The sequence below is a fragment of the Flavobacterium micromati genome (genome assembly GCF_900129585.1).
Taxonomy (GTDB): domain Bacteria; phylum Bacteroidota; class Bacteroidia; order Flavobacteriales; family Flavobacteriaceae; genus Flavobacterium; species Flavobacterium micromati.
Genome location: NZ_FQWF01000008.1, coordinates 115344 through 173014, shown reverse-complemented (window position 1 = coordinate 173014; position 57671 = coordinate 115344). Strand labels below are relative to the sequence as shown.

The window sequence follows — 57671 nt, the reverse complement described above, 5'->3', positions numbered from 1 at the left end:
CATTGAAAATCACGTATGGATTGCGTATTACGAAGTTGTTCTTTCCACACTTCCTCAGCTACATCTGGGAAAGTAAAATTCATTAATGCCTTCATCATTGGGTGATTAACAACATCGTGAAGTGCTTCGTTTATTTCGGTGTCATAAAAAGGCCGAATAGCGTCAAATTTCTGCATTATGGTTCTTAATTATTTAATTGGCAAATGAACAAAAAAAATATGTATAAATTGTGAAATCTAGTTTAAATCCCAAAAATAGCTTGAGAATTCGCAGTTGTTATCGCTGCAATTTCAGGTATTGAAAGATTATAAATTTGCGCTACCTTTTCGGCTACAGCCAGTGTGTAACTACTTTCGTTTCTTTTTCCTCGATGGGGAATGGGCGCGAGATAAGGAGAATCAGTTTCTAAAACTATATGTTTTAAATCAATTTGGTTCAAGAACTGATCAATTTTGCCGTTTTTAAAAGTCACCACGCCGCCAATTCCCAGTTTCATATTATAGGATATTGCACGCAGCGCTTGTTCATGAGTTCCTGTGAAGCAATGGAAAATACCAAATAAGTCAGCTGATTTCTCGTTTTCTAAAATTTGGAAAATTTCATCAAATGCATCTCTACAGTGAATTACGATCGGTAATTTGTATTTTTTAGCTAAGCGAATTTGAGTGGTAAAAGCAATTTGCTGCTCTTGCAAATGCGTTTTATCCCAATACAAATCGATCCCAATTTCGCCTATCGCGTAGAACTTTCGCTTTTGCAACTCATTTTCTACATGCTGTAATTCCTCAAGGTAATTCTCCTTTACATAAGTTGGGTGCAAACCCATCATTAAAAAAACATTTTCTGGATAGTTTTTCTCTAACTCATACATGCTTTCAGTGCAGGTGGAATCGATAGCTGGAATAAAAAATCGGGAAACACCAGCGTTTATAGCACGTTTAATCATGGTGTCTCTATCTTGGTCAAATTCTTCGCTATAAAGGTGCGTGTGGGTGTCAGTAATTATCATTAAACTTTTATTTCAAAAATGCAAAGTTACCGTTTTGAATGGTAAATATTTAAGTTCTAACATTTTTGTAGTAAATTTGAGAATCCTTTTTTTGATATATGAAAAACCTGAACGAAATCCTTAAAAAGGAAAATTATAAAAAAGTAAAATTTATAATTACTAAAACGCGTCATCTTTTAATAAAAGTAAAAATAAATGGCGTTTTGGGAAATTTCATATTGGATACTGGAGCTTCTAATAGTTGTATCGGATTTGAGAGTGTTGAACTATTTTTATTAGTACCTAAAAAATCTGCCTCTAAAGCTGCTGGAGCTGGAGCAACTGGAATGCTGACTCAAATAGCCACAAAAAATCACTTACAAATAGGTAACTGGAAAAATAATACGTTTGACTTAGTTATTTTCGATTTATCGCATGTGAACGAAGCGTTAATGCAACACAAAGCGAATCCAGTACATGGAATTATTGGTGCTGATATTTTAATGAAAGGAAAAGCAATTGTAGATTATTATAATCACTATTTGTATTTGCTTAAATAAGAAATATTTATCACGATAATATATCGGAAGTTGTATTGATAGCAACAACTGAGTTCCAACCCTCTTTAAAAGATCGGACGGAATCTTCCCAGTCAATTATACCTTGTAGTACAACACAACTTATAAATCCTAATATAAAAATTTTAATTTCTCTTTTACTTATTTTCATTTTTGCTACTTTTTCTTCAAATATAAAAAAAAATCCCAAAGACCTGAATAGGAATTTGGGATTTATATTTTGGAATTTTATTTCTTACAATTCAAATGCCTTTTTAGGATTGTTATCCAATAATAATTCCATTGGATTTTCAAGTGCTTCTTTCACCGCTACTAAAAAACCAACAGACTCGCGACCATCGATAATTCTGTGGTCATAAGAAAGTGCTACATACATCATAGGATGAATTTCTACTTTACCGTTTACAGCAATAGGACGCTCGATTATGTTATGCATTCCAAGGATTCCTGATTGTGGAGGATTGATAATAGGAGTAGATAACATGCTTCCAAAAACACCACCATTAGTAATTGTAAAAGTTCCTCCAGTCATATCATCAACAGTGATTTGACCATCACGTGCTTTTATAGCTAATCTTTTAATATCAGCTTCAACTCCACGAAACGTTAAATTTTCAGCATTACGAACTACGGGAACCATAAGCCCTTTTGGTCCTGAAACTGCAATGGAAATATCGCAGAAATCGAAAGCAATTTTGTGATCACCATCCATCATTGAATTTACATCTGGAAATAAATGCAACGCTCTAGTAACCGCTTTCGTAAAGAAAGACATGTATCCTAGTCCAATTCCGCCATGTTTCGCTTTGAACGCATCTTTGTATTCTTTACGAATCGTGTTGATAGGCGTCATATTAACTTCGTTGAAAGTAGTTAACATTGCTGTTTCGTTTTTAGCAGCAACTAAACGCTCCGCTACTTTACGACGCAACATTGATAATTTAGTTCTTTCAGATCCGCGAGATCCACCAGTAGGAGTTCCCATTGAAGGCACTGCATTTACTGCGTCTTCTTTAGTGATTCTTCCTGCTTTTCCAGATCCTGATATTGAAGCTGGCGCAATGTTTTTCTCATCTAATATTTTTCTTGCTGCTGGAGACGGTGCCCCTGAAGCATAAGTTGTAGTTGCTACTGGAGCAGCTTTTGGTGCTTCAGCTTTGACTTCAACTTTAGCTGTTTCTACCGCTTTAGCGACCTCAGCTACTTGTACATCGCCTGATGGTTTAACGCCATCAGTATCAATATGACAAACAACTGCACCTACTGCCACAGCATCGCCTTCTTCTGCTTTGAGAGTTATAATTCCACTGGCTTCCGCTGGCAATTCTAGTGTTGCTTTATCTGAATCAACCTCAGCAATTGCTTGGTCTTTCTCTACATAATCTCCATCTTTTACTAACCAAGTTGCAATTTCAACTTCTTTGATTGATTCCCCTGGTGATGGGACTTTCATTTCTAAAATCATCTTTATACTATTTTATTTATGAATTCTAAATGTTATTTATAACTGTGTTCGTTTATTATTTTTGTTATTTGTAAATCTAATTCAGGAATATTTTCTCTCGTGATATTCCATATCATTTCAAAATCAACACCTTGATAATGATGAATTATTCGGTCTCTTAATTTTGCCATATAGCTCCACGGCACATTATTATATTTTAGGCGGAAATCAAGACTTAAATTTTTAGTTGCTTCACCAATAATTTCAAAAGCTCTTGTAATTGCTCTTTTTAGTATTTCATCTTCATAAAACTCATCCTCACTAACTTTACTCATTGAATCAAGGATAAATCTTACCTCAACATAAATATGTCTAATAAATTCTATTTCATCCAATTTTGACATAATCAACTTCTTTTAAAATATGAGGACCAATAAACTTACTTAGCCCTCTTTTTGAAACGATATCAATTTTATTATTTTTAAACAGACTTTCTAGTAAATTACAAAAATCAATATAATTCATTAAAGTTTTTTTTTCTTTAACAAAATCTACTAGAATGTCAATATCGCTTTCATTTGTTTGTTCATTTCTAACATAAGAACCAAACAAACCAATTTCAATAACACCGAAGTTTTTTATCGCTTCTTTGTTAGCTATTATAGTTTGAAATATGTCCTGTTTTGTCAGCATTATTTTACTCTAATAAATTCTTTATCGAAATATCTTCATCAATCTCTTCCCAATGAACGCCTTCGCCTTTACCTATAAACCTCCATTTTTTGAGCTGTTCCGATGTTGCTTTTCTTAATCTAGGAAACCATTCTAATGGAACGGCTAGTTCACGACCATCTTCTAAGTACACTATCATTTTGTTTTCCGAAAAAACAATGTCTATTGCATTTTTTGATTTACTAATTATTGAAAAACTCATCCCATTTTTGTATTAAAAGTTCTTGATTTGCTTCTACTAAATTACGCATTGTTTTTAATTGAGTTGGATTAAATCCTGAAGATTTTACCACTTCAATATGTTCTAAATTAAATTTGGCTGTCTTTTCAGCTTTTTCAATATGAATATATGCTGGCAAATGTTCTTTACTATAAAAGAAAAATCAAAATCCATCAATTAGTAAAACAGTTGGCACTAATTAAATAAATTTTTATCAAATACCATTCGAATCGCATCAGCATGACGGCGCTTTGCGCGTGTGTAACTTCCTGCTGCTGGAGCTGCATACGCTTTAAGCGAAGCTAATCTCCATTTTACTAAATCAAAATTCATCAACATAAAGCTGTAGGCTCCCATGTTTTTTGGTTCTTCTTGTGCCCAAACATAGTCATCTGCGTTTGGATATCTTGCAATTATATCTTTCAACTGCTCTACTGGCAATGGAAACAACTGCTCGATTCTCACTACTGCAACATCATTACGACCGTTAAGTTCCCTTTCGGCAGTGATGTCATAATAGAATTTACCGGTACAGAAAACAAGTGTTTTTACATCTGCTTTATTTACTGTTTCATCATCAAATGTTTCTTGAAAAGTGCCTTGAGTAAAATCTTCTATTGAAGAAACACATCTTGCATCACGTAACAAACTCTTTGGTGTAAACACAACAAGCGGTTTACGGAAAGTTGTTTTCATTTGTCTTCTCAACAAGTGAAAAAAGTTGGCCGGTGTTGAACAATCAGCTACATACATATTGTGTCTTGCACAAAGTTGCAAATATCTTTCCATTCTAGCAGATGAATGCTCCGCTCCTTGACCTTCATATCCGTGCGGCAATAATAAAACAATTCCGTTCTGGTTGTTCCATTTGTCTTCACCGCAAGAAATGTATTGGTCAATCATAATTTGGGCACCATTGGAAAAATCCCCAAACTGTGCTTCCCAAATTGTCAATGCATTTGGATTTGTCAATGCATAACCATAATCAAAACCTACAACAGCATATTCTGACAACAAGGAATTATAAATCGTAAATTTTCCTTTTTTACCTTCTAAGTTGTTTATTAAGGTTACTTCTTCCTCTGAGTCTTCCACTTTTACAACGGCGTGACGATGAGAGAAAGTACCGCGTTCTACATCTTGCCCAGAAATACGAATATCATAACCTTCTTGCAAAAGTGATCCGTAGGCTAAATGTTCGGCCATTCCCCAATCTAACTTATTGCTTTCGAAAAACATTGTTTTTCTATCGTTGATTAGTTTTTGGATTTTATTAATGAATTTTTTATCTGATGGCAAATTACAAACTGCATTAGCAACTGCGGTAAGACCTTCTTTTGAATAAGAGGTATCTACTTTTTCAAGCATTTGCGTATCAGAAACTCTTTTAAACCCTTGCCATTCATTTTTCATAAATGGAGTAATGATCGTCAAATCTTTTTTACGTGACTCTTCTAAGTTTACTTCTAGGTTTAGTTTATATTCTTTCTCTAGCCCTTTTACAAAAGTGTTATCAATTACTCCATCTGCAAGTAATTTTTCCATATAGATGTCTCTTGGATTTTTATGACTAGCAATTATTTTATACAATACTGGCTGAGTAAAACGGGGCTCATCGCCTTCATTATGTCCGTATTTTCTATAACCTAATAAATCAATAAATACGTCACGTCCAAATTGCATTCTATAATCTAAAGCAAATTCTATTGCATGAACCACTGCTTCGGCATCATCAGCATTTACATGTAAAACTGGCGAAAGCGTCACTTTGGCTACATCTGTGCAATAAGTAGAGGAACGTGCATCAAGGTAATTTGTGGTAAATCCTACTTGATTATTGATTACAATATGAATAGTTCCTCCAGTTTTGTATCCATCTAGTTGTGCCATTTGTACAATTTCATACAAAATGCCTTGACCTGCAATTGCGGCATCACCGTGTACGGCTATTGGTAAAACTTTAGAAAAGTCTTCAGGAAAATATTTGTCTTGTTTAGCTCTGGTTATTCCTTCAATAACTGCACCTACAGTTTCGAGGTGCGAAGGATTAGGCGCTAAGTTGATATTGATTTTTTTACCCGTACTAGTTACCTTATCAGCAGTAAGTCCTAAGTGATATTTTACGTCTCCATCAAAATATTCCTGATCATAATCTTTCCCATCAAACTCACCAAAAATATCTTGTGTCGATTTGCCAAAAATATTTGCTAAAACATTCAAACGACCGCGGTGAGCCATTCCCATAACAAATTGTTCTACTCCTTTTTCAGCTGCTTTTTCGATTAAAGCATCTAAAGCCGGAATAATTGATTCGCCACCTTCAAGAGAAAAGCGTTTTTGCCCAACATATTTGGTATGCAAAAAGTTTTCAAAAGAAACGGCTTGATTCAATTTATTGAGGATTGATTTTTTTTGATCTTGCGAAAAATTAGGTTGATTATCATTGACACCCAATTTATTTTGAATCCATTTGATCACCTCCGGATTACGAATGTACATATATTCTACCCCTATGTGTTGGCAATATATGGTATCTAGATGCCTAATGATTTCTTGAAGGGTACACGGCTGAATATTAATTGCTTTAGCAGCGTCAAAAACCGTAGATAGATCTGCAGATGAAAGACCGAAGTTTGTGATTTCAAGTGTTGGCGATGAAGCTCGTCTTTCTCTTACCGGATTTGTTTTAGTAAACAAATGACCACGAGTACGGTATCCATCGATTAATTTCAATACATTAAATTCTTTCTGAAGCTTATCAGAAACTAAACTATAATCCGTGTTATTTGAAGCGAAATTTGCAATTTGCTCGACTGGATTTTCCTCATTGTAAGTCGTCATTCCAAAGTCAAAGCCTTGAAAAAAACTTCTCCAACTAGGTTCCACGCTATCTGGATTTTCTAAATATTGATCGTATAACTGGGCAAAAAATTCTGTGTGTGCTGCGTTTAAAAATGAAAACCTATCCATAATGTTTAGTGAATATACCTTTTTTGTTAAAATAGTTTGGCAAAAGTACAATAATACAATAAATTTATAATTTAATTTAAGATACTTTTACGGTGAATGTTGTTAAAAAAAATGAAATCTTATGAGAAACAATACCTTCGTGATCGCTTTACACTGTTTTTTACTAATAACAACTTTATTGGGTAGTGCTACTTTATGCGCACAACAAAATAACGGGGCGATTTCTACACAAAATGATTTTTGGAAAAATGTACAATTTGGAGGAGGCCTTGGATTAGGTTTTGGCTCTGGTTTTACTGATATCACTGTAGCGCCAAGTGCCATCTATAATTTTAACGAATATATAGCTTTAGGCATCGGGGCTCAATATTCCTATTTAAAGCAAAGAGATTTTTTTGCCACTAATTTGTATGGTGGAAGTTTAATAACTTTAGCTAATCCCATACCCCAGATCCAGTTGTCTGCGGAGTTGGAGCAGCTGCGCGTAAATCAAGGTATAGACGGCACTAGAACTAATTCGTTAAATTACTGGAATACCGCGCTGTTTGTTGGAGTAGGATATCGATCTGGATTTGCAACCATTGGAGTTCGATATAATGTGTTGAACGATAGCAATAATATTTATGGTAGCGCTTTTATGCCATTTGTTCGAGTGTTTTTTTAATAGTTTTGTTGGAGGATTTGGAATTTGGAATTTGAGAATTTGAGAATTTGGAATTTGGAATTTGGAATTTGAGAATTGGAATTTGGAATTTGAGAATTGGAATTTGGAATTTGAGAATTTGGGATTTGGAATTTAGGATTTAGGATTTGGAATTTAGAAGAAAGTCAATAACAAAAAATGGGCAACCATTTTTAAATTAGTATCATGAAAAAAATTATTCTGTTTTTATTCGTTTTTTATATTAGTTCCTCTTTTGGACAAAAAAGCATTTTACAATCTGGTCCAATGGTGGGTTATTGCGAAATGACAGAAGCCGTTATTTGGTTGCAAACCACAAAAAATAGCACTGTAAAAATAGTATATTCTCCTACTGACAATCCTTCTCAGCTTTTATCCTCCGAAAATTACACAACTTCAAAAGACGTGGGTTATACATATCATATTGTTTTAGACCAATTGCAACCCGGCAAAAAATACAATTACTCGGTTTATATTGATGAAAAGAAAATAACATTGCCTTATGAAACTTCGTTTTCATCTAAAAAATTGTGGCAATGGCGGGAGGATGCTCCTGATTTTACGATTGCCTTTGGAAGTTGTACCTATGTAAACGAAACTGCGGTGGATCGACTTGGAAAACCTTATGGAAGTGGCTACTCTATTTTTGAAAGCATTAGTAAAAAAAATCCCGATATTATGATATGGGGTGGAGATAATATTTATTTAAGAGAATCAGATTGGGATAGTAAAACCGGAATTTATCATAGAAATACGCATTCTAGATCTATCACGGAAATGCAGCCTTTACTGGCAAAAACTCAAAATTTTGCTATTTGGGATGATCATGATTACGGACCAGATAACAGCGATCGCAGTTTTTATAATAAGCAAATTACTCAAAAAGCGTTTAAGGACTTCTGGGCAAATAAAAATTACGGAATTAATCCTGATCAAAATGAAGGTGTTTATTCGACTTTTAATTGGGGCGACGCACAATTTTTTCTTATTGACGGTCGGTTTTTTAGATCGCCCGATGCACGAATTACCGGAGCCAAAACCATGTTGGGAAACACACAATTTGAATGGTTGATTGACGCTTTGAGCGCTTCTAAAGCTAGTTTCAAAGTAATAATAATAGGAAGTCAAATACTGAATAATGCTGCTGATAGCGAAAACTACAGCCAATTCCCAGAGGAAAAAGAAAAGATATTCCAAGAAATTGCAGCAAATAAAGTAAAAGGAGTTTTCTTTTTGAGCGGTGATAGGCATTTTGCTGAATTGTCAGTAATGCCGCGGGAAAATACTTATCCTATTTACGATTGGACAGTATCACCACTAACTTCTGGAGTTGCTTCTGAGCGAGTTTTAAAGGAGGACAATAAATTTAAAGTTGCAGGAAGCACATTTATTCAACATAATTTTGGGACTGTTTCTTTTGAAGGTTCAAAAGAAAACCGAAAAATGAAACTTACGTTATTTGACAAAAACGGAACAGAATTATGGAATAAAACAATTTTAAAAACAGAGCTTGAATAATTAATAGTTATTTCTAAACCAAACTTTTTGCCATTCTCTTTTCAGAATTAAAAAAGCGACTTGTTCTGCAAGAATAACTAAATCTGATCCATCGAGCTTTTTAATTTCACTTTCAGATACGTCAATAATGTACAGAAGGTTTAAATATTCTGCGAATTTATATTGTATTAATCGGTAGATTTTTTCGTGTAACTCACTTTTTAATTCGTCAGCAGAAATAGTCAATGACAGATCTATTGACTCATTTGCTAAATTAAAATCTTTGTTTAGCTGTTCCACTAACTTTAGATATAAACTTTCTTTTTCAGCTTGTGAAAGCAGTGAGTCGGTATTTATAGGCGCTAAATACATGGGATTTGAGATTTAGGATTTGCAAAATAGTTTTGATTTTAGATTGTAGATTAACGATTTTAGATTTACAAAATAGTTTTGATTGTAGATTGTAGATAAACGATTTTAGATTTACAAAATAGTCATGATTTTAGATTTCAGATTAACGATTTTAGATTTCAGATTTACAAAATAGTTTTGATTTTAGATTGTAGATTAACGATTTTAGACTTACAAAATAGTTTTGATTTTAGATTGTAGATAAACGATTTTAGATTTTAGATTTACAAAATAGTTTTGATTTTAGATTGTAGATTAACGATTTTAGATTTCAGATTTACAAAATAGTTTTGATTTTAGATTGTAGCTTAACGATTTTAGATTTCAGATTTACAAAATAGTTTTGATTTTAGTTTGTAGATTAACGATTTTAGATTTACAAAATAGTTTTGATTTTAGATTGTAGATTAACGATTTTAGACTTACAAAATAGTTTTGATTTTAGATTGTAGATTAATGATTTTAGACTTACAATATAGTTTTGATTTTAGATTGTAGTTTAACGATTTTAGATTTCAGATTTACAAAATAGTCTTGATTTTAGATTGTGGATTAACGATTTTCGATTTCAGATTTACAAAATAGTTTTGATTTTAGATTGTAGATTAACGATTTTAGATTTCAGATTTGAAATTTTAGATTTCAGATTTGGAATTTGGAATTTGGAATTTGGGATTTGGGATTTGGGATTTGGGATTTGGAATCTAAACTTTTCTTCCCATCAAATTTTCACCAAAATCTTTCAAAATGTCCTTCTTTTCAGCGCTAATATTTATTTTTTCCAGTGTTTGAAAAGCTTTCAAAGTAAAATCATGAATGGCATCCTGAGTCGCTTTTGAAGCTCCTGAACTATTAAAAAGTGCTTTAACAACTTCAATTTTTTCTGAGCTGTCTTCGGGATGAATTGAAAATAAACGACTTAATTCCGCTGCGTCATTTGGATTCGAAAAAGCCATAGCTTTGAGATACAAGTACGTTTTTTTATTTTCTATTATGTCGCCACCAACTTGCTTGCCAAAGGTTTCTGGATTGCCAAAAGCATCTAAATAATCATCTTGTAACTGAAATGCTAAACCTAAATTTAATCCAAAATCATAAATTAAATTAGCATCTTCGGTGGAGGTTCCAGCAATAATTGCCCCCATTTTCATAGCAGCCGCTACTAAAACTGCGGTTTTATATTGAATCATTTTTAAGTATTCATCAATCGTAACATCATTACGTTGCTCAAAATCTACATCCCATTGCTGACCTTCACAAACTTCAAGTGCTGTTTTGCTAAATAATTTTGCCAAGTCTCTAAATACAATTGGCTCATATTGTTCAAAATATTGGTACGCTAAAATCAGCATCGCATCACCAGATAAAATACCAGTATTTAAATCCCATTTTTCATGTACCGTTTCTTGTCCTCTTCGCAATGGCGCATCATCCATGATATCATCATGAACTAGCGAAAAATTATGAAAAACCTCAATAGCCAGCGCTGCAGGCAATGCTTTTTTGTAATCGGCATTGAAAATTTCAGCAGTCATTAAAGTTAAAACCGGACGAATTCTTTTACCACCAAGGTCTAGAATGTAATGAATAGGTTCGTATAAATTTCGTGGCTCTTTAGTTTCATATTGAGATTGCAAATAGTCTGACAGAAATTCTTGATATTGATAAATGCTGTGCATTGCTGTTTTGTTTAAAGTTCAAATTTGAAAAACAGTAAAAATAAACTCTTTTTTACGGTCTTCAGCACAAAGAAACTCAATAATCTTAAAATTCAAACTTTTACAAATGTTAAAAAAAAGCAAATACATTGGAAACTGCTTTGGTATTCAAAGTTTCCGTTTTACATTTGCTGAAAATTTTAACATTCCTAAAAATGACAATTACTTTAAAAAATAGCTTCACATTACAGTTACTAATTACACTTAACCGATCATGAAAACAAAATGGACAATTGATTCTAGCCAATCTGATGTAATGATAAAAATGAGACATTCTATAATCGCATATTTAGCAGGTACGATCAACAAATTTGATGGACATATTGATATTGAGGACAATGAAATAAAAGATGCCTCTGTAGAATTTTCGCTTGACGTAAATAATAAAGATGCCAAGCTCGAGCAAATAGACTCCCATTTAAAAATGAATGATTTATTTGATGTTAACCAATATCCTATCATCCAATTTAAATCTACTTCATTTGAAAAAATCAATAAGAATATTAATTTTTTAAAAGGCAATCTTACTATCAAAAACATTACTCGATCTGTAGAACTTGACGCTGAGTTTATGGGTATCAATGATTACAATGGTGATAGAAAAGCCGCATTTGAAGTTACAGGAAAAATTAATAGAAAAGATTTTGGACTAACTTACAATTCCTATAATCACACAAGCGGCTTAGCACTTGGACAAGATATTAAATTAATTGCTAATTTGGAATTTGGAGTTTAAATCTTAGTTTAAATAATTGTTAATTAATTCTAAAATTTGTGGAAACTATTTTAGTACCTAAAGTTTCCTGCTTACATTTGCACTTTATTTTTAACGATAAGTAATGAGAACAAAATAATGTCTCGTTTTTTAACTTCATACGAAATTATAGCACATATAAGTTTTATCATAATCTTTCTTGAATGAGTTGATAGGCCTTGTGTGATTAAATGTTTAATTAAACAACGAATAGTTTTTGCTACTTAAAAATCTTTTCTAACTCAATTAAGAAATTAGAATTTATTCAACAAACTAGATGAAAGAAAAAATAATATCTAAAGCAAAGGAAATGTTTTTGAAACTAGGTTTCAAGAGCATCACAATGGATGATATTGCTGGAGAGATGTGCATTTCTAAGAAAACAATCTATAAATATTTTGCCAATAAAGAATTATTGATTGAAGAAAGCGTGCAAGTTATTCACACCGAAGTCAATGACATCATTGCCGAAATTACCTCGAAAGATTTTAATGCAATCGAAGAAAATTTTAAAATCAGACGCATGTTTGATGATATGTTTAAGTCCACTGACACTTCGCCCATTTATCAATTAAAAAAGCATTATCCCGAAGTGTATTATAAGGTTGAAAAAAATCAAATAGAAATGTGTCAATCTTGCTTTAAGGAAAATATCCAAAAAGGAATTGCACAAGGACTTTATCGCGAGGAGATTAATATTGATGCTTACGTAAGTTTTTATTACGCATTAATTTTTACCATCAACGAAAACACGAGATCCGAGAGAGAGGCTTTTGCACTAGAAATGCAAGCGTTAGAATACCACACAAGAGCCATGGCAACAGCAAAAGGGATTGCTGAGCTAGAGAAAAATTTACTAAATCCAAATATATAATAATGAAAAATTCAATTTTTATACTTCTTTTAACTTTTACGCTAGGCGCTCAAGCGCAAGTAGTCAAAACGCTTACCCTTAAAGAGGCGATCAGCTACGCTTTAGAAAATAAAGCTGATGCAAAAAAAGCAAGGTTATCTGTAAAAAATAACGAATATCAAATTCAAGAAACACGCTCAGGAGCGTTACCTCAACTTTCTGCAAATGGTAACTTAACATACAATCCCATACTTCAAACAACGGTAATTGATGGAGCTGGTTTTGGTCAACCTGGTACTATAATTCAAGCTGCTTTTGGTCAGCCATGGATTTCAACAGCAGGACTTTCAATGACTCAGGCACTCTTTGATCAAGCAGTATTTACTGGTTTGAAAGCGGCAAAATCAACTAGAGAGTTCTATCAAATAAATGAGCAATTAACTGAGGAACAAGTTATTGAACGAGTTGCTAATAATTATTACCAAGTGTACGTGCAACGCCAAAAACTCACAGTACTTGATAGCACCTACAAAAACACCACTAAAGTAAAAAATATTATTAAAGGACAATTCGATAATGGATTAGCTAAGAAAATTGATTTAGATCGAATATTAGTTAAAATTTCTAATATTAACACGATGCGTCAGCAAGTGATTAATGCAGTACAGATTCAAGAGAACGCATTGAAATTTTTTATGGGAATGCCTATTGAAACCCAAATCGAAATCCCACAAAAAGCTTTTGATGTAAGTGTGCAATCATTAGTTGAGACACCAAATACCGCCAATAGAAGCGAGTATTTACTACTTAAAAAACAAGAAGAATTATTGATATTTCAAAAAAAGTCAATTGAAGCCTCTTATTATCCCACATTATCGTTAACTGCTGGGTACAATTTTATTGGCCAAGGTCCGCAATTTCCTCTTGGAGGAAAACCCGTTGACGGCGTTTACTGGTCTGACTTTTCCTCTATCGGATTAAACCTGCGAGTACCTATTTTTACAGGATTTAGCACCCGATCAAAAGTACGTCAGGCAGATATAAAATTGCAAACAGTTAAAGTAGATCTTGATGACACAAAATTATCGCTTGATTTGGCTTTCGCCAATGCCAAAACGCAAATTGACAACAGTTTGATAACGATTCAAAGTCAAAGAGAAAATGCGCAACTAGCAACAGAAGTTTTAGACAATACTAGAAATAATTATATTCAAGGATTAGCACCATTAACGGATTTACTTGATGCAGAAAATTCATTAACGGAAGCACAAAATAATTATACGACGGCCATATTAGATTACAAACTTGCAGAAATTCAATTAATCAAATCAAAAGGAGAATTAAAATCATTATTAAATAACTAAGAACATGAAAAAAATTATAATAACAGTAATAGTCATTTTAGCTGCACTAGGAGCTATAGCATTTGTTTTAACAAATAATAAAAAAGAAAACGAAGCAAAAATAGCTGTTGTCGCTGAGAAAAATGCTACTGTTTCTGTGAGAATTGATACTGTGAAAACAGAGGAGATTACTCTAGATTTCGTGTCAAACGGAAATTTTGAGCCGGTGCAAGAATTAAAATTTTCAGCTGAAAAATCAGGAAAAATAACTAAAATTCTAGTGAAAGAAGGTGATTATGTTTCAGTTGGACAAACCCTTGCTGTTGTTAGAAGTGATATTGTAAACGTTAGTGCTCAAAATGCAAATGCAGTTTATCAAAATGCTGTAAATGACTATAGCCGATTTGAAAATGCCTTTAAAACTGGTGGTGTTACTAAACAACAATTGGATCAGGCAAAACTAGCGATGGTTAATGCTAAATCACAATTAACGCAAGCGAATATCAACGTGGGCGATACTAGAATCAAAGCGCCAATAAGCGGTTATATTAATGCTAAATACGTAGAAGTAGGATCGATAATTTCAGCAACTCCCGCAACTCAATTGTTTGATATTGTCAATGTTTCTAAATTAAAATTAAAGGTAAACGTTAGCGAAAGTCAAGTAGCTAGTTTGAAAGTAGGAAGCAAAATAAATGTTACCGCGAGTGTTTATCCCGATGAAACTTTCTCTGGAAAAATAACATTTATTGCTGCTAAAGCTGATGAGCGTTTAAACTTTCCAGTTGAAATTGAGATTTCAAATAACGCGTCTGCTGCTTTAAAAGCGGGAATGTATGGTACAGCAGAATTTGCATCAAACCAACAAAAACGATCGTTGAAAGTTGTTCCTAGAAATGCGTTTGTAGGAAGTGTAAGCAGCAACCAAATTTTTGTACTTGAAAATGGAACTGCAAAACTTAAAAAGGTAACTGCTGGAAGAATCATTGGTGATAAAGTTGAAATTCTTGACGGACTAAACGATGGCGAAAACGTAATTGTTACAGGTCAAATCAACCTTCAAGACGGAACTAAAGTGGAAGTTATCAAATAGCCATTAGCTATAGCTAAATTAAAACAAACGAAAAAAACATGAAATTAGCAGAAATATCCATAAAACGTCCGTCGTTAATTATTGTATTGTTTACAATTTTGACACTTGGTGGACTGTTCAGTTACAGCAATCTTGGTTACGAATTGATTCCAAAATTTGAGACAAACGTAATTACAGTTGCCACTATTTATCCGGGAGCTTCTCCAAGTGAAGTTGAAAATACCGTTACCAAAAAAATAGAAGACGCGATCGCTTCATTAGAAAATATTAAAAAAATAGACTCTAAATCGTATGAAAGCTTGTCTACGGTTTCTATTACATTGACATCATCCGCTGATGTTAATATTTCTATGAATGACGCGCAACGAAAAATAAACGCTATCATCAATGATTTACCAGATGATGCCGATACGCCTTCATTGACTAAATTCTCTTTGAGTGATTTACCAATTATGACTATCGGTGCCAATGGAACAATGGATGAAGCTGCTTTTTACGATTTAGTAGATAAAAAATTAACGCCCGTACTTTCCAGAGTTCAAGGTGTAGCGCAAGTAAATATCATTGGTGGACAAGAAAGAGAAATTCAAGTAAATCTTGATGCTGCCAAAATGCAAGCCTACGGACTTTCAATTCCACAAGTACAACAAAATATTTTATCTTCTAACTTGGATTTTCCCACCGGAAATATCCAAACAAGGGAACAAAAGATCTTAATTCGTTTAGCTGGAAAATACAAGAATGTTGACGAATTAAGAAACCTAATTGTTTCTTCTAAAGGTGGAATTCAAGTACGTCTTAATGATATTGCTGACGTTCAAGACACCCAGAAAATTACCGAAAAAGTAGCACGTGTCAACCAGAAAAGCGCGATCATTTTACAAATAATAAAACAATCTGATGCTAATGCGGTTGCGGTAAGTGAGGAAATGATTAAAACAATCAGTAAACTAGAAGCTGATTATAAAGCGAATGGTTTAAAACTACAAGTCGCAAAAGACAGTACTGTTTTTACCTTAATGGCAGCCGATGCGGTGGTTCATGATTTACTTATTGCAGTACTATTAGTTGCTTTAGTAATGTTGTTTTTCTTGCATAGCATTCGAAACTCGTTGATTGTAATGGTTACGATTCCCGCGTCGTTAATCGCAACTTTCATCGGAATTTATTTAATGGGCTATACGCTGAATTTAATGAGTTTGTTAGGTTTATCTCTAGTTGTGGGTATTCTGGTAGATGATGCGATTGTAGTTTTAGAGAATATTTATAGGCACATGGAAATGGGGAAAAACCGTGTTCGTGCCGCGTATGATGGAACTGCCGAAATTGGAGGAACTGTGGTTTCTATTACCTTAGTTATTGTAGTAGTGTTTTTACCTATTGCTTTGAGCACGGGATTAGTGTCTAATATTATCACGCAGTTCTGCGTTACCGTAATTATATCAACATTGTTATCATTATTGGCTTCGTTCACTATTATTCCTTGGTTATCTTCTCGATATGGAAAATTAGAACACATAGAAGGTAAAAATCTTTTTGGAAGAATTATTCTTGGATTCGAAAGTTACTTAACTCGTTTCACTAACTGGATTTCTAATTTATTAAACTGGTGTTTAGACCATTATATCAAAACAATTTTAGTGGTTTTAATATTGTTTTTTACATCAACAATTGGATTATTGGGTGGCGGTTTTATAGGTGGAGAATTCTTTGCTGCATCAGACAGTGGTGAGTTTTTAGTTCAAATTGAAATGCCAAAAGACGCTTCATTGGAACAAACGAATTTCATGACTCAAAAAGCAGAAGCATTCTTAAGTAAAGAAGAATATGTTTTTAGCCAAATTGCTACGGTAGGTCAAACTAGTGAAGGATTAGGAGCATCACAAGCTACGGCTTACAAGTCAGAGATCAACGTGAAAATGGTGGATTTGGATAAACGCAGTGAACCTGCAAATGTGTATGCCGCAAAAACAAAACGTAAACTAGAAAAAATATTAGTAGGTGCCAAAGTAAAAACGGTTCCAGTAGGTATTTTAGGAACTGCTGAAGATGCTACACTAAATTTAATTGTGACAGGTCCTGATGTGGAAAGCGCAATGAGTTTCGCGAAAGCAGCAGAAAAAGAACTTCGCACGATTGCTGGAGCAACTGAAATTGAATTATCAGTTGAAGATGGGAATCCAGAAGTGAATGTAAAAGTAGACAGGGATAAAATGGCTGCACTTGGCTTAAGTTTACAAACTGTAGGTATCACTATGCAAACTGCGTTTAGCGGAAACACCGATGGTCGTTATAGAGCCGGAGAATATGAATACGACATCAACATAAAGTACAACGCATTTGATAGAAAAAGTATTACTGATGTAAGTAATTTAATTTTTATCAACGACAGTGGTCAACAAATAAAACTAAATCAATTTGCTACTGTAACCGAGGGTTCTGGTCCGAGTAATTTAGAACGAAGAGACAAATCGGCATCGGTGACGGTGAAAGGTCAAAACGTAGGTGTTGCTTCAGGAACAATTGTTGGGATCTGGCAAGAAAAAATTGATAAGTTGAACAAACCAACAGGTGTAAATTACATTTGGGGTGGAGATCAAGAAAATCAGTCGGAAGGTTTCGGAACACTTGGAATTGCTTTATTAGCTGCTATTATTTTAGTGTATTTAGTGATGGTTTCATTGTACGACAGTTTTGTGCATCCATTTGTGGTACTGTTTGCTATTCCGCTTTCGTTTATTGGAGCGCTGTTGGCTTTGGCTTTGACCAATAATACGTTAAATATATTTACCATTCTTGGTATCATCATGCTGATTGGTCTGGTTTGTAAAAACGCAATTATGCTTGTGGATTATACAAATCAACGACGAAAAGCTGGTGAAACAATTAGAACGGCATTAATCCAAGCGAATCACGCTCGATTACGTCCTATTTTGATGACTACAATTGCGATGGTTTTCGGAATGGTGCCTATTGCATTAGCATCTGGAGCAGGAGCGGAATGGAAAAATGGATTAGCTTGGGTAATTATTGGTGGATTGATCTCCTCATTATTCTTAACGCTTATCATTGTTCCGGTAATTTATGAAATCATGGAAAAAATAATTGCTAAATTCTCTAAAGGCGAAAAAACAGATTATGAATCTGAAATGATCGCTGATTATGAACACAGAGAATTAAGCGAAGATGGTTTTACACCGAAGCATTAATCTTAATTTATAGTAATAAAAACGACCTGTTTATTAGTTTAAGCAGGTCGTTTTTTTTATGCTTGGAAAATTGAGTTTGTTGAAATAACTCTAAGTTGTTGCAAAATATCAGAAGAATTCCTAGCTAATAAATCTCATCGTAGACTTAGCTGGACAATGCGGTTTTTATTTAAATTGTAAATGTGATGCAATTTATTTTTAACAAAGAATCATGTTATTTTATTGCAACTACCTTGAATTATGGGATGTACTATAGAAAATTGAATCATGCGTCAAAATCGATATTTAACGGCGCAAAGCAAATATCTTGGAACAAGTTCAACACTTGACCGATAGAATGTGAAATTGTTTAACGTTATCAAAGTGAATTGGTTCTCATTTAGAACATTATTAAAAATGAGGCGGTAGGAAAATTTACTTTCTACCGGATTGTAGTTTAAAATAACATTATTGAACGAATAATTTTGCTGATTAATAAAATAGATTGCATTGTTGCATTCAGCTAAAATTGTTTTTGAAATAGCGTAATTTATATTTAGAAAGATATCTTGAGTTCTGTTTGTCGTTTTATTATTTTCAAAAACTGATTGACTGTAATTATACGAAAAACCGCCGTCAAAATTTATTGCCTTTTTAAAATAAGAAGTAACAGAATATTTTATTGTATTGGAATAGTTTTCTGAATTCGTAAATTCAGCGGCATTGACGTTTACGGGACTTGAATTCCAATTTTGGATATTTTCTATTTTAGAAGCCAACTTTAATGCCCGGACGTAGTTGACAAAGCTAAAACTCAAATTGTAATTATCTCCACCGCCTGTTTGCTTTAAATTACTAAAATTAAAATCGCTGGTAATCGTACTCTCTGTATTAATAATTGATTTTGATTTTATGTAAGACATAGCTGTATTGACCGAAAATCTTTTTTCGTCTAAGTAAATAGAATAATTAAAAGAGGCAACTGTGTTTTTTAACGGATTTTCATATCTTGTACCTCTAGTAAAACTGCGGTAATCAATCAATTGAAAATTATTAGTGAGCTGATTTATTTCTGGTAAAGTGTTGTTTTCTGAATAGGATAACTTAAAATTACCAAAACCAGTTTTTCTTATGTTAAATGAAAGTGTTGGGTTTACAAGAAAAATAGAACTCGCCACATTATTACTTTCGAAGTTTATGTGTTGTAAACTTACAACAGCTGTAAAATCTATTTTTTTAGAGAAGTTATACCGTATGGCGTTATCAAAAAACAATTTGAGTTGCTTTAAATTAGAATAATTTTCATAGTTGGAAAAACTATTGTTATAAATTACAAAGCTGTTATTAAATTCTTCTTTAGACAATTCAAATTGAATACTATTTGTTACATCAATATTTCTAAATTTCGTTATAAGTTTCGTTTTATCGCCAATGTAAAATAAATTGTTGTTTGCTCCTTGCTTTATAACATCGCTGTTGTTTACATTGAGAAAAGTATTAAGTAAAGGCGAGAGAACATTCACATTTTCCTTTATCTTATCATTTCCAAAATATATATAGCTATTCAAGATTTTATTTTCTGATAGCTGTAATGTGTGATTAAAATGATTGTAAAAGGTATAATTATTATTTTTTGATGATTGATTTATTTGATCCAGATTGAAGAATAAATCGCTATTTGTAGCATTCGGATTGATTTTATAAATGAATAGATTGGTGATATAATTTTTATCGTTTGGATAGTATTTTAGTTCTAATTCAGTTGAAGCAACTGTTTTATGATTATTGTAAAAATTGTTTTCGGTGAATGATATTGGATTTTCTTCTAAATTGTACCTCGTTTCTGAAAATGAGTTTTGATTTTGCCTATCTTCTGCAAGATAAACAACTCCTCGCAAAGACAAATTGTCTTTTATTTTTGTTGCAAAACTTAACGAGTTTAAAAAGGCGTTATTAAAAACACTTTGAGTTTTACTAAAAAGTGCCACTTCATTATTATTAATTTGAAACAGCGATTTAGCTTTGAATTCCAGCCGATCTTCACTGAAGCTATTATTTTCAAGTATATTCGTGGCAACAATATCGGTTGCCTTTTCTCCAAGATTATTATAGTCCGCTAGATAAAAGAGTTTAATTTTTTTTCTTAACAATCCTAAGTTAAGACTTTCTTTCCAGCGATTTTCAGATATTATACCGCTTCCCGCTGTAATATTACCAAACCAAATATTTTTCTTGCCTTTTACTAATTTTAGGTTTAAAGCAACTTTCTCAGAGTTATTGAGTTTTTTTAATATTGGATTATCTTCAAAATTATCAATAATTTGAATCGCATCTAAAACTTTGGCGTCTAAATTTTTTGATAAAAGTTTATAGTTTTTATCAAACATATCTTCGCCTTCTACAAGTAATTTATCAATTGATATACCGTGCGCTTTTATTGTACCATCCTGTAAAACCTCAATTCCGGGGATTTTTTTTAAGATATCCTCGAGTGTTTGCTCTGTTTTGTTTCCAAAGCTAGCCAATTTTATTGTAGTTGTGTCTTGCTCAACTCTGACTTTTTTACTAATTTCAATCACCACTTCTTGTAAAACCTCCACTTTATTCTTCAGAGTGAAATCTTGGCTTTGGCTTGAATTGGTTATTAATTTTGATATTTTACTATACCCTAAACAAGAGATCTCAATTGTAATCGCCGAACTTCTGGGGTTTTGAAATACAATTGAATAGTTGCCATTCTCATCAGTGAAATCATATTCAAGATAATCACCGGTTTCATTTAACAAAGAAACAGAAGCATTTTGAATACCTCTGTTTTCAAGATCTGTAATTTTCCCTTTGATAGTGAACCCTTGAGCCTGAGTGAAAAACGATATAAACAATAAAAAGAATGCGAATGATTTTTGCATCTATTACTATTCAAAAGATTCAAAATAGTGAGACGACATTGGTCCTTTTATCGGGGTCATTCCGGGATAATTTTTAGCAATTAAGATCATTCTCTCATACCCACTTTCAATCTTGTTTTTACAATAAACTTTAAATTCATCGATTGTCAAAAAATTCACATTTTTGTCCTTTTTGCCTTGTCGAATAGTGTAATTTTGCCTAACACTTATAGGATATTGGTATTTTTTAAAATTCCAACTCACATATTTATCTTCGTCATAAGCTTCAAGAATCATTCCTGGTAAACCGTTTAATTTCCAAGGTCCAGAGAAAACTGCTATTTCAGGTGTATACCAGGCATAATATTTCCTCCCTCTAAAGGTTGAAGTTCCTAGAATACAATTGAAAGGACCAATTTTTTTCTTTTGATTGGTAATTTTCCAGTTAAATTTGGGTAAAACTTCCTTCACATACACTTGATTCCCATCTTGTAAATTGAAATAAAGCGTTTTAGTTGCATAATTACATACCACTTGGTTCCCTTGCGGAGAGAGTATTAATCCACTAGAAGTTTTATTGTAGCTGCCGCTACTATTTTGATAATGAGCCTTTGCTTTTGATATACTTATTGCATTTTCTAAAGAATCTTTGGCTACTACGTAGAAGGACTTGTCTTTAGTAAACATAGTGTAGGCATTATACACCTCACCATTTGCGCCGCCCACACCAAAAGCGTCAGTAAATTCATAGTACACAATACCATCTTGTGCATAATTGAAGTTAAAGAATGTGATGAGTAAGATTGTAAAAATATTTTTCATGGAGTTTGGTTTACTTAAGTTGATAAATATAGAGGTAATAGAACTATTGTTTTTTTGAATAAAAAAAATTTGCACTCTGATAATCGAAACTTAAATCTACTATCGCGCATAACTATTCATAGAAATTATTTTCATTCGCTAAACTGTTTTGTTTTCTTGCTTTTTCATAAGTAATCAAAACCTCGTATTTGATAAATATTAAGTATTAGACGCCTTCATTTTATATAAACAAAAATAAATTATAATCAATATCATTATATAATTTCGTAAGACAAATATGAAAAAAAAGAAACAGCAATTTATAAAATAATTCTGAATTTAACGATTATTTAACAAGTTTATTGGCTCAAAAACTTAAACAAAAAAGCTGTCTAAATTTAGACAGCCTTTAACTATAGTATAAGTAATTTTACTTGATTGAAATAATTACAAATTCACTTCTTCTATTCGCTTGGTGCTCTTGCTCAGTGCACTCAACCCCATCAGCACATTTATTTACTAACTGTGTTTCTCCATAACCTTTGGCAGTTAAACGAGTGGCTTCAATTCCTTTTGCAATTAACCACGCTCGTGTAGATTTAGCTCTTCTGCTAGATAATTTTTCGTTATAAACATTGGTTTGTCTGCTGTCAGTGTGCGAACGAATATCGATTTTCATATTAGGATACTGTTGCATTACTGCCAATACTTTCTCTAGTTCAAAAGCAGCATCTTTTCTAATGAATGATTTATCTAAATCAAAGTAAAGAATTGGAATATCAAGTGATTTGGCAAGATCTGAACCTACATCAATTACTTTTTTACGCTTGTCGAGTTCAATTGGACGAATTGTTTCACCACTTGTAGTAGCTATAATTACCTTAGACTCTTTGGTTTCATATTCCACCTTTTCAGCTCTGAGATAATAAATCTTCCCGCAAACTACTTCTAATTTATATTTCCCGTCATTGGTTGAATTAATTTCTTTGATTAAATTAAACTGATCATCAAATAAACTCAATTTGGTATTCGTTAGGATAAGCCCGGTTTCTAAATCAGTAACAATACCTTTTAACACTTGCTGACAAATAGGCTTAGCCGTTTGAACAAACTTATAAATATCATCTAATCCTTTTCCTCCCTCTCTATTTGAAGTAAAAAAGCCTAAATTTTTGTTGCTATCCACTAGAAATCCAAAATCATCTTTTGAACTATTTACAGGTGCTCCAACATTTTGAATCTCCTTGTAATTATTTATTGCAGTTACATCTGAAACAAATATATCTAATCCTCCCAATCCCGGATGTCCGTCACTAGCAAAATATAATTTGTTGTCATTGGAAATAAATGGAAAAGTTTCTCGAGAGGCAGTGTTAATTGGAAATCCTAAATTTTCTGGCGTTCCATAAGTTCCATCGGTATTTATCGTTGCACTAAATAAATCCGAAAGCCCTTTTGTCCCTGGCATATCTGATGCAAAATACAATGTTTTTTCATCAACGCTCAATGCTGGATGTGCGACACTATACTCGTTACTGTTAAAAGGCAATTCTTGAACATTGACCCACTTACCATCTTCTAGATTTGCTTTGTATAATTTTAAAAGCGTAACTCTTTTTGAATCTTTCTGCTTTTTACCGTCTAAATAATTATTTCTTGTAAAATACATTGTTTTGAGATCCTTTGTAAATACAGGTGTAGACTCGTGAAACTTACTATTAACTGCTTTACTGAATGACTTAGGTTTAGTCATCGACCCGTCTGCATTAGATTCAGAAAGATATAGATTTGTAAAATATTCATTATTCCATCTAAACACTTTTTTAGAAACGCCGCCTGTATCTCGTGCGGAGGCAAAAATAAGCTTGTTGTCATAAAGCGCACTACCATAATCAGAATATTCTGAATTTACTCCAGCATCTGCTATTTCAAATCGTCCAGAATTCGCTTTAATGTCTTGCAAATAATCTCTTTGATTTGCAAAAAGTATTGCTCGTTGATCATCAGCAGATTTAGCTATAAATTGTTCAAGAATCTTGTCGGCTTTTGCATAGTTCTTAACTGCTTTGAGCGTTTGTGAATATCTGTAGCAGTATTCCGCTGGTTGATTAGCATTCATGTTAAAAAGCTCTGTGTACCACTTTTCAGCCTTCTCTAAATTTGCAATAAAATAATAGGCATCACCTAACTTCTGAAACATTTTTTCATCTTTATATCCTTTATCAGCCACTCTTTCATAAGTAGCTATAGCGTCGACATAAGAGTAATCAGCGAAATTTTTATCGGCATTACTAATACTCTTTTTTTGGCCTAAACCCTGAAGCGTAAACATCAAAATAACGGCGCAATAACTTAAATTTTTAAAATATATTTTCATCTGTTGATACTATTTATTTTTTAGTGACCCCGATAGATCGGGAGGAATCTCCTTTACTACTTTTTTTGGAGTCGTTACAATTGTTTCGCATGTCTTGATTGCTGTTTGCGACCAAATCTACGTCATCCTTATTTCATTATTTTTTCTTGAATTTAGAAGAATCTAGGGGATGTAAGTCGATTGTATTTATTGAAAAGTTCAAATCGTAAAAACACCTCATGAGAACCTGAATTATAATTTGCTAATCGGGTTGTTTCTAAGTCATAGCCATAACCAATGAACCATGACTCAGTTGCTTGAAATCCTACTAATGCGCTCACCGCAGCACTCCATCTGTAAGCAGCACCAATAGTGAATTTATCATTAAACAAGAAGTTAGCGCTTAAATCCATTTGTAAAGGAGCACCTTGAACTAGTTTAGTCATGATCGCTGGCTTAAACTTTACGTTGTACGCTAAATCAAATACGTGACCCGCTGTAAAATAATAATTAATTCTTTCTCTTGCAATATAAGAGAATGCACCTGGACCCGCATAACGATCAAAATGTTTGGTCTCAAGCAAGTTCGGTGCCGATAATCCAAAATAAGTATTATCAGAATACAAGTACAGTCCAGCACCTACATTTGGCGAAAATCTATTATCGATATTGTTCTCAAAACTGTAATCATTAGCATCATAACGATTGAGTTTAGTGAAATCTACGTTCATAAGATTCGCTGAGGCCTTTATACCAAAAGCCAATTTAAAATCTTCCGAAGTATCTATCGTATAAGAAAGATCAACTGCGATGTTAGATTCCTCTGATGGTCCTATTCTATCATTAATAATTGATGCACCCATTCCCAGTTTGCTATTGTTTATAGGAGTGTGTATGGAAGCTGTATTTGTAACTGGTGCACCGTCTAACCCCACCCACTGGGTTCTATGAAGCGCAAAAATACTCATGGACTGGCGTGATCCCGCATAAGCAGGATTCACGTTGATTGTATTGTACATATAGTTTGTAAACTGGGCGTCTTGCTGCGCTCTAATACTGACAGACAGTAACAGTAGAATTAGTAATAATTTTGTTTTCATGCTCTTTTATTTTTTAACTAACCGATTTGGGATTGACTATCTGTTTATGTATAAGTAACCTGCTTTTTCAAATGTTGTAGCAGCACTATCTTTGTATCTTAAGATATAATAGTAGGTTCCTTCTGGTAATTCTTCAGATTGTCTCACTGTTACTCTACCTTCTGAAAGTCCTCTAAAAGCATTCTCCTCGTTGTTATATCCTCTTTTTTCATACACTAATACTCCCCAACGGTTGTAAATTTCAACTGAATTATCAGCGTAACATTCTAAACCTCTGATTCGGAAAATTTTATTATCACCGCTTCCATTTGGAGCAATAGCGTTAAAGATTTCAATTACACAACCTGATATACCTAAAACTGTAGGGCTGTCATTTGTTGCACTAGTCTCATCTGATAAATCTCTAACTACTATTCCTGACGGACTAGTTCCTTGAGCAGTTGCTTGGTTTGAAACACTTCCTAAGTTGATATCTGCTTGATTTATTGGATATACTGCACTGTAAGCTGTACTGTTTGTAACTCCAACTCCTAAAGTAGCAATTGGACTTCCTGTTAAAACCAACCCAACTAAATTATCAGTTATTGTCACATTAGAAAGAGTTACATTACCCGTATTAGTTATTGTAAAACTATAAGTAATTGTTTCACCCGCTTGCGCAAATCCATCGCCATTTATGTCGTTGAAGACTGCTGTTTTGACGACCGAGATCGATGGTGATTCCATTAACGGAATTGTTACAGTTGCTGGCGTAAGATCTACTAATCCTCCATTATCTCTCGCAGCGATCCTAAAGCTTGCAGAAGACCCAATAAAGGATACGTTTGGCGTAAACCTTAATAACCTCGATTCAGCAATTGTCATAACTTGATCTACTACTACTGGCACTCCATTAAGTGTTAACACTCCTGACAATACATCAGGTAATGATCTAATAATATAGTTTACCACTGCTCCATCCACATCTGCACCTGCTAATCCTGGTAGTGCTTGCGCAATACCGTTTTTGGCTAGTGCTGGAATTATAGTTATATCATTAGTCGTAGGCGGTATATTTGTTACTACAAAACTTACAATTGATGGCGCGCTAATTGCATTGTCATTGTCTGTTGCTGTGTATGCAAATGTTACTGTTCCTGTAAAGCCTGCTGTAGGTCTAAATTTTAGTCCTGCTGCATCTGCTACTGTCAATACCATATTAACTGTTACCGGTGTTATTCCGTCACTTAAGAACAAAATTCCTTGTGCTGGAGTTGGTAAAGTTGTAACAATATAACGGTCAGGTCTCACTGTGCCATCTAAGTCCGTTCCAGTTAATGCCAATATTGTTTTTGCACTTCCGTCATTTTCTATTGGTGTTGATAGCACTAATGTAGCTACTGGAACATCATTTACTGCCGTTACTGTGATTACTTGATTGGCAGTGGCCGTTACTAATCCATCTGTGATTATATAAGGGAATGTTGCTGTTCCATTAAAGTTCAAATTAGGAGTGAAAGTAATTACTCCTGTTGTTGAAACGGTTACTATTCCATTTGGCACTGTAATAGTTTGCGCTATTCCAGGTATTAGAGCAGTTCCATTGATCGATACAATCGTTGGTGTTGTTCCGTCTGGATCGCTGTCATTTACTAATGGCGTTAAAACAATTGGCGTATCTTCTGGCGAAGTCACTAAGTCATCAATCGCTACTGGCGGATCGTTTACTGGCGTTACTGTGATTACTTGATTCGCAGTTGCCGTTACTGTTCCATCAGTAATTTCATAAGGGAAGGTTGCTGTTCCATTAAAGTTCAAATTTGGAGTGAAAGTAATAACTCCTGTTGTTGAAATGGTTACTATTCCATTTGGCACTGTAATAGTTTGCGCTATTCCAGGTGTTAGATCAGTTCCATTTATCGATACAATTGTTGGTGTTGTTCCGTCTGGATCGCTGTCATTTACTAATGGCGTTAAAACAACCGGCGTATCTTCTGGCGAAGTCACTAAGTCATCAATCGCCACTGGCGCATCATTTACTGGCGTTACTGTGATTACTTGATTAGCAGTCGCTGTTACCGTTCCATCTGTGATTACATAAGGGAACGTTGCTGTTCCATTAAAGTTCAAATTAGGGGTGAAAGTAATAACTCCTGTTGTTGAAATAGTTACTATTCCATTTGGCACTGTAATAGTTTGCGCTATTCCAGGTGTTAGAGGAGTTCCATTGATCGATACAATCGTTGGTGTAGTTCCGTCTGGATCGCTATCATTTACTAATGGCGTTAGAACAACCGGCGTATCTTCTGGTGAAGTTACTAAGTCATCAATCGCTACTGGTGCATCGTTTACTGGCGTTACTGTGATTACTTGATTCGCAGTTGCCGTTACTGTTCCGTCTGTGATCTCGTAAGGGAACGTTGCTGTTCCATTAAAGTTCAAATTAGGGGTGAAAGTAATAACTCCTGTTGTTGAAATGGTTACTATTCCATTTGGCACTGTAATAGTTTGCGCTATTCCAGGTGTTAGAGCAGTTCCATTGATCGATACAATTGTTGGTGTAGTTCCGTCTGGATCGCTATCATTTACTAATGGCGTTAAAACAACTGGCGTATCTTCTGGTGAAGTTAGTAAGTCATCAATCGCTACTGGTGGATCGTTTACTGGGGTTACTGTAATTATTTGATTAGCCGTTGTATTTAGTGTGCCGTCTGTGATCTCATAAGGGAACGTTGCTGTTCCATTAAAGTTCAAATTAGGTGTGAAAGTAATTACTCCTGCAGCGGTGATGGTTACTGTTCCATTAGGAACTGTAATACTTTGTGGTATTCCAGGTGTTAGAGCAGTTCCGTTGATTGATACAATCGTTGGTGTGGTTCCGTCAGGATCACTATCATTTACTAATGGCGTTAAAACAACTGGCGTATCTTCTGGTGAAGTTAGTAAGTCATCAATCGCTACTGGTGGATCGTTTACTGGAGTTACTGTAATTATTTGATTAGCCGTTGTATTTAGTGTGCCGTCTGTGATCTCATAAGGGAACGTTGCTGTTCCATTAAAGTTCAAATTAGGGGTGAAAGTAATAACTCCTGTTGTTGAAATGGTTACTATTCCATTTGGCACTGTAATAGTTTGCGCTATTCCAGGTGTTAGAGCAGTTCCATTGATCGATACAATTGTTGGTGTAGTTCCGTCTGGATCGCTATCATTTACTAATGGCGTTAGAACAACCGGCGTATCTTCTGGTGAAGTTACTAAGTCATCAATCGCTACTGGCGCATCATTTACTGGCGTTATTGTGATTACTTGATTGGCAGTTGCCGTTAGTGTTCCGTCTGTGATCTCGTAAGGGAACGTTGCTGTTCCATTAAAGTTCAAATTAGGGGTGAAAGTAATAACTCCTATTGCTGAAATGGTTACTGTTCCATTTGGCACTGTAATAGTTTGCGCTATTCCAGGTGTTAGAGCAGTTCCATTGATCGATACAATCGTTGGTGTTGTTCCGTCAGGATCGCTGTCATTTACTAAAGGCGTTAAAACAACCGGCGTATCTTCTGGGGAAGTCACTAAGTCATCAATCGCCACTGGCGCATCATTTACTGGCGTTATTGTAATGGAGATTGTTGCAATATTCGATACTAATCCACTATTATCGTTTACGGTGTAAGTGATTGGTGTCGTTGCGCCGTTAAAGTTCAGTACCGGCGTGAAGGTTACTACGCCTAGGTTGTTTACTGTGTACGTTCCTTGTCCTGTTACGGTGAATGTGGTTTGGATACCCGCTGTGGCTGGATCCAAGTCTACTGTGGCTACATCAATTGTACCGTCTGCATCGGTGTCGTTAGCCGTTACTGTGATGTTTACTGGAGTGTCTTCGTTTGTTGTAGCCGTGTTGTTTACTGCTACTGGTGCATCGTTTACTGCTGTTACCGTAATGGAGATTGTTGCAATATTCGATACTAATCCACTATTATCGTTTACGGTGTAATTGATTGGTGTCGCTGTACCGTTGAAATTCAATACCGGTGTGAAGGTTACTACGCCTAGGTTGTTTACCGTGTACGTTCCTTCGCCTGTTACGGTGAATGTGGTTTGGATACCCGCTGTGGCTGGATCCAAGTCTACTGTGGCGACATTAATTGTACCGTCTGCATCGGTGTCGTTAGCCGTTACTGTGATGGTTACTGGAGTGTCTTCGTTTGTTGTAGCCGTGTTGTTTACTGCTACTGGTGCATCGTTTACTGCTGTTACCGTAATGGAGATTGTTGCAATATTCGATACTAATCCTAGGTTGTCGTTTACAGTGTAGTTGATTGGTGTAGTGGCTCCGTTGAAGTTCAATACCGGTGTAAAGGTTACTACTCCTAAATTGTTTACCGTATACGTTCCTTGACCTGCTACCGTGAAGGTCGTTTGGATACCGGCTGTGGCTGGATCCAAATCTACTGTGGCTACATCAATGGTACCGTCTGCATCTGTGTCGTTCGCTGTTACGGTGGTCGTTACTGGCGTGTCTTCGTTGGTAGTGGCCGAATCGTTTACTGCTATTGGCGCATCGTTTACTGCCGTTACTGTGATTACTTGATTAGCAGTTGCAGTTAGTGTTCCGTCAGTAATTACATAAGGGAAGGTTACTGAACCGTTGTAATTCAACGCTGGTGTAAATGTGATTACTCCTGCAGCTGTAATGTTAACTGTTCCATTAGTTACCGCAATTGTTTGTGCTGTTCCTGGTGTTAACGTTGTTCCATTGATCGATTGGATCGTTGGTGTTGTTCCGTCAGGATCAGTATCAGCAGTTAATGGTAATAATGCTATTGCTGTATCTTCGTTGGTCGTATAATTATCAGTTACTGCTATTGGCGCATCGTTTACTGCCGTTACTGTGATTACTTGATTAGCAGTTGCAGTTAGTGTACCATCTGTGATTACATAAGGGAAGGTTACTGAACCGTTGTAATTCAACGCTGGTGTAAATGTGATTACTCCTGCAGCTGTAATGTTAACTGTTCCATTAGTTACCGCAATTGTTTGTGCTGTTCCTGGTGTTAACGTTGTTCCATTGATCGATTGGATCGTTGGTGTTGTTCCGTCAGGATCAGTATCAGCAGTTAATGGTAATAATGCTATTGCTGTATCTTCGTTGGTCGTATAATTATCAGTTACTGCTATTGGTGCATCATTTACTGCCGTTACCGTTATTACTTGATTAGCAGTAGCAGTTAGTGTTCCATCTGTGATTACGTAAGGGAATGTTACTGAACCATTATAATTCAACGCTGGTGTAAATGTGATTACTCCTGCAGTTGTAATGCTAACTATTCCATTAGTTACCGCAATTGTTTGTGCTGTTCCTGGTGTTAACGGTGTTCCATTGATCGATTGGATCGTTGGTGTTGTTCCGTCTGGATCACTATCGCCTGTTAGCGGTAGTAATGCTACTGCTGTATCTTCGTTCGTCGTGTACGTATCTGTTACCGCTATTGGTGCATCATTTACTGCCGTTACCGTAATTACTTGATTAGCAGTTGCAGTTAGTGTACCATCTGTGATTACATAAGGGAAGGTTACTGAACCGTTGTAATTCAACGCTGGTGTAAATGTGATTACTCCTGCAGCTGTAATGTTAACTGTTCCATTAGTTACAGCAATTGTTTGTGCTGTTCCAGGTGTTAACGTTGTTCCATTGATCGACCGTATAGTTGGTGTGGTTCCGTCAGGATCAGTATCAGCAGTTAATGGTAATAATGCTATTGCTGTATCTTCATTGGTCGTGTAATTATCAGTTACTGCTATTGGTGCATCATTTACTGCCGTTACAGTAATTACTTGATTAGCAGTTGCTGTTAGTGTACCATCTGTGATTACATAAGGGAAGGTTACTGAACCGTTGTAATTCAACGCTGGTGTAAATGTGATTACTCCTGCGGCTGTAATGTTAACTGTTCCATTAGTTACAGCAATTGTTTGTGCTGTTCCTGGTGTTAAAACTGTTCCATTGATCGATTGGATCATTGGTGTTGTTCCGTCTGGATCAGTATCAGCAGTTAATGGTAATAATGCTATTGCTGTATCTTCGTTGGTCGTGTAAGTGTCAGTTACTGCTATTGGGATACCATTATTAGTCAGCGTTACTGTTGCATTGTTAGACTGATTCCCTTGCGCATCTTCTATATTATACTGAATTGCTGTCGGGTTTCCTGTGTAACCTGTCACTGGTGTAAATGTGATTGCTCCTGTCGTTGGGTTTACACTCCATGTTCCTTGTCCTGTAATGGTTATGTTTGTTACATCGCCATTAACATCTGTTACAACGCCTGTCGCTCCTGTTGGAACTACTAAACTTACTGTTGTTGGTACAACGGTATCGCCTGTGGTATCGTTTGCTACTACTGCAATGGTTACTGGCGTGTTTAAAATGTAAGTGCCTGCATCTGGACTAGCTATTGGAAGGGAATCTACTACTACTGTTGCTATTGCTGTATCACAATTTGTTGGTATAGCTCCTACTTCACACAAGTTATAAGTAATTGTGTAGGTTCCAGAAGGGGTATTTGCTGCTAAAGTTAAAACACCATTGTCATCAATACTTAGTGGTCCATTTGTAACCGGGGTAACATCGGTATTAGAAGCGGTCACTGGATTTCCTGATAAAATATCGTTTGTAGTGACATTTCCAACAGTTACAATAGATGGTTGTGGAATAAAAGGTGTAGCACTATAATTATCATCGTTTGCTGAAATACAAAAATCATCAAAAGAAAAACAAGCGTTATCAAAATTGCTAAAATCACCCATTGATACTTGAAAACGGTAATTACCTGGTGCTAAAATTGCCGTACCTGCTGCATAATACCAAACATTCATTGTTGAAGGCATATTCAATTGATTAGAACTAGCAACTAATGTTAAATTATTAAGGGCGTCAACGCTATATATATCAATTCTTCCTGTAGAGGCAGTACCATTTCTCACTGAAAAATGTCCTGAAAAATAAGCTCTCGTGTTGCAAGCAAAAGTAAAGTTTTGCCAAAAATCTGCTGAACCATTTGCTATATCTAAATACTGTGAACCATTTTGGGAAGTTAGTGGTCCTCCGCCAGAAAAAATACCATCAGTCCGAACAACATTAGCCAAAGTTCCTAATCCAGTCCAACCTGATATTGGCCATGGCTGAATATTATTACCCACGGGAAAAGTAGGATTTTCAAAATCAGGATTAATTAATATATTTCCTGAACTTCCACTACATGACGGTAAAGGAGTAGGCGTGCTTGTAGACGTATTATTTGCTGACGTTGGATCTGTAGCAGTACCGCTAATAGTAGCTGTATTGACATAATTTCCGGTAGCTAAAACAGTTGCTGTGATAGTCATTGTTTGTGGTACACCAACAGCAAGAGTACCTATTGACCAGTTTGGTGCTGACCAAGAACCCGTTGATAATGTAGGCGAACCAACTATAGTATAACCAGTTGGCAAAGCATCTGTTACCACAACACCATACCCTTCTTGTGGACCATTATTAGTTGCTGTTATTGTAAAAGTTACATTGTCACCCACTATTGGGGCTGCGTTATTTACTGTTTTTGTAATACTTAAATCTGTAGCACATAAAACAGAAGTTAATGTCGTTTGTGCCGTTACAGCTGGCCCTCCACAAGGGTTAGGAACAGCATATCCAACCACAATAGTTCCTACACCAGTAATAGTCAAAATGTTTCCTGACAAGGTTGCAGGACCACTAACTAAGGAAATCGTACCTCCTGGTGGTGACACCAATAACGAAGCAGTTAAACCAACACAATAATCCGAACCCGAAGTAGGTGTTATTGAAACTGTAATTTGTGGATTACCAGCACCGCAAATTGTGATTGGTGCTGTTGCAAATGTAAACGTACTTACTGTTGAAGTTGTAGCTGTACCATCTCCCATACTTCCACGTATACGATGACCAACATAACCAAAATTTGTTTCACATTGCTTGATTATCATAGTGGTATGACCACCCGTTTCAACGGCTAATATAGCATCAGCTACTGTAACTCCAGATGGAATAAATGGATTTAGAGGGTCTACAGCTGTACTTAACATTGAGTTATTATTCTCCCCAAAGGCGAACAACGTTTTATTACTGTTAATTAAATTAAAGCCGTTAAAACTAGCATCGTGCTCTTGTGGGCTGATCCAAACCACATTATTCATAAAAGGTCCAGCCGCCGATGTATACCGTGGTTGTACCCAACTCAATCTTTCTGTAGTTGTCCAATCGCCAAGTTGGCGCACATTATTTCTTCCCAGCGCATATAAATTACCATCAGTCGCAAGCACATAAAACGATCTATTGTTGGTGTTATTGTTTCCTGAGCCAATCATTTTTGGCGTTATTCCTGCAGGCAATGTCATCTGAGTCGCTCTAGTTTGAGTCGCAATAATAGCTGTATTATTTCCTAAATATACATTATTACCCCAAACAAAAACACTTCCGTCAGCACGTAAAGCCATTAAAGCTCCGGCGCTACCTCTTGTGGCAACAACATTAGTTAAAACAGGATTTCCTGGCGCATCGGTGGTCACTTGGCTCCATTGTGTTGATGATCCCCCTGCCCCATTTCCGCGTACGTTTAAGTTTAATGAAATTACCCAAACATCGCCGCTACAAGTGGTAAGCGCAATTGTCTCATTGGTTACAAACATCATTTTTACGTCGGCAGGCGATACGCCCGTTGGTAAACCATCTGCCTTTGTATTTATAATTAATTTTTGAAAAACAGTACTTGTTGTAATTGCATTATCTAGCACAGTTCCTTCATTACCCCAAGCATACAATCCATTGGTAGCCAAAAGAACACCTTGAGCTGTATTGACAGATCTACTTGCTACAGCCATTTTTAAAGGCGTTGCCGTCCCTAATGCGGGATAGTTGGCTGCGTTCATCTGCCTTGGCGATAAAACATCAGAAGTGCCATCATTTGCCATGTCTTCGCCCCATAATTGCAACGTACCGTCTCCTGTTCTAGCCACTGTACTGTGGAAAGAAGACCCAAAGTTGTCGTATTCTATTGTAGCAGCATTCGTATTTGAATTGGCACCGTAATTAGACAAATCTGTATTGGAGCAACCTATGGTTGGCACAGCACATTGTGCATTTGTTTTTGTCGAAAAAAGTGAAATTAAAAGTACAGCACAAAATAGCGCCGTCTTAAAATTCAACCTATTGATTATATAAGTATAGTTCTTTGTCATATTGAATTAATTTACTATTTCAGGTTTATAATAAGTTTGCGTATTGTTATTGTAATCAACAAAATCAAACATTAGATAAGCTTCTTTGGTTGCAACCCCTGATAGTTGGTATTTTAAAAGTTGTATGCCGTTCTTTAGCACTACTTCAGCATTTACAGGCTTGGCAGTAATTTCAGAGCCAACGCCAGTCACCATTGCATTTGGAATTGTAAATTTTGCTGTTTGTACATCTTTCAAATCTACATTTACAGGTACTGTAACAAAAATTTGATCACAGATACTGCCTCTTTTGATTTTTTCAGAAAATGAGATTTTAGAAAAATCAAAAGTCATTTTAATTGGAGAAACTTTTATCAGCATGTTTTTTGGAAAAGCCGCGTGATTACATTCTCCTTCTGTGTGCGTAGATGCGTCACTAAACACTACCGTATATACGCCTGCTTTTTTAAAAACATAACCATTAATTTCATCAGCGTTTAAATAAGATGGTGAAATAGCGGCATCTTGTGACGAGATTGTCCAAGTAACTCCGCTTTCAATTGTACCAAAATCTATTTTGTCTCCATGAGAGATTATTTTATAATAGGTATTAGTTTGAGTGGTTTGAGCTAATATTTGCGTCGGAAGCAAAATGTAAAAAGTGAGAAAAAATAATGAGCATGTGTAAACATTGCTACAGCTTAAGAGTAGATTTTTAATTTTCATTTTTATGCTTGATTTGGGTTTGGCAATCTATTTTTTATTTTTGGTTTAAAGTACCTCTACTTTTAACATCTTACATTAATTATACTTTTACAAAATCCCTTTTAGATTCGTATTTTATTATGTGAATATCTAATTTATTCGTACACATCTTTGCTTGTCAACACGGTTACAATTAACTTTAAAATTAATCGTTACATAATTTTAAGTTAATTTATCAAAATTTTGTGCGAATATATATAATCTGAATAGTTATTTTTAACACAATTCAAAAAAAAAACAAGAATATCGATGAAATTCAATTATTTCTGATAAAAAGCACATTTTTGCAATTTAAAGCCGTTTTTTATAAGATTTAGACTATTTATTCAATAAGTTATGATAAAGAAATATTTTGTAATTTAATGAATATCAACATATTATGTAAATTTTTTTAGTGGAAAACGCGAGCAATATTTACTTTATTACATTTTATTTGACAAAAAAAATAGTACCAAACTCCAAATTACGTTTTCCGTAAGACTCTATTAATTATCGTTTGTTGGTTGTAAAATTTTACTATTCTCAAATCTTCAAAGACAAAAAATTTAATTCTTTCCTTATTGTTTTTGTGGTGAAATAGTTTAAGTATTTGAAGAAGCGTCTCGACATTATTGAGCAACATTATTGGGATGCTTTCAGCATGACAAAGTTGATGTGCATTTTGGAATGGAGCAACAATATTGGGATAATTACAACATGATAAAACAGATGTGCATTTTGGAAAGAAGCAACTTTATTGGGATGCTTACAGCCTGCCAAACACGAAGAAAATAAAAAGAAACACGCTCAATGCTATTTGTCACGCTGGAAGCGTCTCGACAATATCGAGCAACATTATTGAGATGCTTTCAGCATGACTAACTAGATGTGCATTTAAGCACTGAGCAACATTATTGGGATGCTTGCAGCATGACAAACTAGGAGAAAAAAACAAAAAACGCACGCACTACGCAGTTTGTCACGCTGGAAGCGTCTCGACAATATCGAGCAACATTATTGAGATGCTTTCAGCATGACTAAATAGATGTGCATTTAAACACAAAGCAACATTATTGGGATGCTTTCAGCATGACAAATTAGGAGAAAAAAACAAAAGACGCACGCACTACGCAGTTTGTCACGCTGGAAGCGTCTCGACAATATCGAGCAACTTTATTGGGATGCTTTCAGCATGACTAACTAGATGTGCATTTAAGCACTGAGCAACACTATTGGAATGCTTTCAGCATGACAAACTAGGAGAAAAAATAACAAGACGCACACTTTACGCAGTTTGTCACGCTGGAAGCGTCTCGACAATATCGAGCAACATTATTGAGATGCTTTCAGCATGACTAACTAGATGCGCATTTAAGCACAAAGCAACACTATTGGAATGCTTGCAGCATGACAAATTAGGAGAAAAAAACAAAAGACGCACGCACTACGCAGTTTGTCACGCTGGAAGCGTCTGAACATTATCGAACAACTTTATTGGGATGCTTTCAGCATGACAAACTAGGAGAAAAAATAAAAGGAAGCACGCTCTACCCAGTTTGTCACGCTGTAAGCGTATGAACATTATCGAACAACACTATTGGGATGCTTTGAGCATGACAAATTAGATGTGCTTTTTGGAAAGGAGCAACCTTATTGGGATGCCTGCAGCATGACAAGCTAGGAGAAAAAACAAAAGACGCACGCTCTACGCAGTTTGTCACGCTGGAAGCGTCTCAACATTATCGAGCAACATTATTGGGATGCTTGCAGCATGACAAATTAGGAGAAAAAATAACAAGACGCACACTCTACGCAGTTTGTCACGCTGGAAGCGCCTCAACATTATCGAGCAACATAATTGGGGTGCTTTCAGCACGCTCCGCGCAATTTGTCACGCTGGAAGCGTCTCAACATTATCGAGCAACATTATTGGGATGCTTGCAGCACGCTCTACTTAACTTGTCACGGTGGAAGCGTCTCTACAATATCGAGCAACTTTATTGGGATGCTTTCAGCATGACAAACTAGGAGAAAAAATAAAAGGAAGCACGCTCTACTTAGTTTGTCACACTGGAAAAGTCACAACAATATCGAGCAACTTTAGTAGGATGATTACAGCATGACAAATTAGGAGAAAAAATAAAAGGAAGCACGCTCTACTTAGTTTGTCACACTGGAAAAGTCACAACAATATCGAGCAACTTTAGTGGGATGATTACAGCATGACAAACTGGAAGAAAAAACAAAAGGAAGCACGCTCTACTTAGTTTGTCACGCTGGAAGGCTCTCGGCAATATCGAGCAACTTTATTGGGATGCTTGCAGCACGACAAATTAAGAGAAAAAGTAAAAGGAAACACGCTCTACTTAGTTTGTCACACTGGAAGCGTCACAACATTATCGAGCAACATTATTGGGATGCTTGCAGCCTGACAAACTAGATGGCATTTAGGAAGGGAGCAACATTATTGGGATGCTTCCAGCATGACAAATTAGATCTGCATTTTGGAATGGAGCAACATTGTTGGCACGCTTGCAGCATGATAAACTGGATGCCGTTAGATAGAAGCATATACGCTCTACGCAGTTTGATACGCTGGAAGCGTCTCAGAATTATCGAGCAAGTTTATTGCACTCTAATCACAACCATCAATTCCGCAACTAGCACCACCTGTATTATTCAATAAGGTTGGCTTTGAAACAAAATTACCTTCGTGCCATACTTTCTCTAAAGTGCTTATAAAAGTATCAACATGCTGTGCACCAGAAACCGAATATTTATTATCAAATACATAAAAAGGAACGCCTTGGACACCTATGGCTTGCGCTTCTAAAATATCTGCAGCAACCTCTTTTGCATACGTATCAGAATGTAAAACTTCATCAATTTCTTGACTTTCTAATCCCACTTTAAGACCTAAATCTTTTAGCGTAGCCAAGTTATTTATATTCAAACCATCTGTCAAGTATGCCTTAAACAATAATTCTTCTAAGTCATTTGCGAGACTATACTTTTTAGCAAGATGTAACAATCGATGCGCATTCAATGAATTAGCCATGACTGCTTTTTCAAAATTAAAATCCAATCCTGAATTTTTTGCATTTTGAGTCATATCATCTAACATTCCGTGCGCCCAAACAGTATCTTTCCTATATTTATTTGCCAAATGATCTACCATATTATCATCATCGGAAGCCACAAAACCAGCATCCAATTGAAAACTTTTCCATTCAATCTCAACTGAATTTTTATGTTCAAACTTCTCTAAAGATTCTTCGATTCTTCGTTTTCCAATGTAGCAAAACGGACACATAATGTCTGACCAAATTTGTATTTTCAATTTATTTTTCATTGTGTTTTTCTTTAAAATATCTTTTTCCATAACTCTAAATCCTCTATGAATTATCAAGATTATGGTCTAAATAAAAATGATCTTTTCATCGCGATAAGTAACTAAATTAATTTGACAAATATACCACTTTCATGCTGGAATAAGATCGATATAAAAATGTATCAAACCAAATATTAATATTGCGGCTGACACCAAAGTAATGTTTTTTGCTACTAAGGCTCTTAGTCACTAAGCTAACCTTTATTAGAAGCTTCAAATAGTTGAGATTAGTCCTTAGTGATTAGTGATTAGTCCTTCTGATTAGTCCCTAGAATTTAGTCCTAGTAATGGCTTAAATTTACACTTTTTTTAACCTACCTATCGGCCACAAAGTAGCGAGCTAAAACATTTGCAATACTCTCTACAAATATTATTTACAACTAATCAAAACTTTGAGCCTTTGTGCCTTCGTGGCAAGAATCAACCACCGCGCCCATCAATTATCAACAATAAAAAAACCATCAAAAATATCTTGATGGTTTTTCCAATATATAAAACGATTTGGCTTAAGCCAATAAATCCAATACGAAAGAAGGATATAACCCTAAAGCAATATTCAAAACAATCGCAGTTACTGCTACCGCATAGATAATGAATGGTGTTGCTTTTCGTTCTTCATTAGGCTCCTTAGTGTACATAGCCAACATCAATCTGAAATAATAACCAACACTTATTATAGAATTGATAACTGCTATTATTACTAAATATAGATATCCTGCTTCAATGACATCACTAAAAAGCACCAACTTGGCAAAAAAGCCAGCAAAAATTGGGATTGCAGCCATTGATAACAATGACGCAGTTAAAACGGCCGCTAATATAGGATTATTTCTACCTAAACCATGGAAATTAACTATATCTTCATTATCTCTATTTTTACAAACATAAATAATCACACTAAAAGCTGCGATTCCTGACAGTGCATAAGCAGAAGCGTAATACAATAGGCTTCCCGCCGATGTTGATAAACTTAGCAACGTCATTAACATAAAGCCTGCATGCGAAATTCCAGAAAATGCCAGCATCCGTTTCACATTAGTTTGGCGCAAAGCCATAATATTACCAACAGTCATTGAGGCGATTGATATAATAACAATTATAATTTTGAATGACTCCGATAAATCAGCATTTAAAACAGAAAGTAACTTGTATAAAGTCGCCATTGCAACAACTTTAGCTAGCGTGCTCATAAGAGCTGTAGTCATCGTTGGTGATCCTTCATAAACATCTGGAGCCCAAAAGTGAAAAGGAACTGCTGCGATTTTAAACAACATGCCAATCGTAACTAACACAATACCTATTGGAAACCAAACTGGCAATTCAGCAGAACGGGACATTTCACTGATTTCAATTACATCAAAACTTCCCATCGCACCATAAATTAAACAAATACCAAAAAGGATTATCCCTGAAGCAAAAGAACCCATCAAGAAATACTTCATTCCAGCTTCATTGCTTTTTAAATTTAATCGGTCACTTGCAGCGAGGATATATAGAGCTATTGAAAGAACTTCGATTCCTAGAAAGAACATTGATAAATTCCCAAAAGAAACCATCGCAACTGATCCTGCAAGTAGAAATATTTTGATGGCCACATAATCTGAAATCTTAGTGGGATGCTTTTCGTAAAAATTGCCGCTCAATGCTACTAATAAGATAGTAAGAATGATGAATAGTGAAGAAAACGTAGTTGAAAATTTACTCACAACAATCATATTGCTGTAATAACTTTCAGTGGAATTAAATTCAGAAATAGTTAAACCTAGCACTGCTAACAATCCAATGATTGTAACAGGCACAAGAGCTTTTCTTAAATTAAAAATTTCAAATAGAAGGCATAAAACACCTAATCCGATTATAGCTATTAATGTATTCATTTTTTATCTGACTAGTTGATTCTATTAATTTGTATTAGTATTTCTTCTAAACTTGGTGTAATTAAATCCGTAATCGGCTTTGGATACATCCCAAAAAAGAACAATATTCCAATTATTGCAACCATAGTTATTCCTTCATTTACCGTTACATCAGCAAACACTTTTACATTTGTTTCGCCTAACATCGAATGCTGATACATTTTCAACATATAGTAAGCTCCTAATATTATGGTTGTACCACCTAAAACAGCAAACCAAATATTCACTTGGTACAAACTGTACAAAACTGTAAACTCACCTATGAAATTAAAAGTTGTAGGTAATGCAACAGATGCTAAAACCAAAAGTAAAAACATCGATGCCAATCGTGGCGCTTGAACCCGAATACCGCCCATATCAGCAATAGTTCGAGTTTCGTACCTTCTAAAAATGATTTCAGCCGCATAAAACAATCCAACAACAACAAAACCGTGTGCGATCATTTGCAAAACTGCTCCACGCAAACCGTCGATCGTCAACGTATAAGTTCCAGCAGCAATCAAACCTACGTGCGCTAGTGAAGAATAAGCTAATAATTTCTTTAAATCATTTTGCTTTAAAGCTACAATCGAACCGTAAATAACTCCTGCAATTCCCAGTCCAATGAAAATATATTTATATTCTGCTGCCGCTAAAGAAGTCAGAGGAAGTTGCCAACGAATAACGCTATACAATCCCATTTTTAGCATTATACCTGATAATAGCATTGTTCCTACGGTTGGCGATTTTTGATATACATTCGCCTGCCAAGTGTGGAAAGGGATTAAAGGAATCTTGATCGCATACGCTAAAAAGAATGCCAAGAATATCCACAATTGTTCCGTCTCAGATAATTCAAGTTTATATAAATCTTCTAATAAAAAGCTTCCTGCCTGTTGGTACAAATAAATAAATGCAACTAGCATAAACAACGATCCAGCCAGCGTGTAAATAAAGAATTTAACCACCGCTTTTTTACGCTCCTCTAAATCTCCATTACCCCAAATTAATGCGATAAAGTAAATAGGAATTAAAGCTAATTCCCAAAAAACGTAATACAGTAATCCATCAGAGGCTAGGAAAGTTCCAGCCATAGCAAATGACATAAATAAGATTAGCGCATAAAAGGATTTGGAATTTTTATATTGATTTCCAAACGAGGAAAAAATAATAATTACTGTTAAAACCGTCGTTAATAATAGCATTGCCATTGATAAACCATCGGCTTTAAGAGCGAAAGAGACATTTGGTTTTGTAATCCATTGAGTGATTAAACTAATATTCTCGCCCGCATTATAATGTGTTAGCAATACAATAGAACAACCTGCCGCGGCTAAACTAAAAAATAAAGACACTTTTGAAGCCAGCTTATCTCCCGAGAGAAAAGTCGCAAAGGCTCCAACTAAGAGTATAATTAATATAAGAGATACGTTCATAATAAAAAATTATTGGGCTAAAAATAAATAAGAAACAATGGCACAAAGCCCTAACACAAATGCAAAAAGATATAAACCTATACTTCCAGTTTGTATTTTCTTTCCTTGATAACTTAGTTCGTTAGTCAATTTCCCGAATCCAAAAACTAATGATGACAACCCAGTTTCAATTGTATCTCTAAAAAAACGAGACAAAACGTTAATTGGTTTCACAAATAGAGCATCATAGAATTCATCAACGTAATATTTATTGTAAAGCACTTTAGAAAATCCTGAAATTTCAGCATCTGCAACAGGAACTGAATTTTGCTTGATATATTTGGCATAAGCCAAAGCAATTCCTATTATTCCACCTATTACAGCAATTGCCATTAAAATATATTCAGTAGTTCCTAAATGATGTTCAGCAGTTGCCAGTTTTGGTAAAATAGGTGTTAAATACTCATTCAACCAGCTGTTACCAGGCAAACTAATCAATCCACCAATTGTGGCAAGAATCGCTAAAATTATTAATGGAGCAGTAATTAAAGCTGGACTTTCATGTAAATGACTTTTTTGTTCAGCAGTTCCTCTAAATTCTTTAAAGAAGGTGAGAAACATTAATCGGAACATATAAAAAGCAGTCATAATAGATGCTATTGAAGCAACAATCCACAACGGAATGCTTTGATGAAAAGCTACTAACAAAATTTCATCCTTCGAGAAAAAACCAGAAAATAATGGCACTCCTGAAATGGCTAATGAAGCAATTAACATTGTTGCAAAGGTAATAGGCATTGCTTTTTTCAATCCACCCATATTACGCATGTCTTGCTCTCCATGTAAAGCGTGAATAACTGAACCAGATCCTAAGAATAAACAAGCTTTGAAAAAAGCATGTGTGATAACATGAAAAACCGCAACTTCATAGGCGCCCAATCCCAAAGCTAAAAACATTAATCCTAATTGTGAAACTGTAGAATACGCTAAAACTTTCTTGATGTCATTTTGCACTAACCCTATTGTAGCTGCGACTAGAGCAGTTACAGCGCCAACAATAGCTATAATCGTTTGCACAAAAGGAGTTAAATCGAATATAAAATTCAACCTTGTAATCATAAAAATTCCTGCAGTTACCATCGTTGCAGCATGAATTAATGCCGAAACTGGCGTAGGTCCAGCCATCGCATCTGGCAACCATGTGTATAAAGGTATTTGTGCTGATTTTCCGCAAGCTCCAATAAAAAGGGCAAAAGCAGCGATAGAAAGCATGTACATATCAAGATCAGTAGCACTTGAAATAGCTGTTTTTAAAGAAGCATAATCTAAAGTGGAGAATAAATTACCAATGATGAAAATTCCGACTAATAAACCTAAATCACCTATTCTATTCATTATAAAAGCTTTCTTTGCAGCGTCATTGTATTCTTGGTTTTTGTACCAAAATCCAATCAACAAGTACGAACAAAGACCTACACCTTCCCAACCAATAAATAGTACTAATAAGTTACTACCTATTACTAACATGATCATAAAGAATATAAACAAATTTAGGTAAGCAAAAAACTTGTGCATGTTATCATCCTCATGCATGTAACTAATCGAATACATATGAATTAACGTTCCAATTCCAGTTACAAAAAGCAACCATAAAATAGACAGTTGATCCAACTGAAAACCAAAATCAACCGAAAAATTACTGATTTGGATCCAATCAAAAAGAGAAATTTTAATTCCTTGTGGTTGTGTCGATATACCGCCAAAGAAATAAGCGGTAGCAATAAAAGATATAAAAACGGTAACTGTTCCTATGATACCCGAAAGTGTTTTTCCTAAACTTTTTCCGAAAAAAACATTGACTAAAAATCCTAAAAGGGGAGCGAGAACTAAAACTAAAGCTATATTGGTATTCATTTCCATTTATCCTTTTAAGTTTTTTAAATTATCGATAGTAATTGAGCCTAAGTTTCTAAAAATAGAAACTAAAATTGCTAATCCTACAGCAACTTCAGCTGCAGCTACAGCCATCGAAAAGAATACGAAAACTTGTCCTTCCGCATCTTGATGATAAGTAGAAAAAGCAACAAACAAAAGATTTACGGCATTCAACATTATTTCAATGGACATAAATACAATTATGGCATTTCGTCTATACAATACTCCAAAAACGCCAATACAAAAAAGTATCACGCTAAGAAATATATAATTTTCTATACCAATGTGGTTTAAAATATTATTCATATTACTTTTCTAATTTTTCTTTTTTCGACAATAAAACAGCGCCAATCATAGCAACTAAAAGTAGTATAGAAGCAAATTCAAATGGAACCATATATTCATTCAACAATACTTTACCAAGTACTTTGATAGATTGGTAATCCTCACCAGTGGTCGTGTATTCACCCACGATAGGTTTTGAATTAATAAAGATTGCAATTAAAACCAGACAGATCAAACAAAAAGAAACAATCGCTCCTAATCGCGTAATTCTTGGCCGGTGCACTTCCCGTTGTTCGTTCAAATTCATTAACATAATGGTGAATAAAAACAAAATCATAATTGCACCAGAGTAAACAATAACGTGCACTATTGCGAGGAACTGCGCATTTAATAATAAATAATGACCTGCAATTGAGAAAAAACAAATCACCAAATAGATAGCACTATGAATTGGATTTTTACTAAATATGGTTAAAAATGCAGTTGCCAAAGTGATAGCAGACAACACGGAAAAAATGATAAGTACTAGAGACATTAATTAGCGTTTTTAAGTTGAGCGTTTTTCATTGCCATATCTAAAGGCATAACTAATTTATCTTTTCCAAAAATGAAATCTTCTCTTTCGTAACTTGAAGGTACTAATACTTTTGAAGTGGTTAAGTATATAGCATCTTTTGGACATGCTTCTTCACACAACCCACAAAAAATACATCGCAACATATTAATTTCATATATCGAGGCGTATTTTTCTTCTCTGTACAAATGCTTTTCGTCTGGTTTACGTTCCTCGGCCTTCATTGTAATTGCTTCAGCTGGACACGATAAAGCACATAATCCACAGGCGGTACAGTTTTCTCTACCTTGCTCATCACGTTTTAACATGTGTTGACCACGATACACAGGACTCATTACTCGCTCTTGTTCAGGATATTTAATAGTTACTTTTCTAGTGAACAAGTGCTGAATTGTAATTATCAATCCCTTAGCTATTGCAACAAGATATAATCTCTCCCAAAAAGTCATCTCTTTATTGGAGACCACTTTTTTTCTTCCCGATAAGGATATAGTTTCTATTGACATTTTCTATTTTTTTTTGAAGCTTAATCCTGCTATCCGCTACAATCTTTTAATCGCTATCGCTTTTAAAAGGATTTTCACTACTATCAGGGCTAGACATTCGAGTATTAAATAACATTTACGTTGAACTCAACTTTTATTTTTTAAAACCACTCCTCATTTTCTCCACCTTCTTCTCCTATCTTTAAACTAGTCCATCATGATAATTAAAAACCAATTCAATTTTCGTATCGTGATTAATCAATTTTTTTTTAACTCTTCAATTTACAATTTAGCATCTAAATTGTCGGAGGTTAATGGACCTTTATAATCCTAAAAAGGCAGCTAAATCAGCTCTCAAAATTACAATTCCAGTAATTACAATATTTATAATCGATAACGGAATTAATATTTTCCACCCCAAATGCATCAATTGATCATATCTAAATCTTGGAATAGTCCATCGCACCCACATAAAGAAAAATATAAAACCGCAAAGTTTAACAAACAAAGCGCCAAATCCTATTATATTCGCAATATTTACACCCCAATTTTCAACAGCCCAACTCATTCCTGGATAATTGTAACCTCCAAAGAATAAAACTGCTAAAAGTGTTGATGAAATAAACATATTAGCATACTCAGCAAAAAGGAAAAAGCCCATTTTCATGGAGGAGTATTCCGTGTGATAACCACCAATTAATTCAGTTTCACATTCCGGCAAATCAAAAGGTGTTCTGTTAGCCTCCGCAAATGCGCAAATTAGAAATATAATAAACGATAATGGTTGGTAAAATACATTCCAGTCCATTCCTGCTTGTTGAACTGAAATTTCTTTTAAACTTAGTGTTCCAGTCATCATCAACAATGCAATGATAGAAAGTCCCATTGCAATTTCATAGGAAACCATCTGTGATGCAGCACGAACTGACCCAATCAACGAAAACTTATTATTGGAAGCCCATCCACCTATCATTATTCCGTAAATACCCACCGAAACCACTCCGAAAAAATAGAGTAGACCAATATTTAAATCAGTAGCTTGTAGCAAGATATCTCTACCAAACAAATGCAATCGATCACCCCAAGGAATAACGGCACTTGTCATTAAAGCCGTACTCATAGCGATAGCAGGACCTACAAAAAACAAAAATCTGTTGGGTGTGTTGGGTTCAAATTCCTCTTTAGCAAACAATTTTAATCCGTCAGCAAGTGGTTGGAAAAGTCCCATTGGACCGGCTCTGTTAGGACCAACACGATCTTGAAGCCAGGCGGCTACTTTTCGTTCAGCCCAGGTAGAATACATTGCCATTAGCATTGTCAACGCAAATACAGTAACAATTACTACACTTTTCTCTATGATAAAAGTACTATCCATTATTGCTCAAGCTTTTTTGATTTATAATGTCTTCCGCCGTCAACGGGAATTCTGCCATACTTATTTTTTTACGGTCTTCTTCTCTACCTAAAAGTATTTTCTCCTCAGTAGCGATTTCAACTTTTTCTAATTTTCGAGTATAATTGTTTTGATTAATAACCGAATCTTTTTCGAAAACTCTTGGTCCTTCAATTACCCAATCCGTTACTTCTTTTTTATCAAAACGACAGGTATTACAAATGAATTCTTCCACTTCGTGGTACTCATCCTTTCTACCTGTTACACGTTGAATTTCGTCACCAAACATCCAAACCGTTGTTTTTCCACAACATTTATCACAATCTCTGTGCGCATTGTAAGGTTTGTTGAACCAAACTCTAGATTTGAATCTAAAAGTTTTATCTGTTAATGCTCCTACTGGACAAACATCTATCATATTTCCAGAGAACTCATTGTCAATTGCTTTAGAAATACAGGTCGAAATATTAGAATGATCGCCTCTATCCATCACACCGTGTACGCGGTCGTCCGTCAACTGATCGGCAACCATCACACAACGATAGCAAAGAATGCAACGATTCATGTGAAGTTGAATATTTTCACCAATATTTTCTGGTTCAAATGTCCTCTTTTCTTCTACAAAGCGACTCTCTGATTTTCCGTGCTCAAAACTTAAATTTTGTAAATCACATTCACCAGCTTGATCGCATACGGGACAATCTAATGGGTGATTGATTAACAAAAATTCAGTTACTGACTTTCTAGCTTCTTGTACACGTGGCGAAGATTTGCTATTAACTTCCATTCCATCCATACAACCCGTCACACAAGAGGCCATTAATTTTGGCATTGGTCTTGGATCAGCTTCACTTCCTTTTGCAACTTCTACTAAACAACAACGGCATTTTCCACCGCTCCCTTTTAATTTAGAATAATAACACATCGCAGGCGGAACTACTTCTCCTCCTATCATACGTGCTGCCTGCAGGATTGTGGTTCCTGGTTCTACTTCTATTGACTGACCGTCTATTGTTACTTTCATTATCTACTAATGTTTAACTCCAGTGGAGTATCTTAATTCTGAAATCAAAAATCTTAAACCAATTCTTTAGCAACTAAGTGCTTTACTTTATCAAAAGGCTCAGCAACAAAGTGATCTCTATTTTTTATTTTTTCTGGAAAACGAATGTGATATTCAAATTCATCTCTAAAATGACGAATCGCCGCTGCCACTGGCCATGCTGCTGCGTCACCAAGTGGACAAATTGTATTTCCTTCAATTTTACTTTGAATACTTAAAAGCAAATCAATATCTTCTTCACGGCCGTGACCATTTTCAATTCTGTGCAAAACTTTTTCCATCCACCCAGTTCCTTCGCGACAAGGAGAACATTGTCCGCAACTTTCATGGTGGTAAAAACGAGAGAAATTCCATGTATTACGCACGATACATGAAGTATCATTATAAACAATAAATCCTCCTGAGCCTAACATAGAGCCTGTTGCAAAACCTCCATCACTTAATGATTCATAAGACATCAAACGATCTTCACCATTTACAGTTTTATAAATTAAATGCGCCGGCAATACAGGAACAGAACTTCCTCCAGGTACAAAGGCTTTCAAAGGTCTATCAGAACTCATTCCTCCTAAATATTCATCAGAATTCATGAATTCATAAACACTTAATCCCATTTCTATTTCGTAAACACCTGGATTTTTAATGTGTCCAGAAGCCGAGATTAATTTGGTTCCTGTTGACCTTCCAATTCCAATTTTTGCATACTCAGCACCTGAATTATTTACAATCCAAGGCACAGCGGCAATTGTTTCTACATTATTTACAACAGTAGGATTTGACCACAATCCTGAAATAGCAGGAAATGGTGGTTTGATGCGAGGATTACCTCTTTTACCTTCTAATGATTCAATCAGCGCAGTTTCTTCACCACAAATATAAGCTCCAGCACCGCAATGAACATATAAATCTAAGTCGAAACCCGAACCTAATATATTTTTACCCAAAAATCCTGCTGCTTTAGCTTCGTTGATGGCTTTTTCTAATATTTTGTAAATCCACATATATTCGCCACGAATATAAATATAAGAGAGATTTGCACCCAATGCATAACTAGAAGTTATCATTCCTTCGATCAATAAATGAGGGATAAATTCCATTAAATAACGATCCTTGAAAGTTCCCGGTTCTGACTCATCGGCATTGCACACTAAATGTCTTGGCTTTCCTGATTTTTTATCAATGAAACTCCATTTCATACCAGCAGGGAAACCCGCACCACCACGACCACGTAATCCCGAAGTTTTTACTTCTTCAACTACTTCGTCAGGCGTTAAGGTTTTTAGTGCTTTCTCTACTGAGCTATATCCTCCGTTTGCACGGTAAACATCATAAGTTTTTATGCCAGGGATGTTTATTTTGTCTAATAATATTTGTCTTCCCATTTTTATTTATGGTAAATATTTATCTAAATTTTTTACTATTTTTTCAATATCCTTTTTCAAAGGAATAATATTATTTGTTGCAATCTTATAAATGATTTCGATGTCAACTCTAAAATATTCGTGCACTATCAAATTTCTGGTATTTATTATCTGTCGCTACGGCGCAGAATTATCAGGATCCATTATGATTTATTCTGAAATATTATTTGATGCTTCTCCTATAATTTCCAAGGAACGTTCAACTGCTAAAATCTTTTCTTTGTTATTCGAAAATTCTTCAAAACTAACGTTATAAAGAAAGCTTTCCAAATCTGTAATCGAATCAATAATATGTTCAATTCTATTTTTATTAGTTAAATTATGCCTCATAGATCAATATTTTGTCTTCGTTTACATAATTTTCTATCAGCGGAGAGACATACTTTAACGAGACAAAATCAACATCTTTATGCAATAACTCCTTTATTTCTTCCCACCAAAAAACATAATCCAATCCTATAATCCTAGAATAATCCCAGTCAATTAATAAATCAACATCACTATTTTCATTCGCTTCTCCTCTCGCATAAGAACCAAAAAGATATACTTTCTTAACAGGTTTGTCTGAAAAGAAAATCTTTATTTGATCTATCTGTTCGAGTGTTAATTTCATTTATTTATCTAATAAAACTATTTTACCGTCTTTACAATCTTCAATTAATTGATCTACTTTTTCTTTAGTTAGATGTTCTTTGTAAAAATCACCTAACTGCATCATAGGAGCATAGCCACAAGCACCTAAACATTCTACTCCTCTCACTTCAAAAAGACCATCTGCTGTAGGTTCACCTACTTTTATACCTAATTTTTCACAAGTATAATCCATCAAATCTTCTACGCCATTTAAGCAGCAAGGAGAAGTTTGACAAAACTCAAACATATATTTTCCGATAGGTCTTTGATTGTACATTGTATAAAACGAAACCACTTCATAAACCTCAATAGGTTTAATTTGAATAATTTCGGCTACTTTATCCATCAGTTCAATACTCAACCAGTTATCATGAGCATCTTGAACTTCATGTAATACTGGTAATAATGCTGATTTTCTTTTATCTTCTGGATAATAACTAATTAGTTCATTGATTCTATTTATCAATGTTTCAGTTATATTTATTTCTTGTTTGTGATGTGTTCTTTCCATTATTATTTTTTTTGCCACAAAGGCGCAAAGTCACAAATATTTTTTTTTGGATTTGTTAAATCTGCTATTTTTTTTTAAATCTGAAATCAATCCCGATCGTTATCGAGCCGTTAATCTAAAATCTTCACTCACCTTACGCGTCTAATTCCCCAGCAATAACGTTCATACTTGATAAGATAACAATAGCGTCAGAAAGTAAAGCGCCTTCAATCATTTCAGGATAGGCTTGGTAATAAATAAAGCAAGGTCTACGGAAATGCAATCTATATGGAGTACGACTACCATCTGTTACTAAATAAAAACCTAATTCTCCGTTTCCACCTTCAACCGGATGATAAATCTCAGCAACTGGAATAGGAACTTCTCCCATTACAATTTTGAAATGGTAAATTAAAGATTCCATATTGGTGTAAACGTCTTCTTTTGGTGGAAGGTAATAATCAGGAACATCAGCATGAAATTCATTCCCTTCTGGCATTTTAGCAAGTGCCTGTCGAATAATACTCAAACTTTCCCAAACCTCAGCATTACGAACGCAAAAACGATCATAAGTATCGCCTGATTTTCCAACAGGAACAATGAAATCAAAATCCTCATAAGAAGAATAGGGTTGCGCTACTCTTACATCATAATCGACTCCTGTCGCTCTTAAATTTGGACCCGTAAAACCATAATTCATCGCTTTTTCAGCAGTGATTGGACCTACATCTACTGTTCTATCAATAAAGATTCTATTTCGAACAAATAGATTTTCAAATTCTTGCCAAGCAGGAGGAAATTCCTCCAAGAAAACATCTAGTTTTCTGAATGCTTCTGGAGACCAGTCTCTTTCAAAACCACCAATCCGACCCATATTTGTAGTCAAACGCGCACCACAAATCTCCTCGTAAATTTCGTATATCTTCTCTCTAAATTGAAATACATATAAAAATCCAGTGTAGGCTCCAGTATCAACTCCTAAAATTGAATTACAAATAATGTGATCTGTAATTCTAGCAAGCTCCATAACGATAACCCTTAAATATTGCGCTCTTTTAGGAACTTCAATATCTAACAATTTTTCTAATGTCATCCACCATCCCATATTATTTATAGGCGATGAACAGTAATTCATCCTATCAGTAAGTGGAGTAATTTGATAAAATGGACGATTTTCAGCTATTTTTTCAAAAGCTCTGTGTATGTAACCAATAGTTGGTTCAGCCTCTAAGATGCGTTCTCCATCCATCAACAAGATATTTTGAAAAATACCATGTGTTGCAGGGTGCGTTGGCCCTAAATTCAAGATTGAAAGCTCGCTTCCATCTTCATTTAGTTGCTCTTTTATTCTTTTAGCATAACGATGCTCCGGTGGTAATAATAGTTCTGACATTTATAATGTTGAATTATTTATTTTTTCTTCAATTTCTATTTTTAAATTTGGAAGATGATTAATCACAATGCTCCAAATATTCTCATCAGATATATTATCGTAAGAATGTATAATCTGATTTCGTAATCCTATAATCCTTTTTGAGTTAGCAATTTTAAAATTTGAATTTTCCTTCAAAATTCTGTTTACTGCTTCGCCAATTATTTCAAGATTTCTTTCAATCCCTCTTTTTAAAAGAGTGTTATTTCTATATTCAAAGAACGATTTTCCGTTAGTAACTAAAAAATCATCGATTTCCTATCGCTAATTTTATATCAAATAAAGATTTTAAAATCTTTTCATCCATAGATTAGTTGTTTTTCACGATCTACTATTCTCCTGAAAATTGGATTTTTAATTGCTTGATTTTCAACTAAATCAACATTTCTGTTTAATAATATTTCTATTTTTTCTTTAAAATCCATATAATTATCAAAATATTCTTTTAAATATACTGATGAAAACTGAATTAACATATCAATGTCACTTTCATCATTAAATTTATCAGTTAAAATTGAACCAAATAAAAACAATTGCTTCACATGATGCTGTTCACACAGCGCATTTAATTTTGCTTTATTTTTTTCAATTATTTTCATTTTCTAATTATTATCGGTTGTTCTTCCAAAGAAACGATCATCCTTATCAGTTCTTCCGCTGTCTTCCATTGGAAATTCCTTACGCATTGGAAATGAAATCATCTCATCCATATTCAAAATACGTTTTAACTGTGGATGTCCAATAAAATCAATTCCGTAAAAATCATAAGCTTCTCTTTCCATCCAATTTGAACATCGGAAAATATTTGAGATCGTTCTAATTTTTGGATTAACACCGTCGATGTAAACTTTGATTTTTATTCGTTTGTTTTCATACCAGTTGTGCATGTGATACACTACTGCAAACTGTCTACTTAATTCGTTATCTGGATAATGAATCGCGCAAAGATCAGTTAAGAAATGGAATCGTAAATCCGGATCGTTTTTCAAAAAAAGTATTAAAGCTGTAATTGAATCAGCTGTTGATTCGAATGAAAAAATATCTTTTTCTTGATTGTAATTAAAAACATTTAAACCAAATGTTTCATTAATTTTCTCTTGAATTTGAATTGCTTCTAAAGCCATTTATTTGATATTATAAGATGCCAATAGTTCTTGATACTCAGGAGAACTTCTTCTACGCACGGATTCAGTTCTTACTAATTCTTGTAATTTCATTACTCCATCAATAATTTGCTCCGGACGTGGCGGGCAACCAGGAACGTAAACATCTACAGGAATAACTTTGTCAATTCCTTGTAAGGTGGAATACGTGTCAAAAATACCACCAGAACTTGCACAAGCTCCCACCGCTATAACCCAACGAGGTTCTGTCATTTGCTCGTAAACCTGACGTAAAATTGGCGCCATTTTTTTAGATATTGTCCCCATAACCATTAGCATATCCGCTTGACGTGGAGAAAAACTCACACGCTCTGAACCAAAACGTGCTAAATCGTAATGCGAAGCCATTGTTGCCATAAACTCAATACCGCAACAAGATGTTGCAAAAGGCAGTGGCCATAATGAATTAGCTCGAGCCATACCCACAACATCGTTTAGTTTCGTAGCGAAAAATCCTTCACCTACGACTCCTTCTGGAGGGGCAACCATATTTATTTTTGAATCGCTCATCTTGATATTAGATTTTAGATTTTGTAAACCTTAAAAAAGAAAAATATTATATCTAAATACTATTCTTAATTTCATTTATCCCTTCGGGATTAGAGTACAATTATTCCCATTCTAAAGCTTTCTTTTTGATGATATAGAAAAAACCAACTAGAAGCATCATCATAAAAATAATCATTTTAAACATTCCTTCTATTCCTAATTCCTTGAAATTCACTGCCCAAGGATATAGAAAAATAACCTCAACATCAAAAAGAACAAATAATATTGCAACTAGAAAATATTTTACCGAAAAAGGAATTCTCGCATTTCCAACAGATTCAATTCCGCATTCAAAGTTTTTATCTTTGGCCTCAGAAGAACGTTTTGGTCCTAATTTACCTGAAGCTACAATAGTTACGACAACAAATCCAACTGCTAATATTAGCTGCATCAAAATAGGTATATAATTTAATTGATCAGATTGCATATTTAGAATTTTATTAAATAAGAAGAAGTTACAAAGATAGGTCTCAAGTATCGAAAAGACAAGTTAAAAACAATGTTAAGTTTCAGCTAAAATACAATATCTAAGTAATTTTTATTGATTATAAATAAGCCAATCTCTCTTTAAAATTAAGGCATAAAAAAAAACGCCCCGAATAAATCGAAACGTTTTTCACATTCTTGAACAAAAAATAAATTCTTTGTTTAGATCACTGCTACTTTCGCAGCAACTTTTCCTTTTCTTCCTTCTTCTTCTTCGTAGCTTACTCTATCACCTTCGCGTAATTCTTCCGCGTTGATTCCTGATGCATGAACAAAAATGTCTTTTCCTGTTTCTTCGTCTGTAATGAATCCATAACCTTTAGATTCATTGAAAAATTTAACTGTACCTGTACGCATTGTAATTGTAATAATAATTTATAATGAGGCAAATATAATATTTAATATAATACGAAATACCAACTTCTCTTTTTTTTTCTAAAATAATTGATATTCAACGCTTTCTGGCAAATTATTGCAAGTACGTAAAATTAAACTAGCTTTATATGAAGCTCTTTTAATTGCGCATCATCAATTTTAGAAGGTGCATCAATCATAACGTCTCTCCCTGAATTGTTTTTTGGAAAAGCAATAAAATCACGTATTGTTTCCTGTCCTCCAAGAATAGCTACTAATCTATCCAATCCAAATGCTAATCCACCATGAGGCGGAGCACCAAACTGAAATGCGTCCATCAAAAATCCAAACTGTTCTTTGGCTTCCTCTGGCGTGAAACCTAAGTATTTAAACATCAATTGCTGCGTAGCTTTATCGTGAATACGAATCGAACCACCGCCTATTTCATTACCGTTCAAAACCATATCATAAGCATTAGCACGCACTTTTCCTGGATCTGTCTCTAAGAGTGCCATATCTTCAGGTTTAGGAGAAGTAAAAGGATGATGCATCGCGTGGTAACGGCCGCTTTCTTCGTCTAATTCCAATAAAGGGAAATCAACAACCCAAAGTGGCGCAAATTCTGCGGGATTTCTCAGTCCTAAACGAGTGGCTAATTCCATTCTTAAAGCAGAAAGTTGCGTTCTCGTTTTATGAGCAGGACCAGAAACCACAAAGATCATATCGCTAGCTTTAGCTCCAGTGACTTTTGCCCAATTAGCCAAATCCTTTTGGTCGTAAAATTTATCTACTGATGATTTATAGGTTCCATCTTCATTACATTTTACATATACCATTCCGCTAGCGCCAACTTGCGGGCGTTTCATCCAATCTATTAAACCATCTATTTCTTTACGAGTATAGTTTCCTGCACCTGAAACTGCAATTCCAACAACTAATTCCGCAGCATTAAAAACAGGGAAATCTTTATGTTGCGCAAAGTCGTTCAGTTCTCCAAACTCCATTCCAAAACGAATATCCGGCTTATCATTTCCATAAGTCTTCATCGCATAATCGTAAGTAATCCTTGGAAATTTATCTACTTCTATTCCTTTTATTTCTTTTAGTAAATGCCTAGTCAAACCTTCAAAAACATTTAAAATGTCTTCTTGTTCAACAAAAGCCATTTCACAATCTATTTGTGTAAACTCAGGTTGTCTATCGGCGCGTAAATCTTCATCACGGAAACATTTTACGATTTGGAAATATTTATCCATTCCGCCTACCATCAACAATTGTTTAAACGTTTGTGGCGATTGTGGCAACGCGTAAAATTGTCCTTCATTCATGCGAGAAGGAACTACAAAATCTCTTGCACCTTCTGGAGTTGATTTAATTAAGTACGGTGTTTCCACTTCGCAAAAATCTAAATCCGAAAGATACTTACGCACTTCCATTGCCACTTTATGACGAAAAAGTAAGTTGTTCTTAACCGGATTTCTTCTGATATCCAAGTATCGGTATTTCATTCTAATGTCTTCTCCACCATCCGTTTCGTCCTCGATAGTAAAAGGTGGTGTTAATGATGCGTTTAGAATGTTTAATTCAGTAACTAAAATTTCAATATCACCAGTGAGCATATTTTTATTCTTGGCCTCCCGCTCAATAACAGTTCCTTTTACTTGGATAACAAATTCGCGACCTAGCGTTTTTGCCAATTCAAAAACTGATTTATCAGAGCGACCTTCGTCAAAAATTAATTGCGTTACTCCATAACGATCACGTAAATCGACCCAATTCATAAATCCTTTATCACGCGATTTTTGAACCCAACCTGCAAGCGTTACTTCTGTATTAATATTCGAGGCGTTCAACTCGCCGCAATTATGACTTCTATACATTTTTTATTATTTTAAATTATTTAGCTCAGTGAAAACGGTTGCAAATTTAGGACTAATTATCAATATTGGATTGACAAAAGGCAAATTTTAGTAGTGAGATTGAAAGCACATTCAAAATCAATTGTTAAATTTTACTCCAATGTTACTAAATTGTTAAGTTAAAGTTTTTTTATTGTAAATTGTTTTCTATATTTGTTAAGCTATTATGAACTCTAAATCTTAAAGACATGAAAAAATATATAATTTTAAGCGCCATACTTTTCACAGGAATAACATTTGCTCAAGAAAATAACCCCAAGTTAGAAGCAGTAGGTGAGTTAGTAAAAACAACCTATTATTTTGAAAACGGAAAAGTACAGCAAGAAGGTTTCTTTAAAAACGGAAAACTTGATGGAGTATGGACATCGTATGATGCTAATGGAAACAAACTAGCAGTTGCTAATTATGATAATGGCGAAAAAACTGGAAAATGGTTTTTCTTGACTGGTACTAATTTGAATGAAGTAGATTACTCAAATAGTAATATAGCTTCTGTAAAAACATGGAAAAAAGATGCTTTAGTGACTAGAGACTAAAAACCAACCCTTCAAAATACATCAAAAGCTTTCGCATCTGCGAAAGCTTTTTTTTGTTTGTACTAAACGCAAATTGTAACTATTTATTAATGCGTTTGCGCAAAAAAAAGAATATCGACCAATTGCAAAATGAAACCACAATCGAGTCCACTCCAATTATTACTTTTCATTTGCAGATAACATTTGTTTTTTATTGGAATATAGAATTCGCATATCTTCATCAATGTTTGCGAACAAATTAAACTCATGCTCATTTCATAAGACAACACTATTATTAAAAGATACATTGAAAACTCTTGCACTTCAATAAACAAAAGAGCATCACAAATTACAACTGTCATTCTGCTAAAGTTGCTTTCTCCCAGCAGATATTGCAAAATGGCGGCTTTAGCTTAATTCACAATAAGCATTGATTGTGAATAAACTCTTAATGGGAGAAAAAAACAGCCAACTTTTAGATTCATTATTTAAAAACGTGTCTTCTGAAAACGAACTGATGCGAATTGAAAATGTTCTTCAAAGCAATAATTTCACTATTTATTTGTAATAAAAAAACGATTATATTTGAAACGAACTAAAGCTCTTGATTGGTATAATTAACAAAGTTGTACAGGATTTAGGAAATGGGTACAAAGGCTGGTTCCGAAAGCTATCGGAATTGCAAAGCGGGGGACATTTGCGCAGCGGT

Annotated in this window: 44 protein-coding genes and 2 pseudogenes (1 of these 46 only partly in view); 9 read left to right on the top strand and 37 right to left on the bottom strand. The window is 34.7% G+C overall.

Annotation, left to right across the window (positions count from 1 at the left end; translation table 11 throughout):
- Positions 1–176 carry the 5' portion of a 1-acyl-sn-glycerol-3-phosphate acyltransferase gene (locus BUB42_RS10165; RefSeq protein WP_073019807.1) on the bottom strand. It extends 961 nt beyond the left edge of the window, so only the first 176 of its 1137 coding nucleotides appear in the window; it begins with the start codon at positions 174–176; its stop codon lies off the left edge, out of view.
- Between the two features lie 65 nt (positions 177–241).
- The gene (locus BUB42_RS10160; RefSeq protein ID WP_073019805.1) at positions 242–1009 is read right to left on the bottom strand and encodes a TatD family hydrolase; all 768 of its coding nucleotides are present in this window, start codon (positions 1007–1009) and stop codon (positions 242–244) included.
- A gap of 98 nt (positions 1010–1107) precedes the next feature.
- Between BUB42_RS10160 and BUB42_RS10155 the strand changes: the two genes are divergently transcribed.
- Positions 1108–1548, top strand: a complete 441-nt coding sequence (locus BUB42_RS10155; RefSeq protein ID WP_073019803.1) for a retropepsin-like aspartic protease — start codon at positions 1108–1110, stop codon at positions 1546–1548.
- 253 nt (positions 1549–1801) lie between these two features.
- Here the strand turns inward: BUB42_RS10155 and odhB are convergent, their stop codons facing one another.
- The 6 genes and pseudogenes from odhB to BUB42_RS10125 form a co-directional block, all read right to left on the bottom strand.
- Positions 1802–3031 carry a 2-oxoglutarate dehydrogenase complex dihydrolipoyllysine-residue succinyltransferase gene (gene odhB / locus BUB42_RS10150; RefSeq protein WP_073019801.1) on the bottom strand — a complete coding sequence of 410 codons (1230 nt, stop codon included), beginning with the start codon at positions 3029–3031 and terminating at the stop codon, positions 1802–1804.
- Positions 3032–3063: 32 nt separating this feature from the next.
- Positions 3064–3414, bottom strand: coding sequence for a HepT-like ribonuclease domain-containing protein (locus tag BUB42_RS10145; RefSeq protein WP_073019799.1), 351 nt, complete (start codon positions 3412–3414; stop codon positions 3064–3066).
- Positions 3398–3703, bottom strand: a complete 306-nt coding sequence (locus BUB42_RS10140; protein WP_073019797.1) for a nucleotidyltransferase family protein — start codon at positions 3701–3703, stop codon at positions 3398–3400. The genes BUB42_RS10145 and BUB42_RS10140 overlap by 17 nt, the downstream gene beginning before the upstream one ends.
- A 4-nt stretch (positions 3704–3707) precedes the next feature.
- Positions 3708–3944, bottom strand: coding sequence for a DUF2442 domain-containing protein (locus tag BUB42_RS10135; RefSeq protein WP_073019796.1), 237 nt, complete (start codon positions 3942–3944; stop codon positions 3708–3710).
- Positions 3925–4113, bottom strand: a pseudogene (locus BUB42_RS10130) (DUF4160 domain-containing protein); the annotation flags it as partial. The gene BUB42_RS10135 and the pseudogene BUB42_RS10130, both read right to left, overlap by 20 nt.
- A 44-nt stretch (positions 4114–4157) precedes the next feature.
- The gene (locus BUB42_RS10125) at positions 4158–6932 is read right to left on the bottom strand and encodes a 2-oxoglutarate dehydrogenase E1 component (RefSeq protein WP_073019794.1); all 2775 of its coding nucleotides are present in this window, start codon (positions 6930–6932) and stop codon (positions 4158–4160) included.
- A 121-nt stretch (positions 6933–7053) separates the two neighbouring features.
- Between BUB42_RS10125 and BUB42_RS10120 the strand changes: the two genes are divergently transcribed.
- Positions 7054–7596 (top strand): hypothetical protein, encoded by a 543-nt coding sequence (locus BUB42_RS10120; RefSeq protein WP_073019793.1) that lies wholly within the window; start codon positions 7054–7056, stop codon positions 7594–7596.
- Between the two features lie 204 nt (positions 7597–7800).
- Positions 7801–9132 carry an alkaline phosphatase D family protein gene (locus BUB42_RS10115; RefSeq protein WP_073019791.1) on the top strand — a complete coding sequence of 444 codons (1332 nt, stop codon included), beginning with the start codon at positions 7801–7803 and terminating at the stop codon, positions 9130–9132.
- Here the strand turns inward: BUB42_RS10115 and BUB42_RS10110 are convergent, their stop codons facing one another.
- Positions 9133–9483, bottom strand: coding sequence for a hypothetical protein (locus BUB42_RS10110; RefSeq protein WP_073019789.1), 351 nt, complete (start codon positions 9481–9483; stop codon positions 9133–9135).
- Between the two features lie 743 nt (positions 9484–10226).
- Positions 10227–11201 (bottom strand): polyprenyl synthetase family protein, encoded by a 975-nt coding sequence (locus tag BUB42_RS10105; protein ID WP_073019787.1) that lies wholly within the window; start codon positions 11199–11201, stop codon positions 10227–10229.
- Positions 11202–11454: 253 nt separating this feature from the next.
- On the opposite strand from BUB42_RS10105, the gene BUB42_RS10100 reads away from it, so the two are divergent.
- The 5 genes from BUB42_RS10100 to BUB42_RS10080 all read left to right on the top strand — a co-directional run bounded on the left by BUB42_RS10100 (position 11455) and on the right by BUB42_RS10080 (position 18492).
- Entirely contained in the window at positions 11455–11976 is a 522-nt protein-coding gene (locus BUB42_RS10100; RefSeq protein WP_073019785.1) for a YceI family protein, read from the top strand.
- Positions 11977–12271: 295 nt separating this feature from the next.
- Positions 12272–12868, top strand: coding sequence for a TetR/AcrR family transcriptional regulator (locus BUB42_RS10095; RefSeq protein ID WP_073019783.1), 597 nt, complete (start codon positions 12272–12274; stop codon positions 12866–12868).
- Positions 12869–12870: 2 nt separating this feature from the next.
- Positions 12871–14211 carry a TolC family protein gene (locus BUB42_RS10090; RefSeq protein ID WP_073019782.1) on the top strand — a complete coding sequence of 447 codons (1341 nt, stop codon included), beginning with the start codon at positions 12871–12873 and terminating at the stop codon, positions 14209–14211.
- Positions 14212–14215: 4 nt separating this feature from the next.
- The gene (locus BUB42_RS10085) at positions 14216–15283 is read left to right on the top strand and encodes an efflux RND transporter periplasmic adaptor subunit (RefSeq protein WP_073019780.1); all 1068 of its coding nucleotides are present in this window, start codon (positions 14216–14218) and stop codon (positions 15281–15283) included.
- A 38-nt stretch (positions 15284–15321) separates the two neighbouring features.
- Positions 15322–18492: an efflux RND transporter permease subunit gene (locus BUB42_RS10080; protein ID WP_073019778.1), complete on the top strand. Its 3171-nt coding sequence runs from the start codon at positions 15322–15324 to the stop codon at positions 18490–18492.
- Between the two features lie 272 nt (positions 18493–18764).
- On the opposite strand, the gene BUB42_RS10075 is transcribed toward BUB42_RS10080, so the two are convergent.
- The 27 genes and pseudogenes from BUB42_RS10075 to aspS form a co-directional block, all read right to left on the bottom strand.
- Positions 18765–21380, bottom strand: coding sequence for a TonB-dependent receptor (locus BUB42_RS10075; protein WP_073019777.1), 2616 nt, complete (start codon positions 21378–21380; stop codon positions 18765–18767).
- Between the two features lie 6 nt (positions 21381–21386).
- Entirely contained in the window at positions 21387–22181 is a 795-nt protein-coding gene (locus tag BUB42_RS10070) for a GLPGLI family protein (protein WP_073019775.1), read from the bottom strand.
- Between the two features lie 409 nt (positions 22182–22590).
- On the bottom strand, positions 22591–24537 hold the full coding sequence (locus tag BUB42_RS10065; RefSeq protein WP_073019773.1) for an OmpA family protein: 1947 nt from the start codon (positions 24535–24537) through the stop codon (positions 22591–22593).
- Between the two features lie 152 nt (positions 24538–24689).
- Positions 24690–25616, bottom strand: coding sequence for a PorP/SprF family type IX secretion system membrane protein (locus BUB42_RS10060; RefSeq protein ID WP_073019771.1), 927 nt, complete (start codon positions 25614–25616; stop codon positions 24690–24692).
- A 36-nt stretch (positions 25617–25652) separates the two neighbouring features.
- Positions 25653–34841, bottom strand: coding sequence for an Ig-like domain-containing protein (locus BUB42_RS10055; protein WP_073019769.1), 9189 nt, complete (start codon positions 34839–34841; stop codon positions 25653–25655).
- Between the two features lie 6 nt (positions 34842–34847).
- Complete coding sequence (locus BUB42_RS10050; protein WP_139257342.1) at positions 34848–35546, bottom strand: hypothetical protein; 699 nt, start codon at positions 35544–35546, stop codon at positions 34848–34850.
- A gap of 2653 nt (positions 35547–38199) precedes the next feature.
- The gene (locus tag BUB42_RS10045; RefSeq protein ID WP_073019877.1) at positions 38200–38916 is read right to left on the bottom strand and encodes a DsbA family oxidoreductase; all 717 of its coding nucleotides are present in this window, start codon (positions 38914–38916) and stop codon (positions 38200–38202) included.
- Between the two features lie 545 nt (positions 38917–39461).
- A complete protein-coding gene (locus BUB42_RS10040; RefSeq protein ID WP_073019766.1) occupies positions 39462–40832 on the bottom strand; it encodes an NADH-quinone oxidoreductase subunit N in 1371 nt (456 codons plus the stop codon).
- Positions 40833–40843: 11 nt separating this feature from the next.
- A complete protein-coding gene (locus BUB42_RS10035) occupies positions 40844–42286 on the bottom strand; it encodes a complex I subunit 4 family protein (RefSeq protein WP_073019765.1) in 1443 nt (480 codons plus the stop codon).
- A 9-nt stretch (positions 42287–42295) separates the two neighbouring features.
- A complete protein-coding gene (nuoL, locus tag BUB42_RS10030; RefSeq protein WP_073019875.1) occupies positions 42296–44179 on the bottom strand; it encodes an NADH-quinone oxidoreductase subunit L in 1884 nt (627 codons plus the stop codon).
- A gap of 6 nt (positions 44180–44185) precedes the next feature.
- Positions 44186–44506: an NADH-quinone oxidoreductase subunit NuoK gene (gene nuoK, locus BUB42_RS10025; protein WP_073019763.1), complete on the bottom strand. Its 321-nt coding sequence runs from the start codon at positions 44504–44506 to the stop codon at positions 44186–44188.
- A gap of 1 nt (position 44507) precedes the next feature.
- Positions 44508–45020 (bottom strand): NADH-quinone oxidoreductase subunit J family protein, encoded by a 513-nt coding sequence (locus BUB42_RS10020; protein WP_073019761.1) that lies wholly within the window; start codon positions 45018–45020, stop codon positions 44508–44510.
- Positions 45020–45565 (bottom strand): NuoI/complex I 23 kDa subunit family protein, encoded by a 546-nt coding sequence (locus BUB42_RS10015; protein ID WP_073019760.1) that lies wholly within the window; start codon positions 45563–45565, stop codon positions 45020–45022. The genes BUB42_RS10020 and BUB42_RS10015 overlap by 1 nt, the downstream gene beginning before the upstream one ends.
- 301 nt (positions 45566–45866) lie before the next feature.
- Positions 45867–46919, bottom strand: a complete 1053-nt coding sequence (nuoH, locus tag BUB42_RS10010; RefSeq protein WP_073019758.1) for an NADH-quinone oxidoreductase subunit NuoH — start codon at positions 46917–46919, stop codon at positions 45867–45869.
- Positions 46912–47961, bottom strand: a complete 1050-nt coding sequence (locus BUB42_RS10005) for an NADH-quinone oxidoreductase subunit G (protein ID WP_073019756.1) — start codon at positions 47959–47961, stop codon at positions 46912–46914. The genes nuoH and BUB42_RS10005 overlap by 8 nt, the downstream gene beginning before the upstream one ends.
- 53 nt (positions 47962–48014) lie before the next feature.
- Entirely contained in the window at positions 48015–49382 is a 1368-nt protein-coding gene (gene nuoF / locus BUB42_RS10000) for an NADH-quinone oxidoreductase subunit NuoF (RefSeq protein WP_073019755.1), read from the bottom strand.
- Positions 49383–49388: 6 nt separating this feature from the next.
- Positions 49389–49751 (bottom strand): annotated as a pseudogene (locus tag BUB42_RS16750) (HepT-like ribonuclease domain-containing protein).
- A complete protein-coding gene (locus BUB42_RS09990; RefSeq protein WP_073019753.1) occupies positions 49741–50034 on the bottom strand; it encodes a nucleotidyltransferase family protein in 294 nt (97 codons plus the stop codon). Before BUB42_RS09990 ends, BUB42_RS16750 begins: the two are co-directional and overlap by 11 nt.
- Positions 50035–50565, bottom strand: a complete 531-nt coding sequence (locus tag BUB42_RS09985; RefSeq protein ID WP_073019751.1) for a complex I 24 kDa subunit family protein — start codon at positions 50563–50565, stop codon at positions 50035–50037.
- A 133-nt stretch (positions 50566–50698) separates the two neighbouring features.
- Positions 50699–51937, bottom strand: a complete 1239-nt coding sequence (locus BUB42_RS09980) for an NADH-quinone oxidoreductase subunit D (RefSeq protein WP_073019749.1) — start codon at positions 51935–51937, stop codon at positions 50699–50701.
- Positions 51938–52159 (bottom strand): HepT-like ribonuclease domain-containing protein, encoded by a 222-nt coding sequence (locus BUB42_RS16875; RefSeq protein ID WP_317614899.1) that lies wholly within the window; start codon positions 52157–52159, stop codon positions 51938–51940. It abuts the gene before it with no gap.
- A 116-nt stretch (positions 52160–52275) separates the two neighbouring features.
- Entirely contained in the window at positions 52276–52575 is a 300-nt protein-coding gene (locus BUB42_RS09970) for a nucleotidyltransferase family protein (protein ID WP_073019747.1), read from the bottom strand.
- A gap of 3 nt (positions 52576–52578) precedes the next feature.
- Positions 52579–53100, bottom strand: coding sequence for an NADH-quinone oxidoreductase subunit C (locus tag BUB42_RS09965; protein ID WP_073019745.1), 522 nt, complete (start codon positions 53098–53100; stop codon positions 52579–52581).
- Positions 53101–53649, bottom strand: a complete 549-nt coding sequence (locus BUB42_RS09960) for an NADH-quinone oxidoreductase subunit B (protein WP_072988550.1) — start codon at positions 53647–53649, stop codon at positions 53101–53103.
- A 100-nt stretch (positions 53650–53749) separates the two neighbouring features.
- Positions 53750–54115, bottom strand: coding sequence for an NADH-quinone oxidoreductase subunit A (locus BUB42_RS09955; RefSeq protein ID WP_073019744.1), 366 nt, complete (start codon positions 54113–54115; stop codon positions 53750–53752).
- Between the two features lie 221 nt (positions 54116–54336).
- Positions 54337–54531, bottom strand: a complete 195-nt coding sequence (locus tag BUB42_RS09950; protein ID WP_007137066.1) for a cold-shock protein — start codon at positions 54529–54531, stop codon at positions 54337–54339.
- Positions 54532–54662: 131 nt separating this feature from the next.
- A complete protein-coding gene (aspS, locus tag BUB42_RS09945; protein WP_073019742.1) occupies positions 54663–56408 on the bottom strand; it encodes an aspartate--tRNA ligase in 1746 nt (581 codons plus the stop codon).
- A gap of 227 nt (positions 56409–56635) precedes the next feature.
- Here aspS and BUB42_RS09940 point away from each other — a divergent pair, with 227 nt between their 5' ends.
- Positions 56636–56983: a toxin-antitoxin system YwqK family antitoxin gene (locus BUB42_RS09940; protein WP_073019741.1), complete on the top strand. Its 348-nt coding sequence runs from the start codon at positions 56636–56638 to the stop codon at positions 56981–56983.
- The last annotated feature ends 688 nt before the right edge of the window (positions 56984–57671 follow it).

Coding starts and splice junctions, on each gene's coding strand:
- BUB42_RS10160 (WP_073019805.1), bottom strand. CDS start 1,009: ATGATAATTACTGACACCCACACGCACCTTTATAGCGAAGAATTTGAC.
- BUB42_RS10155 (WP_073019803.1), top strand. CDS start 1,108: ATGAAAAACCTGAACGAAATCCTTAAAAAGGAAAATTATAAAAAAGTA.
- odhB (WP_073019801.1), bottom strand. CDS start 3,031: ATGATTTTAGAAATGAAAGTCCCATCACCAGGGGAATCAATCAAAGAA.
- BUB42_RS10145 (WP_073019799.1), bottom strand. CDS start 3,414: ATGTCAAAATTGGATGAAATAGAATTTATTAGACATATTTATGTTGAG.
- BUB42_RS10140 (WP_073019797.1), bottom strand. CDS start 3,703: ATGCTGACAAAACAGGACATATTTCAAACTATAATAGCTAACAAAGAA.
- BUB42_RS10135 (WP_073019796.1), bottom strand. CDS start 3,944: ATGAGTTTTTCAATAATTAGTAAATCAAAAAATGCAATAGACATTGTT.
- BUB42_RS10125 (WP_073019794.1), bottom strand. CDS start 6,932: ATGGATAGGTTTTCATTTTTAAACGCAGCACACACAGAATTTTTTGCC.
- BUB42_RS10120 (WP_073019793.1), top strand. CDS start 7,054: ATGAGAAACAATACCTTCGTGATCGCTTTACACTGTTTTTTACTAATA.
- BUB42_RS10115 (WP_073019791.1), top strand. CDS start 7,801: ATGAAAAAAATTATTCTGTTTTTATTCGTTTTTTATATTAGTTCCTCT.
- BUB42_RS10110 (WP_073019789.1), bottom strand. CDS start 9,483: ATGTATTTAGCGCCTATAAATACCGACTCACTGCTTTCACAAGCTGAA.
- BUB42_RS10105 (WP_073019787.1), bottom strand. CDS start 11,201: ATGCACAGCATTTATCAATATCAAGAATTTCTGTCAGACTATTTGCAA.
- BUB42_RS10100 (WP_073019785.1), top strand. CDS start 11,455: ATGAAAACAAAATGGACAATTGATTCTAGCCAATCTGATGTAATGATA.
- BUB42_RS10095 (WP_073019783.1), top strand. CDS start 12,272: ATGAAAGAAAAAATAATATCTAAAGCAAAGGAAATGTTTTTGAAACTA.
- BUB42_RS10090 (WP_073019782.1), top strand. CDS start 12,871: ATGAAAAATTCAATTTTTATACTTCTTTTAACTTTTACGCTAGGCGCT.
- BUB42_RS10085 (WP_073019780.1), top strand. CDS start 14,216: ATGAAAAAAATTATAATAACAGTAATAGTCATTTTAGCTGCACTAGGA.
- BUB42_RS10080 (WP_073019778.1), top strand. CDS start 15,322: ATGAAATTAGCAGAAATATCCATAAAACGTCCGTCGTTAATTATTGTA.
- BUB42_RS10075 (WP_073019777.1), bottom strand. CDS start 21,380: ATGCAAAAATCATTCGCATTCTTTTTATTGTTTATATCGTTTTTCACT.
- BUB42_RS10070 (WP_073019775.1), bottom strand. CDS start 22,181: ATGAAAAATATTTTTACAATCTTACTCATCACATTCTTTAACTTCAAT.
- BUB42_RS10065 (WP_073019773.1), bottom strand. CDS start 24,537: ATGAAAATATATTTTAAAAATTTAAGTTATTGCGCCGTTATTTTGATG.
- BUB42_RS10060 (WP_073019771.1), bottom strand. CDS start 25,616: ATGAAAACAAAATTATTACTAATTCTACTGTTACTGTCTGTCAGTATT.
- BUB42_RS10055 (WP_073019769.1), bottom strand. CDS start 34,841: ATGACAAAGAACTATACTTATATAATCAATAGGTTGAATTTTAAGACG.
- BUB42_RS10050 (WP_139257342.1), bottom strand. CDS start 35,546: ATGAAAATTAAAAATCTACTCTTAAGCTGTAGCAATGTTTACACATGC.
- BUB42_RS10045 (WP_073019877.1), bottom strand. CDS start 38,916: ATGAAAAATAAATTGAAAATACAAATTTGGTCAGACATTATGTGTCCG.
- BUB42_RS10040 (WP_073019766.1), bottom strand. CDS start 40,832: ATGAATACATTAATAGCTATAATCGGATTAGGTGTTTTATGCCTTCTA.
- BUB42_RS10035 (WP_073019765.1), bottom strand. CDS start 42,286: ATGAACGTATCTCTTATATTAATTATACTCTTAGTTGGAGCCTTTGCG.
- nuoL (WP_073019875.1), bottom strand. CDS start 44,179: ATGAATACCAATATAGCTTTAGTTTTAGTTCTCGCTCCCCTTTTAGGA.
- nuoK (WP_073019763.1), bottom strand. CDS start 44,506: ATGAATAATATTTTAAACCACATTGGTATAGAAAATTATATATTTCTT.
- BUB42_RS10020 (WP_073019761.1), bottom strand. CDS start 45,020: ATGTCTCTAGTACTTATCATTTTTTCCGTGTTGTCTGCTATCACTTTG.
- BUB42_RS10015 (WP_073019760.1), bottom strand. CDS start 45,565: ATGTCAATAGAAACTATATCCTTATCGGGAAGAAAAAAAGTGGTCTCC.
- nuoH (WP_073019758.1), bottom strand. CDS start 46,919: ATGGATAGTACTTTTATCATAGAGAAAAGTGTAGTAATTGTTACTGTA.
- BUB42_RS10005 (WP_073019756.1), bottom strand. CDS start 47,961: ATGAAAGTAACAATAGACGGTCAGTCAATAGAAGTAGAACCAGGAACC.
- nuoF (WP_073019755.1), bottom strand. CDS start 49,382: ATGGGAAGACAAATATTATTAGACAAAATAAACATCCCTGGCATAAAA.
- BUB42_RS09990 (WP_073019753.1), bottom strand. CDS start 50,034: ATGAAATTAACACTCGAACAGATAGATCAAATAAAGATTTTCTTTTCA.
- BUB42_RS09985 (WP_073019751.1), bottom strand. CDS start 50,565: ATGGAAAGAACACATCACAAACAAGAAATAAATATAACTGAAACATTG.
- BUB42_RS09980 (WP_073019749.1), bottom strand. CDS start 51,937: ATGTCAGAACTATTATTACCACCGGAGCATCGTTATGCTAAAAGAATA.
- BUB42_RS09970 (WP_073019747.1), bottom strand. CDS start 52,575: ATGAAAATAATTGAAAAAAATAAAGCAAAATTAAATGCGCTGTGTGAA.
- BUB42_RS09965 (WP_073019745.1), bottom strand. CDS start 53,100: ATGGCTTTAGAAGCAATTCAAATTCAAGAGAAAATTAATGAAACATTT.
- BUB42_RS09960 (WP_072988550.1), bottom strand. CDS start 53,649: ATGAGCGATTCAAAAATAAATATGGTTGCCCCTCCAGAAGGAGTCGTA.
- BUB42_RS09955 (WP_073019744.1), bottom strand. CDS start 54,115: ATGCAATCTGATCAATTAAATTATATACCTATTTTGATGCAGCTAATA.
- BUB42_RS09950 (WP_007137066.1), bottom strand. CDS start 54,531: ATGCGTACAGGTACAGTTAAATTTTTCAATGAATCTAAAGGTTATGGA.
- aspS (WP_073019742.1), bottom strand. CDS start 56,408: ATGTATAGAAGTCATAATTGCGGCGAGTTGAACGCCTCGAATATTAAT.
- BUB42_RS09940 (WP_073019741.1), top strand. CDS start 56,636: ATGAAAAAATATATAATTTTAAGCGCCATACTTTTCACAGGAATAACA.